Here is a 53,747-nt window from a genome sequence, read left to right on the forward strand (position 1 = left end):
ACTTGAATCCATAGAAGCGCTCGTTGAGGTGGCGCGTGACGGCAACGATGTCCTCTTCGCTCCAGTTCAGCGCGCCCGCGGCCTGCCAGCGTGCCACCTGCGCCTGCAGGCTGTTCCAGTCGGTCGCCAACCTGCGGTCACGCCAATGCACCTGCGTCGTGTGGCAGGCGATGCAGTGCGTCGTGTACAGAAGTTCGCCGCGTGTCTGGGCACCGGCCACGGGGCCGAACACGCTTGCCGCGACCAGCAAGCAGGCGGCCGGGAACCGGGCCGGGTGGGCCCCCTGCCGGCGCACGGGATCGGGATGCAGGTCGTTCATTGGGTCCCTTTCGACGATGGAATTCCATCATCCTGAAACTTGGCACGGAGCGCTTGATGCAGCGCAATCGGCGATCCGGACGCTAGGTGAATCGCGAACCGCCGACGGCCGGGTTGCGCGCGATCAAGATCCGGGCGGCGCGGTCGATCTAGCGTGACGGCAGGCCAACCAGGAAACGACCATGAGAATCACCATTCACACCGACGCGGCAGCACCGTGCGAACTTCAGGTGGGCACCGCCCACCACGCCTACCCCGGGGCGCTTCCCGAGGTCGGCCAGACCCTCGTGATTCCCGATGACGCCAAGGTCGACGAATCCGCCAAGGGGCGGGCCAAGGTCACCAAGATCATCTGGCACTACAACGCGGCGATGAGTTCGCTCTGGCCCGAGATCGTCTGCAGGCGCTAGCCGCATCGGCCTTGCCTTGATCCAGCGCAAGCCGGTCGAGAGATCGGCGCCTAGAGTGATTGTGAAGCCCGCGAAAGCAGCGCTTGTCCACGATGAAAGGAATTCGCATGAAATCCGATACACAACTCCGGGACGACGTCCTGGCCGAACTGAAGTGGGATCCGATCGTCAACCCCACCGATGTCGGCGTGATCGTCAAGGATGGCGTGGTCACGTTGACCGGGCACCTCGCCAGCCACGCCGAGAAATACGCGGCGGAGCGAGCCGCCCAGCGTGTCGGCGGGGTCAAGGCCCTGGCCGTCGAACTGAGTGTCAAGCTGCCTGCGCTGGATGAACGATCGGACGCCGACATCGCCACGGCGGCCGAGCGCGCGATCGAGTGGAACTCGCTGATCCCCAAGGACAAGATACACATCCTGGTGGAGCAGGGATGGGTCACCCTGAACGGCGAGACGGAGTGGGACTACCAGCGACGCTCCGCCGAAGCTTCGGTGCGCTACCTGCTCGGCGTCACCGGTGTCACGAATCTCGTGACCATCAAGCCGAAGGTCAGCGCTGCGGGCATCGAGAAGAAGATCAATGAAGCACTGGCGCGCCGCGCCGAGCGTGAAGCCAGGCACATCGACATCTCGGTCGCCGGCTCCCAGGTCACGCTGGAGGGCTCGGTCCACTCGTGGGCCGAACGCAAGGCCGCACAGTGGGCCGCCTGGTCGGCACCCGGCGTCTCCACGGTGGTCAACCGCCTGCGCGTCAGCCCCTGAGAGGGGTGCTGCGGGCCGAGATGAGCGGCGGCACGCCGTCGACGGCCCTTTCCCTTGCGCATGCCTGCCATGGGAACCGCGGGCTGGAGTTCCGTGCTCACGCCCTATTGATCCGCATGCGCCGAGTGACGACTCCGCACGGCGCTGACGCTAGGACCGACCTGAAACGACAACGGATGAACAGACCCAATATCCGCGGACTGCTCCTCGCAGCAATCGCGTCACTCGCTTTCTCGGGCTGCATCGCAGCGACGCGTCCAGCGCCACAACCCACGTTGGCGCCGGGTTCGTACCTCAGCGGCGGCATCGGCGAACAAGACCGGCAGGACATCCGCGTGACGAGTGATCTCTACAACCTGCGCCTGACGTTCGCGGAGAACGGTACGGGCGCCTATGTCGCGGGCGTGACCGTCGTCATCGAACCCATTGGCCAAGGCGCGCATTACGACCCTTTCGTGGACTGCGGGCCTCTCTTCAATGTCGTCGTGCAACCTGGCGCCTATCGTGTCGCTGCCACCTATGCAGGAGTCACACTGACCAAGATCTTCCGAGTTAGCAAGGGGGCGACGCTTGGCACCTTCTACTGGCCAGGCCAGGCCAACCCCAATCAAGGCTACCGGGGCGGACCATGAATTGATCGGGGGATAACCATTCTTGAACTCCCACTTTCAACGCTCGACAACTAGCGAGTTTGGCAGGGAAACTTGGCATCTGCGAACGCTGTAGCAGTTCCCTTGGCGTCGTGGTTCGGGCAATTGGGTGGGCGGCCGCCGGCATCGGGGAAGCCGCTCGTAAAGAGCGGTGCCTTGGCGTCCCCTACCAGCGCCGGAGACCGCCCTGACTTCATCCTAGGCATCGATATGCCAGAGTGCTTGACCTGCATCAAGGCAGCGATGGAACGGCAGAAGGCCACTACCCGGCAAGGCAAGGGCCCATCGCGTTGATTCACATCAAGCCTCGCCGCGCAAGCGCACCTACAGTGAATCCTCCGCAGGGCCAGTCCAACCCGATCGAGGACACAGATGAAAATCACGATTTTGGCCACCTCAGGGATCTCACGCCGAGCGTGCGAGCGTCCATGCGCTTCGTGGCACTCGAGACGGTCGACGACGCCATAGCGGCAGCACTCGACCAAGAACCGTCGCACAGCCCAGTCGCGCGTCATGCACACGTCCATGGACCCTCCCCAGGCCAGCATGTCACCGCTGAGGTCCGGAGGATGGTCGCTGGCTGGCAACTGGACTGTGCGCGGACTGGGCGACATGCCAAGAGCGCTCGACGCGCATGCCTGCGGCCCGGGGCCGGTCGTTCTGGACGGTGCCTCGCTCGCCGCCATCGACAGCGCTGGCGTGTGGGTGCTGCAACGCTGGCTGCGCCGCCACGGCGCAGCGGCCGCCTTGCGCGACTGGCCGCCGCGCATGCAGATGCTGATGACGCTGGTCGGCGAGCAGCCCGACCAGCCCTTGCCGCAGCCGCCCGGCTCCTCGCCCCTGGAGCGGGTGGGGCGCCAGGCCGATGCTTCGGCACAGCAGGCGCTCGGCCTGCTGCGCTTCATAGGACAGGCCGCCGTGGCCGCGCTGGGATTGCTCGCCAGCCCGCGTCGCATCCGCTGGCGCACCGTGTTGCGCAACATCCAGGTCGACGGATTCGACGCGCTGCCCATCATCGGGCTCACGTCGTTCCTGCTCGGAGTCGTCGTCGCCTACCAGGGCGCGGACCAGTTGAGGCACTATGGCGCCAACGTGTTCGTGGTCGATCTGGTCGGCTACGCGATGCTGCGCGAGTTCGCGCCGCTGATCAGTGCGATCATCATCGCTGGACGTTCGGGCTCCGCCTATGCGGCGCAGATCGGCACCATGGTCGTGACCGAGGAGGTCGACGCGATGCGGACCATCGCGATCGATCCGATCGAACTGCTCGTGTTGCCTAAGGTGCTCGCACTGGCCATCGCCCTGCCGCTTCTGACCGTCTTCGCGGATGTGACCGGCGTGCTGGGTGGCATGGTGATGGCACGCGTTCAGCTGGACATCGGCTTTCCGGAGTTCATCGACCGCTTTGGGCGAGAGATGCACGGCCCCACGCTGCTGGTGGGAGTCGGCAAGTCGGTGGTGTTCGCGCTGGTGATCGCACTGATCGGCTGCTTCCAGGGCTTTCGCACGCGCGGCAGCGCCGACAGCGTGGGGCGACAGACAACGAAGAGCGTGGTGCAGTCGATCTTCCTCGTGATCGTCGCGGACGCCTTGTTCTCCGTGGCGTTCAACATGCTGGACCTCTAGCATGGCGCCGGCAGACACCGTGATCGCGATGCAAAAGGTCTGCACCCGCTTCGGCAGCCACGCAGTGCACACCGATCTCGACCTGGAGATCCGGCGCGGCGAGATCCTCGCGATCGCGGGCGGCAGTGGCTCGGGCAAGTCGGTGCTCATGCGCGAAATGATCCTGCTGCAACGGCCGACTTCCGGGTCGATCCACCTGTTCGGCCACGACATCGAGACGCTCACCGTGCCGCAGGCGCATGCGCTTCGACTGCGATGGGGCGTCATGTTCCAGCACGGCGGGCTGTTCAGCGCGCTCAACGTGCGCGAAAACATCGGGCTTCCGCTGCGCGAGCACAGCAGGCTCGACCGCGCGCTGATCGACCGCATCGCCGAATGGAAGCTGTCCCTTACCGGCCTGCCGCCGGACGCCGGACTCAAGCAGCCGGACGAGTTCAGCGGCGGCATGCTTAAGCGGGCCTCGCTGGCGCGCGCCATCGCCCTCGATCCCGAGCTCCTGTTCCTCGACGAACCCACCTCCGGGCTGGACCCCGACAGCGCAGCGGGCGTGAGCGAACTGATCCTTCGCACCCACGCGCTGTATGGATTGACGATCGTGATCATCACGCACGACCTTGACCTGCTGTGGCAGGCCTGCGACCGCGTGGCGGTGCTGGGCGAAGGTCGGGTGCTGGCCAGCGGCTCCATGGAGGAGCTCTCGCACCACGCTCACCCCGTCGTGCGCGGGTACTTCGAAGGCCCGCGCCAGCAACGGGCCGCCTCATCGGCGACGCAAGTGCGTCGTGACAAGGGAGCACCATGGACGACAAGGTGAACTACGCGGTGGTCGGCGCGTTCGTGCTCCTGCTCGGCGCGGCGCTGGTGGCCGGCGTGCTGTGGCTCGCGGCCGGCGCCCACGGCGGCAAGCGCTACAGCCCCTACCAGTCGATCATGCGCGAGTCGGTGGCCGGGCTGAACGTAGACGCGCCGGTGAAGTACCTCGGCGTCGATGTCGGCAAGGTCAGGGAGATCGCGATCGATCCCGCGAATTCGAGCCAGGTGCGCCTGCGCTTCCTCATCGAACAGGGTACGCCGATCAAGATGGACACCGAAGCGGTTCTCAAGACGCAAGGGCTCACGGGCATCGCCTACGTCGAACTCAGTGGAGGAACCGCCGCTTCGCCGCCGCTGCGCGCCGCGGAGGCCGGGGAGATTCCGACCATCCGTTCCATGCCGTCGCTGAGCACGCGGCTCGAAAGCGTGCTCACCACGGTGCTCGCCAGCTTGGACCGCATGTCGACCAACCTGAACGCCACCTTCGACGCCGACACTCGCGCCGCCGTGAAGCAGATGCTGGCGGACACCGCGACCCTGACCCACACGCTCGCCGCCCAGCAGGCCGCGCTCGCCGGCGGCATCGCCGACGCGGCGCGCACGGCCCGCAACACGGCGCGCGCCAGCGAGCATTTCGCCTCGGCGATCGACCGGGTTGCGACCGCCGCCGATTCGGTCGACAGGATGGCAAAGTCCGTCGCCGCGGCCGGCGATCGTGCGGGTCGCAGCGTGGAAGCGGCCGCCGGCGGCTTCCAGGAGATCCGCAGCGACGCCGAGCCCGCGCTGGCCCAGTTGCTCAGTGAGCTGAACCAGCTTGCCGTCTCGTTGCAGCGTCTGAGCGAACAGACCGAACGCAACCCGAACAGCCTGCTGATGGGCGCCCCGCAGAGGAAGCCGGGACCCGGCGAAAGGGCCCCCCCATGAGTCACCGTTCCCGTCGTTCCGCTTGCGGCACGCTGATTGCCGCGATGCTCACGGGCCTTCTGGTCGGTTGTGCGTCGTCCCTCCTGCCGAAGCCTGCCGCCCCGCCCGCGCTGTTCACGCTCTCCGCCGAAAGCGAGGCATTCGCCGCGCCTGCCCCGGGCGCGCCCACGCCCACGCCCACGCTGATCGTCAACCTCCCGCGCGCTGCCCCGGGCTTCGACACCTCGCAGATCGTCTATGTGCGGCGACCGTACGAGATCGCGTATTTCGCGCACAACCGGTGGGTCGACACGCCTTCGACCATGCTCGCGCCGATGATGGTGGGCGCGATCGAACGCTCGGGCGCATTCCACGCGGTTCTGGGCGCGCCCACTTCGGCCACCGGACAACTTCGTCTGGAGACCGAACTCGTCCGCCTGCAGCAGGATTTCTCCACGACGCCGAGCCATGTCCGCCTCACCCTGCGCGCCACGCTGGTGGACGCCACGACCCGCCGCGTCATCGCGGGCCGCGAATTCGATGTGCGCGTGAATGCACCAAGCGACGATCCCTATGGCGGCGTGATGGCGGCCCAGCGTGCGGCGAGCCAAGTTCTGCCCGGGCTGGCGGCTTTCTGCGCCGAATCCGTCGCCCGCTGAGTACCATAGCTGCGGTTCATGCCCTATTCGCCAGGCATCGGCAGATCGCGAAAAAAGGCACCTTGACGAGACTGTCTACAACGACTCGCCCCCCTTCATCCCCATCATTGTGGGGAGGCCACCTTCGGCCGGCAGCCACCACAATCCCTCTATGCCCGTTGACGAACTCGCCTCGAGCGCGAACCAATGGAAGAAGTTGGCTTCCGATGCCAAGCCCGTGGGCCGCAGCGCTCGCACTCTCAGATCCTGACCTTCGAAGGGAATAAGAACGTGAGTCCAGCCATGCAAACCCCGGATCTTGAGACAGTCGCAATGGTCAGAGTCGCGCTACAGGAGGTGATCTCGGCGCGCGAGCATGGCGTCCGAGCTGTTCCGTACTTCGCTCCCACCAACTTTGGCGTGCTTTCTCCCGATGAGAAGGAGAAAGAGTCGAACGTGAAAGAAGAGACTGACTACGGGAATCGCGTGCGCGCCGGCATCCACCTGACACTGTCTGCGGCAGTTGCAGCGCTTGAAGTTGCAGAAGCGCTCATGAAGGATTTTGCGACCTTGGACCCAAAGGATCGGAAGCGCCAATTGATTCGATGCTCGCTGGATGCTCGCGTTGCCAGGGACGCTGCAGCTGAAGCCGCTGCAGTCTTGTCGGGGCAACAGGCCCCCAATTCGGACGCGATGGTGGAGATCAAGCGCCTGAAGACGGCACTCTTTGAACGATTCGGGATGAGCGAGTAGCGAGCGTCACCCCTGCTGGAACAACACGGCAGCCAGCAGGCACTGGTGATCGAGCCACCAGAAGAGCACCGCGCGAACCTCTTCACCTAGCATGTTTCGCCTTTCCTTGCCGATGGTCGGCATTCGCTATCTGTCACTGTTCTCCGCGAAAATCGCAGCTCGACCATTGAAGGAAGGCCTATGTCGCAGGGGAAGAAATCACCTACCGAGCGCATCGAGGTCACGGACCAAGTTGGCAAGCGCCACGTTGTCATTCGATACGTCGAGGACGTTGACGCGAGCCCGGAGGACGTCGACATGCTCGACGAAACCGAAAATGCCATCGAGTACCGCCTCGAGACGGGCATGAGCGTAGAGAAGACCGGGCCCGACACGTTCAAGACAGCTGATGGGCGTTTGAATCTGACGGCGTTGTAGAGGCGCGCTTGCTGCCCCTCCAGGCAATGCTCGGGCAACCATAAGCTTCAAAGCATTCTCCCGACAGGGATGCATTCGCTGCGCGCTTCGCGTCGTGGCGCGCTGCGACCTCGCCGCGGATCTTGTCGGCGAAATGGCCCACCACCGGAGGGCGATGCCCATGGCGCCGCCGCACTCGCGGCTTTCCGCGGGCCGAACGCGTTCAGCGGGCGGTCGGCGCGCCAAGGCACGGCCGCGGCGCTTTACGCCAGCATCTCGGCATCACATCGGCAAGCCGCCAGAAGCAGATCCTGTCGCGTCCCGGCGCAATGCTGAGGGCGGAACGCCGAACCAGCGGCGGCAAGATCGCGTCATCGCCGATTGTTCGGAGAAGCCGAGGAGGTCCGCGAGTTGGCCCAGCGGAACCTTGGTCTCGCGCAGATAGTGCAACGCGGCGTCCTTGCGAATTTCTTCGCGGATTGCCTCGAACGTGGTGCGTTCGGCTGCAAGGTGGCGCTGCAGCGTGCGCGGATGGATGGCAAGCAGGGCTGCGACATCGGTCTTGCTGCCCTTCGGGGTGCCGAGGGTGTGGCGCAATGCCAGGCGAACACGGGCCGAAACGCTTTCGCCCGGGACTCGAAAGTGCCTTGCCAAATAGTCTTCCGTGATCTTCCGCAATGCAGGGTTAGCTCCCCGCAGGTCGGCGCGCAGCGTTTCGCGGCTGACGTGCAGGGCGGCATGCGGCTGCTCGATGAAGATGGGCGCCCCAAAGAACCGCTCGTAGACGGAAAGCGGCGCAACGGGCGTATGCGGCAGCGCGACCGCGCGTAGCAGGTACTGCTGGCCAGCGAGCAGACGTGTGATGTGATGCATGTCGCCGAGGCACAGATCGATCGCCTGCCGCTGCGCCGGAAGCCGTGCGAGATGGATCTCGGCCGACATCTCCGCAGCACCTTCGATCATCGAGCTGTCGTCATGAACGCCCAGCACAAGGCCAGGGCTGTGCACGAACAAGTGGCGAGACGCGTAGTCCCAGGCCTCCCTGACGGTGGGCGCGTTCTGTAGAACGATGCCAAGGGGGCCGAGCACGCCGATGTCCTGAACGTGCGACAGGCGCAGTCCGAAATCCGCGCAGCCCGTCTCGATGGCGCTGACCTCCAGCAGATGGACACAAGATCGCAGCGACAGCAGCGCATCTTCGTCAGTCAGCGAACCCGAGGGAATCCGGTGGCGCCGAAGCAAGGGGGCCGGGTCGGCGCCCAAGCTCCGCATGAGGGTCGCGTAGCCCCGCAATGCACTCGATCGAACCATGGCGGTCATGTCTCGAAATGTCAAACAACTGTCTTGAGATGTCAAGCGACATGGCGTGCGGCCCGGGATACTCCAAGCACTGCATCAACCCCCTAGAGGTTTCGACATGGAGACAAACTACGATGTGCTGGTCATTGGGGCCGGCCTGTCCGGCATCAGCATGGCCTGCCATCTTCAGATGGAGTGCCCCAGCAAGCGAGTGGGCATTCTGGAGCGCCGCAAGGCGATCGGCGGCACCTGGGACTTGTTCCGCTACCCGGGCATCCGCTCCGACTCGGACATGTTCACCTTCGGCTACCGGTTTCGTCCGTGGCATGACCTGAAGGTGCTCGCGGACGGCCCATCGATCCGGCGCTACGTCACCGACACGGCGCGCGAATACGGCATCGACAAGAAGATCCGATTCGGCATCAGGACGACAGAGGCATCCTGGTCGAGCGAGCACAAGCGCTGGACGATCAGCGCGGTCGATGAAGAGAGCGGCGAGCCACGCACCTTCACCTGCAACTACCTCGTCAGCTGCACCGGCTACTACAACCACGACGAGGGCTACCTGCCCACCTTTCCCGGCGTGGAGCGATTCAAGGGGCAGTGCATCCATCCCCAGAAGTGGCCCGAGGGATTGGACTACCGCGGCAAGCGCGTGATCGTGATCGGCAGCGGCGCCACCGCCGTGACGCTGGTGCCGACCATGGCCGGGGAGACCGCGCACATCACGATGCTGCAGCGCTCGCCGAGCTACGTGTTCTCCGTGCCGGCCTACGACGCGATCTCGGCTGCATTGAAGCGCGTGCTCCCGGACCGCTGGGTCTATGCGATGGCACGTCGGCGCAACCTGTTCCTGCAGCGGGCGATCTACAAGCTGTCGCGCCGCTGGCCCGACCAGATGCGAGCGTGGCTCTTGTCCAGCGTGAAGAAGCATGTGGGCAATGACTTCGACATGTCCCACTTCTCGCCCCGCTACAAGCCGTGGGACGAGCGGCTGTGCGCAGTTCCCGATGCCGACCTCTTCAAGGTGATCCGGGAGGGCAAGGCCTCTATCGTCACCGATCACATCGAGACCTTCACCGAAACCGGCATCCGGCTCCAGTCCGGCAAGGAGCTGCAAGCCGACATCATCATCACCGCAACCGGTCTGCAGTTGCAGTCCTTCGGCGGCATGGATTTGCGCGTGGACGGCCGCAAGCGCGCCGTGAACGAATTGATGACCTACAAGGGCGTGATGCTGCAGGATGTACCGAACATGGCATGGCTCTTCGGCTACATCAACGCACCCTGGACGCTCAAGGTGGACATGGCGTCGAGCTACTTCTGCCGCCTGCTCAACCACATGGACCGCAACGGGGCCGACGTCGTGACAGCGCGCGCGCCCGAGGGGGAGATGCTGGGCGAGACCATCGTGGCATCGCTCCAGTCGGGCTACGCGCGGCGCGGCGAGGCGATGGTGCCGCGCCAGGGGCGCGCGCTGCCGTGGCGGGTGCTGCACAACCCGGAGAAAGACCACGTGATGCTGATGAAGGACCCTGTGGAGGATTCGGCACTCGAGTTTCGCGGCGGATCGCCGAGCGGCACGCTGCGCCCTGCAGCAGCCTGAAGCAGACGCACATGAAATCCATCGAGTCCTCGTTCGCGAGCCAGGGCCTGCGCTGCGCAGGCACGCTGCTGATGCCCAGCCATGGCGAGCGTCCGCCCGTCATCGTGATGGCGCATGGATTTGCCGGCGTCCGCGCGATGCTGCTTCCGCACGCCGAACGTTTCGTGGAGGCTGGCTACGCCGTCTTCCTCTTCGACTACCGCAATTTCGGCGACAGCGAGGGGCAGCCGCGCCACTGGGTGGATCCCGGCCGGCACCTGAAGGACTGGGACGCCGCCATCCGGCATGTCAGGGCGCTCGAGGCCGTCGACGCCCAGCGCATGGTGCTGTGGGGCACTTCGCTGTCCGGCGGCCACGTGGTCTGCATGGCCGCGCGCGGGCATCGCGTTGCAGCAGTCATCGCAGGCCATCCGCTGATGAGCGGTTGGGCTGCGATCACTTCGCTCAGCCCGTCGGCCGTCCTGCGGCTGACCTTCGCGGGCCTGCGCGACGTCATCGGCAGCTTGTTCGGCAGGCCGCACTACGTACCGGTCGTTGGCCGGCACGGCGACCTGGCTGCGCTGACCGGCCCCGAAGCCTGGGAGGGAATGGAGAAGCTGAAGGCCATCGCCGACGTGCCGTGGGAGAACAAGGTGCTGGCTCGCGTGCTGCTGAAGATTCCCCACTACAACCCGATCCGGATCGCCCGCAAGGTCCGAGTTCCGACGCTCGTGATAGCAGGGTCGAACGACACCATCGTCTCGGCAGCCATCGCTCGTCAGGCGGCGAGCCGCATGCAGTACGCGGAGTTCACGCTGCACGCGTCCGATCACTTCCAGCCGTACTACGGCGACTACCTCCAAAAGAACGTGCGGGAGCAGCTCGCGTTCCTGCAGAAGCACGTGGCCGTCTGACGCGCAGCCGTCTTCACGAAACAAGGAAACCTCCCATGCATCCCTCCTTCAAAGGCAAAGTCGCGGTCGTCACCGGCGCCGGGTCCGGCATCGGCCGCGCGCTCGCGCTCCAGTTGGCCGCCGCCGGTGCGCGCCTCGCACTCTCCGACATTGATGCGGCCGGCTTGAGCCAGACCATGCGCCTGCTGCCGGGCGGCACCGAGGCGCGCGGCTACGGTCTCGACGTCTCCTCGCGCGAGGCGGTCTTCGCCCACGCCGAGGACGTGCGGCGCGACTTCGGTGCCGCGCACTTCGTCTTCAACAACGCGGGCACCACCCTGGTCGGCACCTTCGAGCACCTCGATATGGACGAGATGGACTGGCAGCTCGGCATCAACCTGTGGGGCGTGATCTACGGCAGCAAGGCCTTCCTGCCGATGATGTTGGCGCAGCGCGAAGGCTGCATCGTGAACATCTCGAGCATCTTCGGCCTGATCGGTTATCCCGCCCAGAGCGCCTACAACATCTCCAAGTTCGGCGTGCGCGGCCTGACGGAATGCCTTTGGCGCGAACTCGAAGGCACCGGCGTGCGCGCGGTGAGCGTGCACCCGGGCGGCATCAAGACCAACATCGAACGGGCTGCCCGGCGTTGCAGGCTCGCCGGCGAAAAGGAGGCTGGCTTCTCCGCGCTGGCCGAGAAGATCATGATCACGCCGCCCGAAGTCTGCGCCGCCGACATCCTGAACGGCGTACGGCGGGGCAAGAAGCGCGTGCTGACCGGAAACCAGTCCATGCCACTCTTCTGGCTGTCGCGGCTGATGCCCGATAGCTACCACAGCGTCGTCAAGCTGATTGCCTGAATCCAGCTCGCCTCGTCTTCCGACTAGACCATCGATGGAGACGAACACGGCCGGTGGCAAGATCGTGGTGCTCACGCTCACACCACCATCGGCACCGCCGCGCCGTCCATGGAAATGATGGCGCCAGAGATGTAGGCCGCGCCCGGCGAGCTCAGGAAGACCACCGCCCGGGCGATGTCCTCGGGCGTGGCCAGGCGGCCGAGCGGCGCCCGCGCCTGCGCATCGCGCAGCACTTCTTCCTCGCTGATCTTGCGCAGGCGGGCATCCGCGGCAATGCCCTGCGCCATGCGGTCGGTCAGGGTCAGCGCCGGGTTGACCGCGTTCACGCGCACCCCCAGGGGCCCGTAGGCCGCCGCCAGGCCGGCGGTCGCGAGCATCAACGCCGCATTGGCGGCACCGCCCGCCAGATGGGTCGGCGATGCGACCTTGCCACCCATGCCGATGACGTTCACGATCGCGCCCGATCCGCGCTCGCCCATGCGCTTGATCACAGGATCCATGACGTTGATGTAGGTGAAGAACTTGGCCTGCATCGCGTCCTGCCAGGCCTGCGGCTGCAGCTCGCCGAAGGGCGTGCGGCGCGCGGCGCCCGCCGAGTTGACCAGCACGTCGACCGCGCCACCCTCGCCTTGAACGGCGTCGACCATCGCCAGCGCTGCGCCGGCATCGCCCAGATCGGCGCAGTGGCCGCGCACCGCATGGCCCTCGCCCTGCAGGCTGGCGACGGCGGCTTCGACGTGCGCGGCCGTGCGCCCCACCAGGCTGACCCGCGCGCCTTCGCGCAGGAACTCGCGCGCGCAGGCCAGCCCGATGCCGCGGCTGCCGCCGGTGACAAGCACGTGCTTGCCGGTCAGTTGAAGATCCATGGCGCCTCCGAAGAATGGTCTGGTTGCTCAGGCCTCCACTGTGGCACAGCCGGCCGGCAGGGGCAGCGCCACCCCCGAATCGGCGAATACCTCGCGCACCACCGACAGCGCGTTGAGCGCGGCCGGGAATCCCGCGTACACGGCCATCTGCATCACCACCTCGACCACCTCGACCGGCGTGCAGCCCACATGCAGGGCCGCATGCACGTGCACCCGCAGCTGCGGCAGCGCATGGCCCATGGCACTCAGCGCGGCGACCGTCGCCAGCTCGCGTTCGCGCAGGCCCAGGCCTTGGCGCGCATAGATGTCGCCGAAGGGAAACTCCAACACGTAGCGGGCGAAGTCCGGGAACGACGCCGCCAGCCCTTCGGCCACCGCGAGGCCGGCCGGGCCGTCCACCTGGGCCAGCAGGCGCATGCCGCGTTCGTAGCGTTCGTTGTCGATCGGCTTCGAGTTCATTTGCGTCTCTCCAGTCAAAACGTTGATGGTCGCGACTATAAGGATGCGGCCGATCCCGTGGAATGACCGATTTCGTGATACCTTTTTGGTATGCCAGGACGCCTCGATTCCCGCTCGCTCGCCCTCTTCCTCGCGGTCGCCGACACGCTGAGCTTTCGCCAGGCGGCCGAGGTGCTGCATCTGTCGCAGCCGCCGCTGAGCCGCGCCATCCGCGAGCTCGAAGAACGGCTCGGCGCGCGGCTGTTCGAACGCAGCACGCAGGGCGTCGAGCTCACCGACGCCGGCCGCAGGCTGTTGCCCTACGCGCGGGGCGTTGCCAGGCTGCTGCGGCAGGCCGAAGCGGAATTGGCCCCGCGCAGCCTGCCGCCGACCTTGCGCCTCGGCCTGACCAGCGCGGTGGAGCCGGCCTGGTTTCGCGGATTGGCGCAACGGATCCAGCAAAGGCATCCGGGCACTGCCGTTGCCACGCAGTCCGACAGCTCGCCGCGGCTGGTCCGGATGCTGCGCGCCGGCAAGCTGGACGCTGCCTTCGTGGCGCTGCCAACCGACGCCCCGGGCCTCGACGTGCTGGCGCTCGACCGCCTGCCGATGGTGGCCGCGCTGCCTTCCTCCCATCCGCTGGCGAAGCGCAGGTCGCTGTGCCTGGCCGACCTGGCGTCGGAGACGATTCTTTGGTTCGAGCGGGCGCGCCAGCCCGCCTTCTACGACCATTGCCAGCAGGTCTTCGCTCGCCACGGCTTCGCACCGCGCAAGCTCAGGGAGCCGGCCGATCATCACGTGCTGCTGGCCGCCGTCGCCGAGGGGCGGGGCATCGCGCTGCTGCCGAAGTCCTTTGCCGCCCTGAAACGCGCCGGCGTCGCGTATCGCAAGCTGGCCGAAGGCGAGGAGCTCGCCGTCGGGGTCGGCCTGGCGACGCCACGGGACCGTCCGGCGCTGCGCGACATGCTGGCGAAGGCCGGCACGCCATGAGGCCTTATCCTTGCGTCCTCCCTCGCCCCTGCCATCTTCAACGGACCCCATGACATCGAATTCAGTGCTCGCGCGGCTCGTCGAGTTCGGCAATGCCGGGGACCTGGACACCCGAGGCACCGGCTGGTTCGTCGGTTTCAGCGACTGGACCCGCGGCCCTTCGACGGCACTGCGGCATGTCGCCGCCGGAACGACGTCGACCGGGCCGTGCATCAAGTACTTCTCGCATCCCGCGGGCCACCCGAACGGCGACGCCAAGCCGCTGAGCGAAGGCCGCACGTTGTCGATGCTGGTCGATGCGGCGAGCGAGTTCCGGATCGAGTTCTCGACGCGCGCCGACTTCGCGCCCGAGGACAGCGTGTCGCATACCCTGCGCCGCCATGGCGACTTCGTCATCTGGGGCCCGGGCATCCATCACCGCGCCTTCGGCATCCGGCCCGCGTGCATCCTGACGGTGCGCTGGACTTCGCCGTAGACTGCCCCCCGAGGGATTCATCTCACCAGACCCACACCATGGACTCATCGCTGCGAATCCGTCCCGTCGCCGACGCCGACTTCCCGGCCTGGAAGCCGCTCTGGGACGGCTACAACGCCTTCTACGGCCGCAGCGGACCGACCGCGCTGCCGGCCGAAGTCAGCACGACCACCTGGTCGCGCTTCCTCGACGCCGGAGAGCCGATGCATGCGCTCGTCGCCGAGGGCCCCGCCGGCCTGCTGGGACTGGTGCACTTCCTGTATCACCGCAGCACCAGCCAGATCGGCATGAACTGCTACCTGCAGGATCTCTTCACGGTCGAGGCCGCCCGGGGCCGGGGTGTCGCCCGGGCCCTGATCGAGGAGGTCTACCGAAGGGCGGCCGCCGCGGGGTCCCCGCGGGTCTACTGGCAGACCCACGAGACCAACGCCACGGCGATGAAGCTCTATGACAAGGTCGCCGAGAAGTCCGGCTTCGTGGTCTATCGGAAACTGCTCTGACGCCGCTCGCAGGCGCAGAACGGCTCACGGCTTCGCATATCCCACGGTCTGCGCCAGGGCGATGCGCTGGTTGATCGGCAGGCCGAGCGCATGCGCGAGTTCGCGTCGATCGATCAGCGCCCGCACGACAGTGCCCAACCCGGCCGCCGCGCAGTAGAGATACACGTTCTGCGCGATGCAGCCCGCATCGGCCCCGGCCAGGAAGGGGCGATCCTCCACCCGCACCTCCTCCATGCGCTCGAGGTCCGCGACGTACACCAGGTTGATCGGCGCGGTGGCCACGAAGTCCTGCGTCCCCGTGGACCTGCGGAGGTCCTGGGCCGTGACCAGCTGCAGGCGATGCGTGCGCGGCTCGTACCGGTACGCTCCCTCGGCCAGCACCACATGGACATCGATCTCCTTCCAGTTGTGCGCCGAAGGCGCCGTGCGTCCGCCCTGCTGTTCCCGGTTGACGCCGAACGCCGCCCAGAGCAGCGCGGAGAGCGCCTCCAGCGTGATCGGGTCGGGCAGGAACGCACGCGTGCTGTGCCGCTTCTTGAGCGCCTGATCAAGGGACAGGTGCGGCCGCACGACCGGGGAAGGCAGCACGACGGTATCGGTTTCGAGATTCAACGGAATGGTCGGCATCGAACGACTCCTGGAGGCATGAACAGATCGCCGCGCCGGAGGCGGGATCGGATCTCAGGATCACGCAAGGCCGATGCCGGTGCCTTGACGCAGCGCAAGTGCACCGCAAAGTCGCGCGAATGCGCCGAGGGCAGCAGGTCGACCGCAGGTGCCCGCGTCCCGCGCAGCACGTCGATGTCAGGGTCAAGGCAGTCGGACTGCTTCAGAACGAGAGGCGGCTCACGGACAACCCCTGTTGCGCGCCGGGTCATCGACCTGGCCCTCCGCGCCGATGGGGCGCAAACTGCTCGAGCGGTCGGCACACGTTCGCAGCCGACCTGTCGCGCCCTTTTTGCGCTGGCGCAACCCCCCTTCCAGGAGGGCGCGCACCATGGATCGCCATCCAAAGGAGAATTGACATGAAGCATCAGTGGATCCTTGTCGCCAATGCATCGCTGGCGCGGATCTTCCGCCGCGATTTCCCATTGGCCGCTCTGGAGCCGGTGGAGACCCTGACGCATGAGGAGAGCCGGATGCGGCGCAGCGAACTGGCAACGGACCACCCCGGCCGCGACGCCACGGACAACAACAACATCAACAACACCCACGGCGTCGTTCGCTTCGAGCCGCGCACCGACGCCCGGCGCAAGGAGCTTGATCATTTCGCACGCGAAGTGGCCGATCGACTGGACCAGGGGCTCGCGGCCCGCAAGTTCGAATCCCTCGCGGTCTGTGCGTCGAACCCTTTCCTCGGTGAACTCCGGACCCGGCTCAGCGAGCCGGTCCAGAAGAAGATCAGCCTGGAGTTCAACGCCGACCTCACTTCGCTGAGCCTGGCCGAGATCGAAGGGCGCCTGAAGGAGGCGCGGCCCTAGCCATCGAGCGGCACGCCACAGAGCTCGCTTGACCTGAATCAACGCAGCATGGCGTCGCGATTTGATCCCGCGCAAACCATGCGCCATCGGAGTTCCTAGACTGAACATGTCGATCGCGAAGTCCTGCTCACAGCGATCGCAGATCGATCACATCGCTACCCAACCTGGAGTGATCCACATGAATGCCCTGACCCGCCTCGATCGAATCGACAACCTGTTTCCAGAGATGTTCCGCCGCTGGGCCCGTCCGATGCAACTGCTCGATGACAACACCTTGCCAATGGACATTCGCGTCGACATCAGCGAGAACGAAAAGGAATATCTCATCAGCGCCGAGATGCCGGGCGCAAAGAAGGACGACATCCGCGTCTCGATCGATGGCAACTATGTGTCCATCGCCGCCGAGATCAAGAAGGAGCAGGAAGAGAAGCACGGGCGCTCGCTGGTGCGCGAGACCTACCACGGCACCGTCTCGCGCGGCTTCACGCTGGCCAGCGACGTCGACGACAAGGCCGCGGTCGCCAAGCTCGAGGATGGCGTGCTGCGCCTCACGCTTCCCAAGCGCGAAGGCAGCGGTACCCGCACGCTGAAGATCGAGTAGCGGGATCGCCCCGAGGGCGCATCGCACTGATGAACCGGCCCGAGGCCTCGCCTCGGCGCCGCCACGCCGGCGCTCGACGCCGTTCATTTCGCCCCGAAGATCTCCTCGCGGATGCGGCGCACCAGATAGCTCGCGCTGCTCAGGTGGCCGACAGCGACGAAAATTGCAATCGCGGCGAAGACCGGGTCCTGGTTGAGGCCGGATTTCGGATCCAGCAGGGCCAGGGCCAGCGCGAAGAGAATGAACATCCACGCCATCGACGCCATGGCGGCGTGCACATAGACCCAGAGGCGCTTCACGGCCGACCTCGCCGCCCGGTGCAGGCACCCGCCAGCAGCACGATCCCCGGATTCGATGGTGCCTGCTTCTTCATTCGACCATCGTGCACCCGCCCTGCACCGGCCGCTTGATACAGCGCAACCGGCGGCGCGGTCGGCGTGGATCGCCAGCGATCGACCTTCGATTTGCGCGCGATCAAGCCCCCGCCGCGGGACCCGAACTAGCGTCGGGAACCTTCTCCCCGGATGCAGGGCACGTCAATGAGAATCACCATCCACACCGAGTCGGCAGCGCCCTGCGAATTGCAGGTTGGCACCGCCCACCATCCGTACCCTGGGGCCCTTCCCGAAGTCGGCCAGACCCTCGTGATCCCGGATGACGCCCCGGTGGACGTGTCCGCCAGGGGGGAGGCCGAGGTCACGAAGATCATCTGGCACTACAACGCGGCGGCGAGCACGCTCTGGCCCGAGATCGTCTGCAAACGATAAGTTGCAGCGGGCCAGGATGGCCGCATCGGCCCGGGTCGATCCAGCGCGACGCCTGCTGCGGGATTCCACCAAGGCATGCTCCCGCCCGGTGCGGCGCATACTGACGACAGACCCGCGCCGCCCCCCCGGCCGCGGGCGGCAGCCAGGAGACACGCATTGCAGCGAACCAACATTGCCAACCCGGCCTATTTCCACAAGGTCGTCGATTGCCAGTACGCCTGTCCGGCGCACACCCCCGTTCCCGAGTACATCCGGCTGATCGCGCAGCGCCGCTACAGCGACGCCTACATGGTCAACTGGGTCTCCAACGTCTTCCCCGGCATCCTCGGGCGCACCTGCGACCGGCCCTGCGAGCCGGCCTGCCGGCGCGGGCGGGTGGAGGAAAGCAACGCCAAGGACCCTGAACCCGTGGCGATCTGCCGGCTCAAGCGGGTGGCTGCCGACATGAAGGACGACGTGCGTTCGCGGATGCCGAAACCGGAACCGAAGAACGGCAGGCGCATCGCCTGCGTCGGCGCGGGGCCGGCCTCGCTGACCGTCGCCCGCGACCTCGCGCCACTGGGCTATGCGGTCACGGTGTTCGATGGCGAAGCCAAGGCCGGCGGCTTCATCCGCACCCAGATCCCGCGCTTCCGGCTGCCCGAATCGGTGATCGACGAGGAGACCGGCTACATCCTCGATCTCGGCGTCGAATTCCGCAGCGGCGAGCGCATCGATTCGATGAAGGCCCTGATGGCGCAGGGCTGGGACGCGATCTTCGTCGGCTGCGGCGCGCCGCGCGGGCGCGACCTGGAGGTGCCCGGCCGCCGGGAAGCCGCGGACAGCATTCACATCGGCATCGACTGGCTGAACTCGGTCTCGTTCGGCCACGTCACGCACATCGGCCGGCGCGTGATCGTGCTCGGCGGCGGCAACACGGCCATGGACTGCTGCCGCTCGGCCCGCCGCCTGGGCGGCAGCGACGTCAAGGTGATCGTGCGCAGCGGTTTCGAGGAAATGAAGGCCTCGCCCTGGGAAAAGGAAGACGCCCAGCACGAGGGGATTCCGATCATCAACTTTCACGTGCCCAAGGCCTTCGTGCACGAGAACGGCAAGCTGCTGGGCATGCGCTTCGAGATCGTCCGCGCCGAATACGACGCCCAGGGCCGCCGCACGCTGGTGCCGACCGGCGAGCCCGAGGTCTTCTTCGAATGCGACGAGGTGCTGGTGGCGGTGGGCCAGGAGAACGCCTTCCCCTGGATCGAGCGCGACTGCGGGATCGCCTTCGACAAGGGGGGAATGCCCCGCGTCGACGAAATGACCTTCCAGTCCTCCCTGCCCCAGGTCTTCTTCGGCGGCGATGCCGCCTTCGGTCCCAAGAACATCATCACGGCCGTGGCGCACGGGCACGAGGCCGCGGTGTCGATCGACCGCCTGCTGCACGGCGAGGCGGTCGAGCTGCGCCCGCCTCCGATGACCAACCTGGTGTCGCAGAAGATGGGCATCCACGAGTGGAGCTACGACAACGACACCTCCAACGACCTGCGCTACAAGGTGCCCTGGGCCAAGGCCGAAGCGGCGCTGGCCAGCATCCGCGTGGAGGTCGAGCTGGGCTTCGACGCCGCCACCGCCTTCAAGGAGGCCGAGCGCTGCCTCAACTGCGATGTGCAGACCGTGTTCACCGATTCCGCCTGCATCGAATGCGATGCCTGCGTCGACATCTGCCCGATGGACTGCATCAGCTTCACCGCCAACGGCGGGGAGAGCGACCTGCGCTCCCGGCTCAAGGCGCCGGCGCTCAACCTGGCGCAAGACCTGTACGTGTCGGGCGGACTCAAGACCGGCCGCGTGATGGTCAAGGACGAGGACGTCTGCCTGCACTGCGGCCTGTGCGCCGAACGCTGTCCGACCGGTGCCTGGGACATGCAGAAGTTCCTGCTCGAGATCACGCCGGCCGGGCCGGGCTGCCGCGATGCGCGCATCGCGCCGAAGCAGGGGGTGCCGGCATGAGCGCCGCGCCGGGCCGCCCCAAGCAAGCTCGCACCGCAGTGCGCAGCACGGAGCTTGCCTTATGAGCGCGGGAAGAATTCGACAGATCGAAGCGGTCAACGACTTCGTCATCAAGTTCGCCAACGTGAACGGCTCGGGCTCGGCCTCGGCCAACGAGCTGTTCGCCAAGGCGATCCTGCGCATGGGCGTGCCGGTGAGCCCGCGCAACATCTTCCCGAGCAACATCCAGGGCCTGCCGACCTGGTACGAGGTGCGCGTGACCGAGCGCGGCCACCTCGGCCGGCGCGGCGGCACCGACATGATGGTGGCCATGAACCCGCAGACCTGGGACGCCGACGTGGCCGAGCTCGAACCCGGCGGCTACCTGTTCTACGACAGCACGCGGCCGCTGCCGCCATCGAAGTTCCGCGACGACATCCGCGTCATCGGCATGCCGCTGACCGAGATCTGCAACGCGGTCTATCACGACCCGCGCCAGCGCCAGCTGTTCAAGAACATCGTCTACGTGGGCGCCCTGGCGGTGCTGCTGGGCATCGAGCCCGAGGTGGTCGAGAAGCTGTTCGGCGAGCAGTACAAGGGCAAGGAGAAGCTGCTGGCCTCCAACGTGCAGGCGCTGAACCTGGGCTGCGACTTCGCGCGCGAGAACCTGCGCGAGCCCGTCGGGCTGCAGGTGCGGCGCGCCGACCGCGTGGGCGACCGGATCTTCGTCGACGGCAACAGCGCCGCCGCGCTGGGCTGCGTGTACGGCGGCGCCACGGTCGCGGCCTGGTATCCGATCACGCCCTCGTCCTCGGTGGCCGAGGCCTTCCAGAAGTACTGCGCCAAGTTCCGCGTCGACCCGGCGACCGGCCAGAACCGCTTCGCGATCGTGCAGGCCGAAGACGAGCTGGCCTCGATCGGCATGGTGGTCGGCGCCGGCTGGAACGGTGCGCGGGCCTTCACGCCGACCTCGGGGCCAGGCATCTCCCTGATGAGCGAGTTCATCGGCCTGGCCTACTTCGCCGAGATCCCGGTCACCCTGATCAACGTGCAGCGCGGCGGCCCCTCCACCGGCATGCCCACGCGCACGCAGCAGGCCGACATTCTGTCCTGCGCCTATGCCTCGCACGGCGACACCAAGCACGTGCTGCTGTTTCCCGAGGACCCGCACGAGTGCTTCGAGCACGCGGCGGCGGCGCTCGACCTGGCCGACCGGCTGCAGACGCCGGTGTTCCTGATGACCGACCTCGACATCGGCATGAACCAGCGCCTGTGCGAGCCCTTCGACTGGGACGACAGCCGGGTCTACGACCGCGGCAAGGTCATGACCGCCGAGGAGCTGGAGGCCGGCCGCGACTTCGGCCGCTACAAGGACGTCGACGGCGACGGCATCCCCTGGCGCACGCTGCCGGGCACGCACCCGACCAAGGGCAGCTTCTTCACCCGTGGCACGACGCGCGACGCCTACGCCCGGTACTCGGAGCGCGGGCCCGACTACATCTACAACATGGAGCGGCTGCTGAAGAAGTTCCGGACCGCCGCCACGCTGGTGCCGCAGCCGGTGCCGCGCCCCGCCGCCGAGAGGACCGACCTGGGCGTGATCTACTTCGGCTCGACCAGCCCCGCGATGCACGAGGCGCTCGAGGAACTGGAAGCGCGCAGCATCCACCTCGACGCGCTGCGGCTGCGGGCCTTCCCGTTCCCGGACAGCGTGACGCAGTTCCTGGCGCAGCACCGACAGGTGTTCGTGGTCGAACAGAACCGCGACGCGCAGATGCGCAGCCTGCTGGTCAACGAGCTGGACATCGACCCCGCGCGTTTGATCCGCGTGCTGCACTTCGACGGCACGCCGATCACGGCGCGCTTCATCGTCGAAGCGATCAGCGCGCGCGTCCGGGCGCATGCGCCCCGCGCCACCGAACCCAAGGAAGCCGCATGACCTACCTCGCCAAGCCCCGGCTGCACCACCCGACGCTGGCCACCAACAAGGTCGGCTACACGCGGCGCGACTACGAAGGCAAGATCTCGACGCTGTGCGCCGGCTGCGGCCACGATTCGATCTCGGCCGCCATCATCGAGGCCTGCTGGGAGCTCGACATCGAGCCGCATCGCGTGGCCAAGCTCTCGGGCATCGGCTGCAGTTCCAAGACACCGGACTACTTCCTCGGTGCCTCGCACGGCTTCAACACCGTGCACGGGCGCATGCCCAGCGTGCTGACCGGCGCCAACCTGGCCAACCGCGACCTGCTGTACCTGGGCGTCTCGGGCGACGGCGACTCGGCCTCCATCGGCCTGGGCCAGTTCGCCCACGCGATGCGGCGCGGCGTGCGCATGGCCTACATCGTCGAGAACAACGGCGTCTACGGCCTGACCAAGGGCCAGTTCTCGGCCACGGCCGACCAGGGCTCGAAGAGCAAGAAGGGGGTGGTCAACACCGACAGCCCGGTCGACCTGGTCGCCATGGCGCTGCAACTGGGCGCCAGCTATGTCGGACGCGGCTTTTCGGGTAACAAAGCGCAACTTGTGCCACTGATCAAAGGCGCGATCAGCCACGGCGGCTCGGCCTTCATCGACGTCATCAGCCCCTGCGTCGCCTTCAACAACCATCCGGGCAGCACCAAGAGCTACGACTACGTGCGGGAACACAACGAGGCCGTGAGCCGCATCGACTTCATCAGCGCGCGCGACGAGATCACGGTCGACATGGCGCCGGGCGAGGTGCTGGACGTGCGCCAGCACGACGGCACCCTGCTGCGGCTGCGCAGCCTGCACGCCGGCTACGACCCCGGCGACCGCTACGCCGCCATGGCCCACATGCAGCGGCACCAGGAGATGGGCGAGGTCGTGACGGGCCTGCTCTACGTCGACCCGCTGGCCACCGACCTGCACACGGCGCTGAACACCAGCGACCGGCCGCTCAACACGCTGGGCCCGGCCCAGCTCTGCCCCGGCGCGAAGGCGCTCGAGCGGCTCAACGACGCCTTGCGCTGAACCGCTCCCACCGGCACCATAGCGCTTCCTTCGGAGGGCGGACCATGGACGAACGCACTGTTTTCCAGTCGATCTCGCGCAAGCACGTGACCAGCCTGGGGCCCCAGGCCAGCGCGCGCGACGCCGCCTGCGTGATGACGCGCGCCAACTGCGGCAGCGTGCTCGTCATGGAGCCGCCGGACACCCTGATCGGCATCCTGACCGAGCGCGACCTGATGACGCGCGTGCTGGCCCGCGGGCTCGATCCCGATCGCACCACGGCGCGCGAGGTCATGACACCCAACCCGATCTGCGTGGCGCCGGAAACGCTGGTGTCCGATGCCGTCGTTCTGATGCTCGAGCGCGGCTTCCGGCACCTGCCGCTGGTGTCGGGCCCGAGGATTCTCGGCGTGTTCTCGGTGCGCGACGCGCTGCCGCGGGAGATCGGCGCGGCGCTCAGCCAGGCGGAGTTCAACGAGCAGGTGAACGACGTGCTGGGTTAGGGCGCAGGCGCCCCCAGCAGCTTCGCGCTGCGTTCGACGCCCACCTGATTCCTGGCCGCCAGCGCCACGTCGCGGGCCCTTGTCCAATAGTCCTTGGCGACCTCCGGCTTGTCGGCCGAAGCCTGGCCCAGCAACAGCAGGTCCTGGTAGATCTTCTCGCTCGCTCCGGCCGCCTTGTCCATCTTCAAGGCTTCGGCAAGCGGCGCCGCCGCCGCCGCAGGCGTGCGCATCGCGATGTAGGCACTGCCTTGCAGGCGCAGCGCGTTGGCCTTCTCGAGAGCGTCGTCCTTGGCCAGCGCGCCGTGGGCCTGTTGCGCGAGTCGCAGTCCTTCCTCGGGACGCCCGGCATTCAGCGCCAGGTAGGCCTTCAGGTTGAGGATCTTGCCGCGGACGCTGCAGCTGCTGCCGCAGAGCGCGGCGGCCCGATCGAGCGACTGGCCGGCGCTGGCGGCATCGGTCGGCTGCAGGGCCATCGCGCGACGCAATGCGGCTTCGGCGCGCCGGTCCTTGCTGAACGCCAGGCGGGGCTCGTCCTGCACGAGGTCCAGCTGCTTCAGCGCCTCGTCCCGGCGGCCCATGCCCAGATAGACCATCGACAGGTTGAGCCGCGTGGCTGCGATGGCGTCGTCGTCCTCGATCGACTGTTCGACCGCCAGCGCCTGCTCGAAGAACGCCAGCGCCCGCGGCAGGTCGCCGGCCTTGTAGCGGTCCATGCCCTGCGTGTTGTAGCCCTGGGCCCGGATGTCTGCCGGCGAGCGCACGGGCGGTGTCGAGCAGGCCCCCAGCAGGCACGCTGCCAGGGCGCACAGCCCGCAGGCCATCCATCGCCGAACGCCGCTCATTGCGCCTCCCCTGGCAGCGGCAGCCCGCCGATGCTGTCGATCGGCAGCGACTGCGGCGTGGTCGACGTGCCGGTCAGCCAGCTGATCGGCCAGGTCTGGCGGGCATTGCTCACCATCTGGTTGGTCTGCGTCGCCGCGGCCTGGACCTGGTCGAGCACGCCGGGCAGCTTTTCGCCAGCCTGCGCCGCCATGGCCTGCAGCTCGGCGCTGGCCTGCTGCGAAGTGGCCGCGGCCTGCTGCACCTTGTCGATCACCGCAGGCGCGGCTTGCGCCACGACCTCGAGGGTCTGACCGGCCTTGTGAATCGTTGCCGCCGCACCGCTCTCGATGGTCTTCACGGCCTGCTGCGTCTGCTGGAGCACCTCGACGGTCTTCTCGGCGAGCGCGGGCATCTTGCCCACCACCTCCTGGCCGGCCTTCAGCGTCTGCTGGAAGCTGCCGTCCGGGTCGGTCAGGCTCTCGGCCAGCTTGCGCGCATCGGCAATCGCCGGCAGCAGCGCCGCCTGCAGCGCCTGCACGATCTGGCCGCCTTCCCTGTCGCCTTCCTTGCCGCCTTCGAATGCCAGCACCTCACCGGATTCCACCGCCTGGGCGCCGCCGCGAGGGGGCACCAGGTCGATCGCCGGCTTGCCGGTCGCGCCGTCCTGAACCCGCCGGGCCCGCGTTCCCTTCGGGATCTGCGCCATGTGCTCGCGCCCGATGCCCAGCTCGAGCCGGGCGCCGCGGTCGCCGGACTGCGCCACGGCCAGCCCGATGCCACGGATGCGGCCGATCACCACGCCATGGGCCGTCACCGGCATGCCCTCGGCCATGCCGGCCGCGTCGGGCACCTCGACGTAGAGCCGGTCCTGGCGGCTGAACACGTCCTGCTGCTGGGCGATGAAGGCCAGCAGCGCCGCGATGGCCAGGACCAGGAGAGCGATGGCGGGAACGGTCCAGCGCCTGGGGTCGGGTTGTGGCATCGAGATCCTCCGTCAATCGACAGTGAGAGGACAGGACGGTAGCAGACCTGACCGTCCTGCGTGCCCTGCGACTCTAGGCTTGCGCGGCGGAACCGCGGTAGGGGACCGCAGGCTGGCGCTGCCGGAGCAACTTGGGTCCAGGTCCAGTCCGTCGCAGGGATTGCGCTTGCGCCTCGCATCCAGCGCTTGCGGGTTGCCCGTGGGCGTCACCGCCACCACCGCGCCTCAGCCGCGCGTTTCGGTGTCCGACAGGCGCATGCGGTTCTTGAGACTCTCGAAGACCTGCCGCGTGACGGGATTGACCACATGGCTGCGCACGTACAGCCGGTAGATCAGATCGGGCAGGCTGGGCATGCCGTCGCCCGTCCCCAGCACCCGCAGACCGGCATCGAGCTGCTCCACGCCGCGCGCCGTGACGCCGAGGCCGGCGCGCAAGGCCGCCCGGATGCCGATCAGGCTGGTGGAGGCGTAGCGCGGGGTCCAGGCAATGCCGGCCGCGTCGAGCGCCTCGTGCCCCACGCGGCGAAAAATGCTGGGACCATCGGCCATGATCAGCGGAATAGGCTTGAACGGGTCGTGCACATAGCTTGCCCCACAGAGCCAGACTGTGGGCGAGGCACGCAGCACCACGCCTTCGAGCGCATCGTCGACGCGGTTGGAGATCGCCATGTCCAGTTCACCGCGTTTCAGGGACTCCATCAGGAATGGACTTCGGCCGACGTGGATCTCCAGCTGCAGCAAGGGCGAGTTGCGAGCGATCTCCGCGAGCAGCGGCGGCAGCATGGTGTCCGCCGTGTCGTGCGGGGCGCCGATGCGCAACACCCCCTCCAGCTGACCCTGCTGCAGGCTGCGCAGCGCTTCGTCGTTGATCGCCAGCAAATGACGGGCGTAGGTCAGCAGGCGCTGGCCATGGTCCGTAAGGCGCTTGTTGCGGCCCTGTTTCTCGAACAGCGGGTGCCCGATCTGCTCCTCCAGGCGCTGCATCTGCTGCGTGATGGCCGACTGCGTCCTGCCGAGATGGACCGCCGCGGCGGCAAAGCTGTCGTGGGTCACGATGGCAGCGAGCGAGCGCAGAAGTTCAAGGTCGAGGATGCCCATCGATTAATTTTATTGAAGTATTTCCATTTGCAGGCTGGATTGTTCGGGCGTGCGGGCCTCACTAAAGTGAATGCCAGCACGAATTCCGAAGGAGCAATTTCCATGACCACCACGGTCCCCTCCCTTGCCGTCCAGCGTCAGCAGGCGGTGCAGTCATCCATTGCGCAAATGAAGCAGGCACTCCAGGGCCGTGAGGTCGCCCGCGACAGCCTGGCCACGGTGCTGAACGCCTTGCTGGCGTTGGCCAGCGTGAAGCCGCTCTGGCAGGAGGATGACTTCGAGGCGCCGGAAGCGGGCGAGCACCAGGCGCGCTACCTGATCGCCGAGGACCCGGACCAGAGCTTCGCGCTGTATCTCAACGTGATGCGCCCAGGCAAGCGCATCGTGCCGCACAACCACACCACATGGGCCTGCATCGCAGCCGTCGAGGGCACGGAACACAACCGCGTGTACCAGCGACTGGACGACGGCTCGACGCCTGGCGTGGGCCGGCTGCGCGAGACCGGCTGCGTGGTGGTGGCGCCGGGCTCTGGCATCGCCTTGATGCCGGAGGACATCCACTCGGTGGAGATCCAGGGCGACCAGGTGATCCGCCATCTGCACATGTACGGCCGCGCGCTGGAAACACTGAACGCGCGCACCAGCTACGACCTCGACAACGGCACCTGCCAGACCATGGGCATCGGCGTGCAAACGCGCCGCTAGCCCGGCTGGCCGCGGCGACAGCCGCAGCCTCCTTCCGGATCCATCCGCACAGCCTGCGGCGGCGCTTCACGGCACCGCCGCAGGAGCGCCCGTGCGCACCCCCTTTCCCGCTGATTCCCATGACCCCGTATCTCTCTCCCCAAAACCTGAAGTCTTGGCTGCACGACGGCGGCGAGATCGCGCTGCTCGACGTGCGCGAGCACGGCCAGTACGGCGAAGCGCACCTGTTCTACGCGGTGCCGCTGCCCTACAGCCGGCTGGAGATCGACGCGCCCCGGCTGGTGCCGCGCCGCGGCGTGCGCGTGGTGGTCTACGACGCGGGCGACGCCAGCTCGCCCCCGGTGGCCGAACGCGCCGCCGCACGGCTGGAGGCCCTCGGCTACGCCCAGGTGATGGTGCTCGAAGGCGGCACGCGCGCCTGGAAGGCGGCAGGCTTCGTGCTGTTTGCGGGCGTCAACCTGCCCTCCAAGACCTTCGGCGAACTCGCCGAGCAGGTCTATCACACGCCCCGCATCGGCGCCGATCGCCTGGCGCAGATGCTGGCGCGGGGCGAGCGCGTCACGGTGCTGGACGGACGGCCGGTGACCGAATTCCGCAAGATGAACATCCCCAAGGCGACCTGCTGCCCCAACGGCGAACTGGCCTATCGGGTGTCGTCCCTGGTGCCCGACGCCGGCACGCCGATCGTCGTCAACTGCGCGGGGCGCACGCGCAGCATCATCGGCGCGCAGACGCTCATCAACCTCGGCGTGCCCAACCCGGTCTACGCGCTGGAGAACGGAACGCAGGGCTGGCATCTGGCGGACCAGGTGCTGGAGCATGGCGGCACCCGCCGCTATCCGGACGACTCGGGCAGCGCTGCGTTGCGGCCGGCGGCCGAGGCGCTGGCGCAACGCTTCGAGGTACCCCATGTGGATGCCGCCATGGTCCGGACCTGGGCCGCCGATACGCAGCGCACGTTGTTCCTGTGCGACGTGCGCACGCCGGAGGAATTCGCAGCGGGCAGCCTGCCGATGGCGCAGCACACGCCCGGCGGCCAGCTGATGCAGGCTGGCGATCAGTACATCGGCGTGCGCGGCGCCCGTCTCGTTCTGTTCGACAGCGATGGCGTGCGTGCGCCGACCGTCGCGAGCTGGCTGCGCCAGATGGGCCACGACGCCAGCGTTTTGGTGGACGGCCTCGCCAGCGGCCTGGCGCTGACGCCGGTCGATGCGCCGGTACCGCCGGCGCTTGAATCGATCGGCGCGCAGGCCTTGGCGGCGCGTCTGGAACGCGGCGAAGTGGCGCTGGTCGACCTTCGGCCCGGCATGCAGTTTCGCGCCGGCCACGTTCCGCAGGCACATTGGTCGATCCGGCCGGTGCTGCACTCGCGGCTGCGGGAGGAGACACGCCAGGTCGTCTTCATCGCAGACGACCCCGCGCTCGCGGCATGGGCGGCAACCGAATGGCCTGCCGCGCTTGCTGCGCCGCTGCTGCTGGCCGGCGGGATGGACGCCTGGCGCGATGCCCGCCTGCAGGTCGTCGCCAGCCCGGACTCGCCTTCCGACGCCGAGTGCATCGACTACCTGTTCTTCGTCCACGACCGGCACGACGGCAACAAGGAGGCCGCCCGCCGCTACTTGGCGTGGGAAACGGGCCTGGTCGCGCAGCTCGATGCCGAGGAACTGGCGGCCTTCCGGCTTCCCCCCTCGCCGGCGCCTTCGGCCTAGAGGCCGAATCCGCCGCAGAGAACCTGCCACCGTTTCAGCTTTCCGTTCTCGTCTCTTCCCCTTACCCAGGAGTCTCGCCATGCGTTCCCTGCTTCGTGTGCTTCGTCTTCCGCCGATCATGCAGCTTGCCGTTGCAATCGGCCTTGCGGCCTCTTCGACGCTGCAGCCAGCGTCCGCCGATCCACTGCCAGCGCGCCATGACTTCCCCTCGCAGGCGATCCGCTTCATCTCCCCCTTCCCGCCGGGCGGAGGAAACGATGGCACCACGCGCTTCATCACCACGCGACTGCCCGACATCACCGGCCAGCCGGCGGTGGTGGACAACCGGGGCGGCGCGGGCGGCAACATCGGCGCAAAGGCCGCGGCCGATGCCAAAGCCGATGGCTACACGGTGCTCACCGCCCAGGTGTCGCTGATGGCGGTCAACCCGACCTTGTACGCATCGGCCGGTTTCGATCCCCTGAAGAACTTCGTTCCGATCACCCAGATCAACGCCGCACCGCTGGCGCTGGTGGTCGCGGCCGACTCCCCCTACAAGACCTTCGCCGATCTGGCCAGCCGCACCAAGACCCATCCGGGCACCGTGACCTACGCGACACCCGGCAACGGCACCCTGTCGCACCTGATCGGCGTGGTGCTCGCGAAGGACAGCGGCGTGGCAATGACCCACGTGCCGTACAAGGGCGCTGGTCCCGCCATCACGGACCTGCTGGGCCACCAGGTGGACGTGCTGGTGACGTCCACCGCCTCGGTCTCAGGCATGCTGCAGAACGGGAAGATGCGCGCGCTGGCCGTCACCAGCCCGCGCCGCATCGGCGCCTTCGCGAAGGTGCCGACGCTCGAGGAACTGGGCTATCCGAACACCCGCTTCGAGGACTGGTACGGCTTCTTCGCGCCCGCCGGCACGCCGCCGGAACGCGTGGCCTACCTCAACGAGGCCATCGTGCGGACCCTGCGCATGCCCGAAGTCGCCCGCCTGATCACCGACGGCGGCAGCGAGGTGGTCGCCAGCACACCGGAGGCCTTTGCGGCCCAACTGCGCCAGGACATCGCCCGCTGGTCTCGCGTGGTGGCACTCTCGGGCGCCAAGATCGACTGACCCGGTTTCGGGGCGGGCCGCCGCCGGCCCCTCGCCACTCCATTTCGCCTCCACGCACGCCCATCGACCATGTCCGCCCCTCCTTCCACACCGCCCGAACTGGGCCTGCAGACCCGCCTGCTGCATGCGGGCAAGGCGCCCGCCTATGCCGGCGGCAGCGCTGTGAACCCCCCGCTGGTACGCGCCAGCACGGTGCTGTTCGACAGCGTCGAAGCGCAGCGCGAGATGCGCGCGCGCCGTGGCGGCGAGCGCCTCTTCACCTATGGTGCGCGCGGCACACCCACCACCTTCGCGCTCGAAGACGCGGTCAGCGAGCTCGAAGGCGGCTTCCGCACACGGCTGTTCCCGACCGGCCTGGCCGCCATCGGCATGACGCTGCTGGCTTACCTGAAACCCGGCGACCATGTGCTGATGTCCGACGGCGTCTACCAGCCGGCGCGCAAGCTCGTGCAGGGGTTCCTCGAACCCTACGGCATCGGCTGCACCTTCTTCCGCGCCGACGGCAGCGACGTGGCGCAGCGCATCACGCCCGCAACGCGCATGGTCTACGCCGAATGCCCGGGCTCGCTGGTCTACGAGATGTGCGACCTGCCGCAGCTGGCCGCCATCGCCCATGCGCAGGGCGCGTGGGTGGCGGCGGACAATACCTGGGGCTCGGGCTGCCAGTACCGGCCGCTGGCGTTGGGGGCCGACATCTCCATCATGGCCGCCACGAAGTACCTGTCGGGCCATTCGGACGTGATGATGGGCACCGTGTGCACCACGCGCGCGGCCTGGCAGCCTTTGGCCGAACGCAGCGACGCCTTCGGCATGACCGTCAGTCCGGACGACGCCTGGCTGGTGCTGCGGGGCATGCGCACCCTGTCGGCGCGGCTGCAGATGCACGAGCGCCACGCACTCCAGATCGCCCGCTGGCTGCAGTCGCGGCGCGAAGTGGCCACCGTGTTCTGCCCCGCCCTTCCCGAGCATCCGGGCCATGCGCTGTGGCGACGCGATTGCCTCGGCACCAATGGCCTGGTGTCCTTCGAACTGCAGCCGGACATTCCCCTGACCGCGGCCGAGCGGCTGGTAGACGGCCTGTCGCTGTTCGGCATCGGCGCTTCATGGGGTGGCTATGAGAGCCTGGTCACCATGGCGGACATGGGCAAGGCCCGCAGCATCGCGGACTGGCGCGGCCGCGGACCGGTCGTGCGCTTGCATGCGGGACTGGAAGACCCGGTCGACCTGCTGGCCGACCTGGACCGCGGCTTTGCCGCGCTTGGCGCCAGGCCGCGCTGAGGCGCACCGCATGGCTTTCCTGACGGCTGCACCTCCACTGGAACGCAGGCTCGACCATGCGCGAGCGCTCTGGCCGGGGACGGCCCTGGCGTCGATGGCCATGCTGTCGGCGACCTTCCTGGCCGAGCACTACGGCGGCCCCCTGCTGCTGTATGCACTGCTGCTCGGCCTGGCCCTGCATTTCCTGTACGACGATGACCGTTGCCGTCCGGGCATCGATTTCTGCACTCGCACAGTGCTGCGTGCCGGCGTCGCGCTCCTGGGCGCCCGGATCACCCTGGGTCAGGTGGCGCAACTCGGACTCTGGCCCTTCTGCATGGCCGTCGCCGGCATAGTGAGCACCATCGCGCTCGGCGGATGGCTGGCGCGTCGCATGGGCCTGAAGACCGATTTCGGCTTGCTGTCGGGCGCGGCCGTCTCGATCTGTGGCGCCTCGGCCGCACTGGCGGTCTCGGCCGTGATGCCGAAGTCCGAGGAGAACGAACGGACGGTTCTGTTGACGGTCGTGGGCGTGACGGCCCTTTCCACGCTGGCGATGGTCTTCTATCCGCCGCTGGCGAGACTGCTGCAGCTGTCGGACGCTGCCGCGGGCATCTTCCTCGGCGGCACCATCCACGACGTCGCGCAGGTCGTCGGCGCCGGATCGATGATCTCGCAGGAAGCAGCGGAGGTCGCGGTCATCGTGAAGCTGCTGCGCGTGTTGCTGCTCGTGCCGGTGGTGGCGTTGCTGGCTGTTCATTGGCGCCGGCAGAGCGACCGCTCGATCGGCACGCAGGCGGGGCAGGCGCGCCAGGCGTCCGGCGGTCGTCCGCCATTGGTACCGCTGTTTCTCGCCTGCTTCATCGCACTGGTCGCGGTCAACAGCCTGGGCGGCGTACCTCTGGCTGCCGGCAAGGTGATGGGCGACTTGTCGCGCATCTGCCTTGTTGTCGCGATCGCCGCCCTGGGGATGAAGACGTCCCTGGCGAAGTTGCTCGGCCTCGGCTGGCGGCCACTCGCCTTGATGCTCGCCGAAACCCTGTGGTTGCTCGCCCTCTTCATCGGCTATCTCTCCTTGAACTGACGGCAGCGGCTGCGGCCGGGGCTCGAGACAGCGTAGGGCTGAGGCAGCGGAGCCCGAACCGGATCGCGCATTTCGTCGATCACCCAGACCCTGGCCACCGCGGCGCACCAAAGCCGAACGCCGCCGGACCATCCGAATGCTCCGTTTTGGACCATTTGGTCAAAACCATGCACGGGAATTGACGCAAGTCGTTGATTTCCAATGGATTTGCCTTGGCACGGTCTGTGCAATCCCCAGCGCAGACATTCCATCCAAGTCCCAGGAGTCCCCCCATGAACGTCGGCATCTTCATCCCCATCGGCAACAACGGCTGGCTGCTGTCGGAGAACGCTCCGCAGTACAAGCCGAGCTTCGAACTCAACAAGCGGATCACGCAGCGCGCGGAGCACTACGGCATGGACTTCGTGCTGTCGATGATCAAGCTGCGCGGCTTCGGCGGCAAGACCGAGTTCTGGGACCACAACCTCGAATCCTTCACCCTGATGGCCGGCCTGGCCGCCGTGACCACGAAGATCAAGCTGTTCGCCACCGCCGCATCGCTGGTGATGCCGCCGGCGATCGTCGCGCGCATGGCCTCGACCATCGACTCGATCTCGAACGGCCGCTTCGGCCTCAACCTGGTGACCGGCTGGCAGCGCCCCGAGTACTCGCAGATGGGCATGTGGCCGGGCGACCAGTTCTTCGGCACCCGCTACGCCTACCTGTCCGAATACATCCAGGTGCTGCGCGACCTGTGGGGCAAGGGCCAGTCCGACTTCAAGGGCGAGCACTTCAAGATGGACGACTGCCGCCTGAGCCCGCGGCCGCAGGTCGACATGAAGGTGATCTGCGCCGGCCAGAGCGATTCCGGAATGGCGTTCTCCGCCCAATACGCCGACTACAACTTCTGCTTCGGCAAGGGCGTGAACACGCCCAAGGCGTTTGCGCCCGCCGCCGAAAAGCTGATCGACGCCACCAAGAAGACCGGCCGCCACGTCACCACCTACGTGCTGATGATGGTCATCGCCGACGAGACCGACGAGGCCGCGCGTGCCAAGTGGGAGCACTACAAGGCCGGCGCCGACCACGAGGCGATCACGTGGCTCGGCGCACAGGGCGCCGCCGACACCCGATCCGGCGCCGACACCAACGTACGACAGATGGCCGACCCGACCTCCGCCGTCAACATCAACATGGGCACGCTGGTCGGCTCGTATGCCAGCGTCGCGCGCATGCTCGACGAGATGGCCGAGGTGCCGGGCACCGAGGGCGTGCTGCTGACCTTCGACGATTTCGTCCAAGGCATCGAAGCCTTCGGCGAGCGCATCCAGCCGCTGATGAAGAGCCGCGTGGGCGCCGACACCCCGGTGCCGACACAGGCGGTGCCGCAAGCGCTTGCCGCCTGAACCGAAACGGAGTCGCCATGACCCCACCCACCAGCACCCCCCGCAACACCACCCTCCGCTCCACCACGCCGGTCGGCGTGCCCGACGCGCCGGGCGCGCCCGCGCCGCTGGTGCTGCCCGCGCGCCCCGAACCCCTGGCGCTGCACACCGCCAACTCGGCCCTGATCGTGGTCGACATGCAGAACGCCTATGCGTCGGTCGGCGGCTACGTCGACACGGCCGGCTTCGACATCTCGGGCGCGCAGGGCGTGATCGACAACATCGCGCGCAGCATCGCCGCTGCGCGCGCGGCCGGCATGCGGGTCGTGTTCCTGCAGAACGGCTGGGACGCGGCGTACGTCGAAGCCGGCGGCCCGGGCTCGCCCAACTGGTACAAGTCGAACGCGCTCAAGACCATGCGCAAGAAGCCCGAGCTGCAAGGCAAGTTCCTCGCCAAGGGCGGATGGGACTACGAACTGATCGCCGCGATGAAGCCGCAGCCGGGCGACATCGTGGTCCCCAAGACGCGCTACAGCGGCTTCTTCAACAGCACGCTCGACAGCACGCTGCGCGCGCACGGCATCCGCAACCTGGTGTTCACCGGCATCGCGACCAACGTCTGCGTGGAGTCGACGCTGCGCGACGCCTTCCACCTCGAGTACTTCGCCGTGATGCTCGAGGACGCCACGCACGAGCTCGGCGGCGAAGCGATCCAGAAGGCGGCGGTCTACAACGTCGAGACCTTCTTCGGCTGGGTCTCGACGGTCGACGACTTCTGCCGCACCTTCGCGCCGCGCGCCGGCGTCCAAGCCGCCGCGGCCGAAGCCGCCACTGCCTGATTCCAATCCAAGAAAGAGAAACCATGCCCAAGCAAGCCATCATCCCGCCCGGAACCACCACCCCGATCGCGCCCTTCGTGCCCGGCACCATGGCCGACGGCGTCGTCTACGTCTCGGGCACCCTGCCCTTCGACAAGGACAACAACGTGGTGCACGTCGGCGACGCCACGGCGCAGACCCGGCACGTGCTCGAGACCATCAAGAGCGTCATCGCCACCGCCGGCGGCACCATGGACGACGTCACCTTCAACATGATCATGATCAAGGACTGGGCCGACTACGCCAAGGTCAACGCGGTCTACGCCGAGTACTTCCCGGGCGTGAAGCCGGCGCGCTACTGCATCCAGTGCGGCCTCGTGAAGCCCGATGCGCTGGTCGAGATCGCCTCGATCGCGCACGTCGGCAAGAAGGCCTGAGCATGCCGCTGCATTTCGAGGTGCACGGACCGGCCGGGGGCGACGCGGTGCTGCTGTCGTCGGGCCTCGGCGGCTCGGCCGGCTTCTGGCAGCCGCAGCTCGGCGCGCTGCTCGCCGCCGGCCACCGCGTGGTCGCCTACGACCAGCGCGGCACGGGACGCAGCCCCGCCGCGCTCGCCGAGGGCTATGCGATCGCCGACATGGCGCGCGACCTGATCGAGATCATGGACGCGACGTCGACGCCGCGCTGCCACCTGGTCGGCCATGCGCTGGGCGGCCTGGCGGGCCTGCAGCTGGCGCTCGACGCGCCCTCGCGGGTCGCCAGCCTGGTGCTGGTCAACGCGTGGTCCCGGCCCAATCCGCATTCGGCGCGCTGCTTCGACGCCCGCCTGGCCTTGCTCGGCGCCTGCGGCGCGCGCGCCTATGTCGAGGCGCAGCCGATCTTCCTGTACCCGGCCGCCTGGTGCGCCGAGCATGCGCAGCGCGTCGCCGACGAGGTCGAGCATGCGCATGCGCACTTCCCGGGCGTTGCCAACATGCGCGCGCGCATCGCGGCGCTGCGCGCCTTCGACGTCGATGCGCGGCTGGCGGACATCGCCGTGCCGACGCTGGTCGCGGCCGCCGCCGACGACGTGCTGGTGCCCTGGACCTGCTCGCAACGCCTCGCCGACGGCCTGCCGAGCGCCACGCTGGACCGCGTGCCGCACGGCGGCCATGCGCACAGCGTGACCGACCCCGAAACCTTCAACCGCAGCTTGCTCGCGTTCCTCTCCCGCGTGACGGCACCCGAAACCACACCATGACCCGCAACCTGGATGACGCCGCGCTGGCGACCCTCTTCACCGAAGCCCGCTCGCACAACGGCTGGCGCGCGGAGCCCGTTTCCGACGCCGTGCTGCGGCAGCTGTACGAGCTCGCCCGCATGGGCCCGACCTCGGCCAACTGCTCGCCCGGCCGCTTCGTCTTCGTGCGCACGCCGGAGGGCAAGCAGCGCCTGGCCCCGGCCTTGTCGAAAGGCAATCTCGAGAAGACCCTGACCGCACCCGTGACCGTGATCGCCGCCTGGGACAAGGCCTTCTACGAGGCACTGCCGAAGCTGTTCCCGCACGGCGACGCGAAGAGCTGGTTCACGGGCAGCCCCGAGCTCGCCCACGAGACGGCGTTCCGCAACGGCACGCTGCAAGCGGCCTACCTGCTGCTTGCCGCCCGCTCGCTCGGGCTCGACGCGGGCCCGATGTCGGGCTTCGACAAGGCCAAGGTGGACGCCGCGTTCTTCGCCGGCAGCACATGGACCGCCAACTTCCTCATCAACCTCGGCCACGGCGATGCCTCGAAGGTGTTTGGCCGCCTGCCGCGCCTCGATTTCAAAGACGCCTGCACGCTGGCCTGAGCACGGCCGAACCTGTCCACGGAGTACCAACCATGTTGACCGCCCGCGTGCCTGCCGCTGTATCCGACGCCGCCGCCCCCGACAGCCCGGACCGGGTGCTGGAAAAGACCGACTACCGCAATGCGATGTCGCGCCTGGGCGCGGCGGTCAACATCATCACCACCGACGGCCCGGCCGGGCGCGCCGGCTTCACCGCCTCCGCGGTGTGCAGCGTGACGGACGAGCCGCCCACGCTGCTGATCTGCCTCAACCGCACGGCGTCGGCGTATCCCGCGTTCCAGGCCAACGCCGTGCTGTGCGTCAACGTGCTCGCGGCCGGCCAGCAGACGCTGTCCGGCGTCTTCGGCGGCAAGACGCCGATGGACGATCGCTTTGCCGCGGGCCGCTGGCGCAACGGCGCCACGGGTTCTCCCGTGCTCGAAGGCGCGGCCGCGTCCTTCGACTGCCGGGTCGTGCGCAGCACCAGCGTCGGCACCCACGACGTGCTGTTCTGCGAGGCCGTGGCGATCGCGCTGGGCGACACCGCGCACGGCCTGATCTACTTCGACCGGCGCTACCACGACATCGTGCCCTCCCCGCACTGACACCCTCGGGCCGGGGCGCTACGACGGCGCCGAGACGCCCTCGAGGACGATGCGCTGGACGTTCGCCACCGCCTGCTCGAAGAAGGCCGGATCGTCGAGCGTGCGGCCGGTGATGGCCTGCACCTGGACACCGAAATCGGCGTAGTGCTGGGTGGTGGCCCAGAGCGCGAAGATCAGGTGATGCGGGTCGACGGGCGCCAGCTTGCCGGCGGCCACCCAGTCACGGATGACCTCCGACTTGCGGTCGACCAGGTCGCGCAGTTCGCGCCCGAGTTCGTCGCGCAGGAGCGGTGCGCCCTGGATCATCTCCAGGCAGAACAGGCGCGACGCATCGGGCTGGTCGCGCGAGATCACGAGCTTGCGCCGGATGTAGTCTGCGATGGCTTCGCGCGGGTCCTGGTCGGCATGGAAACCGCGCAGCGGCTCGAGCCATACGGCGAGCAGATCGCGCAGCACCGACACATACAGCTCTTCCTTGTTGGCGAAGTAATAGAGCAGGTTGCTCTTCGACACGTCGGCGCGCGCCGCGACCTGGTCGACGCTGGTGCCATGCAGGCCGAAGCGCGAGAACAGCCCCAGGGCGGCGGCGAGGATCACGCTGCGCTTGTCCTCGATCTGGCGCAGGCGCCGGCTCACGGCGGCCGGACTGCGCGGCACCGGCGTCCGTTTCGCGATGACGCGTTGCGACGCCTTGGCCTTGCCCGGCTTCGCCACCGCCGTTGCCTTGCGCGTCGTGGCCGTTCGCCCGCCCGGTGTCTTTGGCATGTGCTGCTTCTTTCCTCGTGTGTTGTCGGATGTCGTGCGCAGCCTGCTTGCATGAGCCGTACCCGCGCATCGCCCCTGGCTGGACCATGCGGCGCACCAACGCGAGGCACATGCACGCGCAATCGGGCGCCGCGCCGTCGCAGCCTACCGTATTTGTCCATTTGGTCCAACTGGCATGGACGTTGCATGTCGTGCTGCGCAACGCTCCCACCCTGCGTTGTTCAAGGATTGACGCATGACACTCTTGTCCGTTCCGATCATCGACCTGGCGCCCTACTTCGCGGCTACGCCCGAAGGCAAGGCCGAAGTCGCGCGCAAGGTCGAGGAGGCCTGCCGCGGCATCGGCTTCCTCGTCATCACGAATCACGGGATCTCGCAGGAATTGATCGCGCGCGTGTCGGCCGTGTCGCGCGAGTTCTTCGCGCTGCCGCTGGCCGAGAAGCGCAAGGTCGACCGGCCGCGCGACGATGCGGTGCGCGGCTACAGTGCGGTCGGCGAGGAAGGCCTCTCGTACAGCCTCGAAGAGGCAGCACCCGGCGACCTGAAGGAATCGTTCTCGATCGGCCCGGCCAAGGTGCCGAACGACGCGTACCACCGCGGCGAGGCGGCCGGCCCGCACTTCGAGCCCAACGCCTATCCGCCGCTGCCGGGCTTCCAGGCCGCGTACGACGCGTACTTCGAGGCGATGAGCGAGCTGTCGCGTTCGCTGATGCGCATCTTCGCGCTGGCCCTGAAGCTGCCCGAGAGCTTCTTCGACGACAAGATCGACAAGCACATCAGCATGTTCCGCGTGCTGAGCTATCCGCCCCAGACCGAGGCGGCGCTGCCCGGCCAGCTGCGCGCCGGCGCCCACAGCGACTACGGCAGCCTCACCGTGGTGCTGACCGACGACAAGGGCCTGCAGGTGTTCAACAAGGCGGGCCAGTGGGTCGACGTGCCGCTCGTCGAAGGCGCCCTGGTGGTCAACATCGCCGACCTGATGATGCAGTGGACCAACGACCAGTGGGTGTCGACGCTGCACCGCGTCGTGAACCCGCCGCCGGACATCGCCGACACCAACCGCCGCCAATCGCTGGTGTTCTTCCACCAGCCCAACTACGACGCCATGGTCGAGTGCCTGCCGAGCTGCCTGGCGCCCGGCGAACAGCCGAAGTACGCACCGGTCAGCTCGGGCGACCACCTGAAGTCGAAGTTCGTCAAGCAGACCACCTTCGGCGGCACCAGGGCCACCATCGCCTGAGATGAAACTCACCCCCGAAGCGCCTTGCGGCGCCTCCCCCTCAAGGGGGCAACACCAGCGGCCCGGCAAAGCCGGTTCCGCGGTGTTCCTGGCCTTTGATTGCGCCGGATTCATGCGTCGCGGGTCGCGCCAGGCGCGGTGGAGCAACTGACATGGCCCATCTTTCCTACGTCAATGTCTTCGCGAAGGACGTGGTCGCGCTCAGCGGCTTCTACCAGCGCGTGTTCGGCTTCGCCGAAATCGAGGCGATCCGCTCGCCGATCTTCCGCGGCCTCGACACCGGCCGCTCGAGCCTGGGCTTCAACGCGCACGACGCCTACGACTTGCTGCAGCTGTCCGAGTTCTCGGACACGCGCGGCGTCAAGTTCCTGCTGAACATCGACGTCGACGCGCAGGCCGACGTCGACCGCATGGTCCCGATCGCCGTCGAGGCCGGCGCCACGCTGATCAAGGCGCCCTACCTCACCTATTACGACTGGTACCAGTCGGTGTTGCTCGACCCCGAGGGCAACGTGTTCCGGATCAATTTCATGATGAAAGGTCAGAGCGATGTTGCGTAAATCGATTCCCTGCGCCGTGGCGCTGCTGCTGGCGGGCATGGCCCTGGCCGGCCCGGCCGTGGCCGCCGACGGCTTCACCCTCAAGGGCAAACCCAAGATCGCGATGCTGTACTTCGGCCCGAAGAACGACGGCGGCTGGACGCAGGCCTTCGACGAGGCGCGCATCAAGGTCGAGAAGGAAACCGGCGAGAAGATCCAGTTCGTCGAGAACGTGCCCGAAGACGCGTCGGCCATCAAGCCGGCCGCCGAGAAGTTCATCCAGCGCGGCGCCAACGTCATCATCGGCACCGCCTTCGGCTATTCGGACAGCTTCAAGGAGCTCGCGGCCAAGTACCCCGACGTCGCCTTCCTCAACGGTTCCGGCACCACCAACGGCAGCAATCTCGAATCGTTCTACGGCCGCACCTACGAGAGCCAGTACCTGTGCGGCATGGCGGCCGGCGCGGCCTCGAAGACCGGCAAGCTCGGCTTCGTCGCGGCCAACCCCTTCGGCGTCGTCAACTGGACCATCAACGCGTTCGCTCTCGGTGCGCAGAAGATGAACCCCAACGCCACCGTCAACGTGATCTACACCGGCGCGTGGAACGATCCGGTCAAGGAGCGCGCGGCCGCGGCGGCGCTGATCGACCAGGGCGCCGACGTGATCGGCCAGCACGTCGACAGCCCGACGCCGCAGATCGTGGCGCAGGAGCGCGGCGTGTACGGCACCGGCCACCATCGCGACCTGCGCCAGTTCGCGCCCAAGGCGACCCAGTGCTCGTCGGTCTGGGTGTGGGACAAGTTCCTCACGCCGGAGCTGAAGAAGGTCATGGCCGGCAACTGGAAGCCGTCGCCCTACGGCGCCTTCATCGAGATGAAGGACGGCGGCACCGACATCGCCGGCTTCGGCGCCGCGGTACCCAAGGACAAGGCCGCCGCCATCGCCGCCGAGCGCGATGCCATCCTGAAGGGCAAGCAGATCTACGCCGGCCCGCTGGCCGACCGCGACGGCAAGGAGCGGGTCGCCAAGGGCGCCGTGCTGTCGGATGCGGAGCTCTGGAAGATGGACTGGTTCGTCAAGGGCGTCGTCACGCAGAAGTGACGCAGAAGTGACCCGGACTGACAGGGATCTCGTGAAGACCGCGCTCCAGCTCATCGGCATCGGCAAGTCCTTCGACGGCTTCAGGGCCCTGATCGACGCCGACTTCAGCGCCCGCTGGGGCGAGGTGCACGCCCTGCTCGGCGAGAACGGCGCGGGCAAGTCCTCGCTGATGAACATCGCGGCCGGCCTCTATGCGCCCGAGTCGGGCCAGATGCGGGTCGACGACAACCCGGTGCAGCTCGGCGGCCCGCGCGATGCGGCGCTGCACCGCATCGGCATGGTGCACCAGCACTTCAAGCTGGTGAAGCCTTTCACCGTGGCCGAGAACATCCTGCTCGGCCATCCATTGGCGTCGGGCGAGGGCAGCCACCGCAAGCGGCTGGCGGCGCTCGAGGCGCAGATCGAGGCCAAGGCCGACGCGCTGGGCTTCTCGATCGATCCGCGGCAGCGCACCGAGCGGCTGTCGATCGCCGAGCAGCAGCGCGTCGAGATCCTCAAGGTGCTGCTGGCCGGCGCGCGCATCTTGATCCTCGACGAGCCCACGGCCGTGCTGACCGACCAGGAGGCCGAGCGCCTGCTGTCGACCGTGCACGCGCTGTCGCGCAGCGGCGCGGCCGTGATCCTCGTCACCCACAAGATGGCCGACGTCAAGACCTACGCCGACCGCGTGACCGTGATGCGCGGCGGCCGCACCGTGAAGACGGTCGACCCGAAGACCATCGCCGTGCGCGAGCTGGTGCAGCTCACGGTCGGCGAGTCGCTCGCGCCGCCGCAGCACGCGCGCGCCACCTCCGGCGCGGCCCGGCTCAGCGTGCGCGGACTGCGCTCGACGGCGCATGGCGGACGGCCCGCGCTCGCCGGCGTCGACCTGACGCTCAACGCCGGCGAGATCTACGGGCTGGCCGGTGTCGGCGGCAACGGCCAGAGCGAGCTCGCGGCCGCGCTGATGGGGCTCGACGACGCCATCGAGGGCGACATCACGCTGCAGGACTTCGGCGATCTCCGGCACGCCAACACCTCGCAGCGCCGCGCCTTGCAGTTCGCCGCCATCCCGGCCGACCGCTATGGCGCCGCGCTCGCGGGCGGGCTGTCGGTTGCCGAGAACTTCGGCATCGGGCAGGTGCACGATGGCCGCTACGGCTCGGTGTTCCGGCTCGACACGAAGCGGCTCGCGGACGACGCGAAAGCCGCGGTCGCGCAGTTCGACGTGCAAGGCGTGCGCAACCTCGGCCAGAAGGCCGCCCTGCTGTCGGGCGGCAACGCGCAGAAGCTGGTGCTGGCGCGCGAGTTCGGCCGTGCGCCGCGCGTCGTGCTGGCGCACAGCCCGAGCCGCGGGCTCGACGTTCGCGCCGGCGCCGAGGTGCATGCGCGGCTGCTCGCCGCACGCGACGCCGGTGCGGCCGTGCTGCTGATCAGCGAGGACCTCGACGAAGTGCTCGCGCTCGCGGACCGCGTCGGCGTCATGACGCGCGGACGCATCGTCGCGGAATTCACGCAACCCGCCGATCGCCAGCAGGTCGGCCAGGCGATGGTCGACCATGGCTGAACCGATGACCCTCCACGCCCCCGCCGCACCGGGACATGGCGCCGTGCACCGCCCCGGGTCCAGCCGGCGCTTCGCGCTCGAAATTCGCCAGCAGATGGGCTGGCCGCAGCAGGCGCTGATCCTCGCCGCCTCGCTGCTGGTCGGCATGGCCCTCTCGGCCGCGATCCTGGTCGGTGCCGGCGTGCCCGCGAACGAGCTGCTCGACGAGTTCGTGACGCAGACGCTGTTCGACCTGCAGAGCCTGCAGGCGGTGCTGTTCCAGGCCGCGCCGATGATCCTGGTCGGCATCGCGGCTTCGATGGCTTTCCGGGCCCGCTTCTGGAACCTCGGGCTCGAGGGCCAGATGATCTGGGGCGCGATCGGCGCCACCGCGATCTCCTTCTACGCCATCGGCCCGCCCGTGGCGCGACTGCCGCTGATGCTGGGGGTCGCGATCGCGCTCGGCATGCTGTGGGCGCTGGCGCCCGCGCTGCTCAAGCTGCGGCTCGGCGTCAACGAGATCATCTCGTCGCTGATGCTCAACTACATCGCGGGCAACTTCCTGCTGCACCTGGTGTACGGCGCATGGAAGGACCCGAAGGATTCGTTCCCCTACTCGCCGCAGTTCCGCGCCTTCGAGCGACTGCCCGAATGGTTCGGCAACGTCAGCACCGCGGCCATCGGGCTGGCGCTGGCCGTGGCGCTGCTCGCGTGGTGGTTCGTCGGCATCAGCCGCGCCGGGCTGTACCTGCGCTTCGTCGACGCCAATCCGCGCATGGCCCATGCGGTTGGCGTGCCGGTGCGCAAGATGATCCTCGCGGCGGTGTTGCTGTCGGGCGCGTTGTCGGGCATCGCGGGCTTCGTGGTGGTGGCGGGGCAGGAGGGCCGGCTGACCCAGGCCTTCTACAACGGCTACGGTTTCTCCGGCATCCTGATCGCGTTCCTGGCGCGCAACAACCCGCTGGCGGCGACGGTGGTGGCGCTGCTGGTCGCGGCGCTGTTCGTCGCCGGGCGCAACCTGCAGGTGTTCTATCAGATCCCGTTCTCGATGGTGCAGCTGATCCAGGCGATCGTCGTGATCTGCGTCGCCTCGTCCGACTTCTTCATTCGCCACCGCCTGCGCGCGGTGGTCGGCAAGGCCGCGTGATGGATGCGCTCTCGATCGCCCTCAACTGGCTGGCCAACACACCCGACTTCGCGGTGCCCTATGCGCTCGCCGCACTCGGCCTGATCGTCTGCGAACGTGCCGGCGTGCTGTCGCTCGGCGCCGAAGGCCTGATGCTGGTCGGCGCGCTGGCCGGCATCGGCGCGCAACTGGTCTTCGGCGAGGCCGCCGTGTCGCTGCTGATCGCGATGCTGGCGGCCGCCGTGGTGTCGCTGCTGTTCGCGGCCATGGTGATCTGGCTGCGCGTCAACCAGGTGATCGCGGGGCTCGCGCTGGTGTTCTTCTGCCAGGGCCTCACCGCGCTGGTCGGCACCCTTGCCGACTGGACCAACAAGGCGACGGCGGGCATCGGCTCCGTCGCACTGTGGCCGCTGTCGGCGCTGCCGATGGCGGGCCGCCTGTTCCAGCAGAACGCGCTGGTGTGGCTCACGCTGCCGATCTTCGTCGCGGTCACCTGGTTCCTGATGCGCACCAGCACCGGCCTCAGGTTGCGCGCGGTCGGCGAGAACCCGCAGGCCGCCGACGCCGCCGGCATCCCGGTGTCGGCCTATCGCTTCGCGGCCGTCCTGGCGGGTTCGGCGCTGGTCGGCCTGGCCGGCGCCTACATCTCGGTGGTCAGCACCAAGCTGTGGATCGCGGGCATGACCGGCGGTCGCGGCTGGATCGCGGTCGGCCTCGTGATCTTCGCGCGCTGGTCGCCATGGAAGGCGCTGGCCGGCGCGGTGCTCTTCGGCTGCATCGAGGCCCTGATCCCGCAGATGGCCGCGGCCGGCGTGCAACTGCCGCAGTACTTCGTGCAGATGACACCCTACGCCGTGACGCTCGGCGTGATGGTGTGGGTCGCGCTGGCACGGCGCGGCGGCGAAGGCGAGCCCGGCGCGCTCGGCGTGCCCTACGTGCGCGAGGAGCGGCGATGAGAGCCTATGTCTACGAGAAGCCGCGCGAGCTGGGCGACGCCTTCGACGATTACCTCGACCCGGCCAGCACCGCCGTGGTCTCGATCGACATGCACCGCGGCCACCTCGACGAAGGGCCGGACTGCCCGTGCCCGGCGCCGCGTGCGCGCGACGTGGTGGCGCCGATCGACGCCTTCCACGACCGCGCCCGTGCGCTGGGCGTGCGCATCGTGCACGTCAAGTCGGTGCTGCGGGCCGACGGCAGCGACGACCTCGGCGGCATTCCGGCCGCATGGCGGCGCACCTTTGCGCTTCACGTCGGCGAGATCCCGAATGCCGACGCCCACGCACTCGAAGGCAGCCGCTGGACCGAATGGGTGACCCGCGTCGAGCCCGGCGACATGCGGGTCGAGAACAAGCGCCGGCTGTCGGCCTTCTACCCGACCGACCTCGACTTCCTGCTGCGCAACCAGGGCATCAAGACCGTCGTGCTGAACGGCGGCTTCACCGACTGCTGCGTGTTGAACACCGCCTTCGACGCCAACAACCACAACTACCGCGTGATCGTGCTGCGCGACCTGGTGCGCGGCACCGACGACCACCTCGAGGCCGCGGCGCTCAGCATGGTGTCGCTGCACCTCGGGCTGGTGGTCGATTCGCGCGACCTGCTGGCGCAGTGGCAGCAGAGCTTTTCCTTCTAGCCCCTCGCCCTTGCGGACCTTGCCATGACTTCCATCCCCCTCATCGACCTCGGCGGCAACATCGATCCGCGGGCGCCCGCCGCGCGCGATGCCGCCGCGAAGCTGTACGAAGCCCTGCGCAGCATCGGCTTCGCCTACATCGCGGGCCACAACGTGAGGCCGGCCTCGCGCGACGCGGCCTTCGACGCCTCGCGCGAATTCCACGCCTCGCCGCTGGCGCGCAAGCAGTCGATCGCGATCAACGGCTTCCATCGCGGCTACATGGGCATGGCGACCTCGACCATCGTGACCTCGTCGGTGGCCAAGGTCACGCGGCCCAACATGAGCGAATCGCTGATGCTGATGCACGAACTGCCGCCCGACGATCCGGGCCTCGTCGCCGGCCTGCCGCTGCAGGGCCCCAACCAGTGGCCGGACTGGATCCCGGACTTCAGGCCGCGGGTCGAGAACTACATCGCCGAGGTCGACGCGCTGGGCCGCTACATCGTGCAGCTCATCGCGATGAGCCTCGGCATGCCCGCGCACGCGCTCGACCACTACTTCGACCAGCCGACCACCTTCCTGCGGCTGCTGCACTACCCGCCGCAGCCGCCGGTGCAGGACGAGCAGATGGGCTCGGCGCCGCACACCGACTACGGCGTCATCACGCTGCTGGCGCAGGACAACGCGGGCGGCCTGCAGGTGCGTCCGCGCGGCGGCGACTGGATCGAGGCCCCGCCGATCCCGGACACCTACGTGCTCAATGTCGGCGACATGCTCGCGCGCTGGACCAACCAGCGCTTCGTGTCGACGCCGCACCGCGTGATCAACCGCTCGGGCGGCGACCGCTACTCGCTGCCCTACTTCCTCGACCCCGGCATGGACGCCCTGATCGAGTGCCTGCCGACCTGCACCGACGACGCCCATCCGCCGCTGTACGAGCCGGTGCACTACGGCGACTACCTGCTCGACCGCCTCAACCGCAACTACGACTACCGCCGCGCCCCCGCCAGCGGCACCGTCCCGGCCTGACCCCTCCCACTCTTCCCGAAAGCATCCATGAACGCTCCGCTCAACCGTCGCGAAACCCTTCTTCGCAGCCTGGCCGCCGCCACCGCGCTCGGCCTGCCGGGCCTGTCCGCCTTTGCCGCCTCGCCGCTGGTCGTCAACACCTACGGCGGCCGCTGGGAGAAGTTCTGGCGCAGCGACCTGCTGCCGATGTTCGACAAGGCCGGCGGCGTGCAGCCCACGCTCGACGTCGGCCTGGGCAAGAACTTCATCGCCAACCTGCGCGCGGCCGGCATCGAGAAGCCGCCGTACAGCGTGCTGATGGTCAACGAGAACATCGCCAGCGTGGTGCGCGACGAAGGCTACTTCGAGCCGATCCCGCTGTCCAAGGTGCCGAACCTCGCCAACGTCTTTCCGAACCTGCGCAACCCGGGCGACAACGGCGTGCGCGGTATCGTGTCGACCATCGGCATCGGCTACCGCAAGGACCTGGTGAAAACGCCGCCCAAGTCGTGGACCGACCTCTGGACCAACCCGGAGTTCAAGGGAAAGATCGGCCTCTACCAGATCGGCAACACGGCCGCGATGCTGTTCCTGCTGATGACCGCCAAGATCTACGGCGGCTCGCAGGACGCCATCGACCGGGCCTTCGTCGAGATCAAGAAGCTGCTGCCCTTCACGCAGGCCGACTGGAGCGGCACGCTGTCGACCATGCTCACCCGCGGCGACGTCACGGTCGCGGTGATCGACTTTCCGGAGATCGTGGCGCTCAAGAAGAAGGGTGTGCCGGTCGAGATGGTGGTGCCGACCGAAGGCGTCGTGGCCTTCGAGCAGTCCTTCAACATCCTCAAGAACGCGCCCAACAAGGAGGACGCGTACAAGTACCTCAACTTCATCCTGCAGCCCGAGGTGCAGCTGATGATGGCCAAGGAGTTCTTCACCTCGCCCACCAGCACCAAGGTCCAGTTGCCGGCCGAGCTGATGGCCGAGGTGCCGGTCAGCGGCAAGGCGATGGCGTCGATCGTCGGCTTCGACTGGAGCAAGGTGAATCCGCAACTGCCCGCCATCACCGACCGATGGAACCGGGAGATCAAATGAGCGCGGTGATGCCCGCCGGCGCGCTGCCGGCTGCCGCCGACGCCGCGGCCGCGATACGGCCGCGCCGCATGACGCGGCTCAGCTTGCGCGGTCTGCGCAAGGGCTTCCAGTCGATGACCGCGATCCACGCGCTGGAGCTCGACACCGAGCCCGGCGAGTTCATCTCGCTGCTGGGGCCCAGCGGCTGCGGCAAGACCACCACGCTGCGCTGCGTGGCCGGCTTCGAGTACCCCGACCAAGGCCAGGTGCTGCTCGACGGCGAGGACATCACCGACCTGCCGCCGGAGCGCCGCGACATCGGCATGGTGTTCCAGAACTACGCGCTCTTCCCGCACCTCACGGTGCGCCGCAACCTGGCCTTCGGCCTCGAGATGCGCAACGTGCCGAAGGCGGAAATGGCGCGCCGCATTGACGCCGTGCTGGCGATGGTGCAGCTCGCGAGCATGGCCGAGCGCTATCCGCGCCAGCTCTCGGGCGGCCAGCAGCAGCGCGTGGCGCTGGCGCGCGCGCTGGTGATCGAGCCGCGCCTGCTGCTGCTCGACGAGCCGCTGGCCAACCTCGACGCCGTGCTGCGCGAGGACATGCGGGTGTTCATCCGCGAACTGCAGAAACGCATCGGCATCACCACGCTCTACGTGACGCACGACCAGGCCGAGGCGATGGTGATGTCCGACCGCGTGGCCGTGATGCTCGGCGGCAGGCTGCAGCAGTTCGACGTGCCCGAGGCCATCTACCTGCGCCCGCGCAGCGTCGACGTGGCGCGCTTCATCGGCCGCTCCAACCTGATCGAGGGCCGGGTCCATTCGATGCTGCCCGGCGAGAACGGCTTCCTGCGCTACCGCGTCGAGACCTCGATCGGTGCGGTCGAGGCGGACTTCGACCAGCCGCTGCTCCCGGGCCGTGCGGTACACGTCACGATCCGGCCCGAGGCGATCCACTTCGACGGCCGAGGTCCGTTCCAGGGCCTGGTCAGCAGCAGCTACTTCCTCGGCAGCAGCGTCGAGCACACGGTGCAATGCGGCGAGGGACTGTCGCTGCTGGTGCAGACCGCGCCGGGGCAACGGGTGGCGGCCGGCGCGGCCAGCGGCATGCGCTTCGAGCCCGGCCACGCGTGGATCATCGCGGGGAACGAATGAGCACTGCCATCGCATCCTCGGTGCCCATGCCGCGGCCGGCACGCACCGTGCCGCTGGCGCGCCGCGCCTTCTGGCTGATCGCACCGGCGCTGGCGCTGATCGGCGTGTTCCTGGTGCTGCCCTACCTCAACATCGTGCTGATGAGCCTGCGCCCGCCGGCCGTCGGCGCACCCTATGGCGCCGGCTTCACGCTCGCCAACTACGGCCGTGCGCTCGGCGACGGCTACCTGCTGGGCGTGCTCGGCGACACGCTGCTGCTCGGACTGACGGTCACGCCGGTCTGCCTGCTGCTCGGCTACCCGGTGGCCTACCACCTGGCGCGCACGAGCTCCCGCTGGGGCAGCGTCCTCTACGTGCTGGTGCTGTCGCCGCTGCTGGTCGGCGTGGTGGTGCGCAGCTTCGGCTGGCTGATCCTGCTGTCGGGCAACGGCGTCGTCAACCGCGTGCTGCTCGACCTCGGGCTGGTCCAGGGCGGCCTGCAGCTCATGAACAACCGCCTGGGCGTGACCATCGCGCTGGTGCACGTGTTCCTGCCCTTCATGATCCTGCCGCTGGTCGGCGTGATCCAGAGCATCGACCCGTCGCTCGAGTCGGCCGCGCGCTCGCTCGGCGCCTCCCGGCTCAAGGTGTTCTGGCGGCTGGTGCTGCCCTTGTCCTGGCCCGGCATCCAGGCCGGCACCATCCTGGTCTTCGTGCTCTCGCTGAGCGCCTACGTGACGCCGGTGATGCTCGGGGGCGCGCAGGTCAAGACGATGTCGGTGCTGGTGGTGCAGAACCTGATCGACAACTTCCAGTGGCCCGCGGGCGCGGCGCAGGCGCTGGTGCTCACGGCTTGCGGCATGGCGGCGGTGGCGCTCTATGCCAGGTTGACCGGGCGATTCATGAAGGGGCTGGCATGAACCGGCGCGCACCGCTTTCGCAGCGCGTGGCGGACGGCGTCGGCCTGCTCTACGTCGGCGCGGTCTACGTTTTCCTGCTGCTGCCGATCGCGATCATCGTGCTGATGTCGCTCAATGCCGGCGAGTTCATGACCTTCCCGCCGCAAGGCATCTCGCTGCGCTGGTTCGGCGCGCTGTTCGCCAACGAGGCCTTCATGCGCGCGATCCGCACCTCGCTGATGCTGGCGGCCATCGCGACGCTCATCTCGTCGATCATCGGCATCGCCGGCGCGCTCTATGTGGTGCGCCATGCGCAGCGCCTGCGCGAGCCCTTGCGCATGCTGCTCATGATGCCGCTGATGCTGCCCGAGATCCTCACGGCGATCGCGCTGCTGTTCTTCCTGTACGCGAGCGGCATCGGCACGCGCACGATGTTCGGACTGGTCGTCGGCCACGTGCTGGTGACCCTGCCCTACGTGTTCACCAACGTGGCGTCGGCGCTCTACAACCAGGACGCCTCGCTGGAGCAGGCCGCGCGCAGCCTCGGCGCCTCGCCGTGGCGCGCCTTCGTGCGCGTGACGATGCCGCTGATCAAGCCGGGGATCATCACCGGCGCGCTGTTCGCCTTCGTGATCTCGTTCGACCTCTTCAACATGTCGCTGCTGCTCAAGGGCATCGGCATGACGACGCTGCCGCTGCAGCTCTTCGACTACCTGCGCTGGGACTTCGACCCGACGGCCGCCGCGGTGTCGACGGTCAGCATCCTGCTGACGCTGGTGGTGGTGGTGTGGGTCGACCGCACCGTGGGCCTGCGCACGCTGCGCTTCGGCTGAGGTCGCCAGGGCGCGCGGACGCACCGGCGCGGCGGCGCGGCGGYGGGCAGCGTCGATCGGCGCGCCTCAGGCGCCGCCCGGCGAGCCCGCCGCAGGCGCGGAATCGCCGCGGAGGCGCTTGCCGGTCGGCGCCGGCAGGGGCAGATCGTCGAAGCGCTTGAACTCTTGCAGGGAGAGACTGCTCTGGACCTGCTTGACGCCGGGCAGGCGGTGCAGCTTGCGCTGCAGCAGCTGCGAGAAGTCTTCGAGGTCCTCGGCCACCACCATGAGCAGGAAGTCCGCGAGCCCCGTGACGCCGTGGAACATCACCACCTCCGGTATGGCGCGCACCGCCTCCACGAACTCCAGCGAGCGGGCTTCGTTCTGGAAGTCGATGCTGACGCTCACGAAGGCCACCACGCCATAGCCCAGGGCGCTGCGGCTGAGGCGCGCGTGGTAGCCCTGGATCAACCCGGCTTCCTCCATGCGTTTGATGCGGCGCCAGCAGGGCGACTGCGACAGGCCGGCCATCTGCGCCAGCTCGCCGGTGGTCTGCCGCGCGTTGCGCTGCAGCGCGCTGAGCAATTGCCGATCGACAGCATCGAGATCAATCTTCATGGATAAGCATTCCTAAAAATGACCATGCAACAGATGGATTATCGATGAATGAAGGGAGCCCTGGCACAACAAGTCCTGCGTTCACCACAGTACCCGAACAGCCGCCCCCTTCGACCGAAGACCGGCCCGATGTGGGTCTGGAAGAAGGGCGCAGGGCGGCACCTGCGCAAGATGATCGATAGGGTGCCGGATAGGGTGCCGCGCGCGGAACTCCGGCAAGTGCGCGCAGGGATGAAATGGCTGCGGGCGGCGTCCTGCCTACGTCGCGTTGACCCTGGCGGCCGTGTCCCCGGTACCGATCCAGCGGCTGATCTTGCTGTCGTCCTTCCACGTGAAGACCTGGACCCATTCGGTCTCGTGCACCTTGCCGTCCGGAAGCGCCCTGCCCTTCGTGCGGCCGAGGACCGTCACGTGCTGGGGCCCTTCAAGGAATTCGCGAGGCTCGAACTCGATGATCTCGTCGGACTTCGCCAGCGTTTCGAAGAACTTCGCCACCTGCTGCTTGCCCTTGCAGGTTCCGCCGTAGGGCGTTCCGGTTGCCGGATTGCCGAGGAAGCGCCACACCACGTCATCGGCGAGGAGTTCGAGGAGCGCCGGAATATTGCGGCTGGCGAACGCGGCGTAGCCCTGCTTGGCGATGTCGGTGGGGGTGCCCATGGCGCGTCTCCTGGAGGACAAAGGGGACTTTCAGTCTAGTACGCCAGCCGCAGGATTCAACGCTGCGGGAGCCCGGGGGCCGAACGGACGCGGCTTGCTCGCTTTTCAGATATCCACAGCCGCCTGCCCGCGGCATCCTCCCGGCGCCGTCCGACGTGCTGCGCGCGCCTGGATTCTTGCCGAGCAGGGTGAACTTCAGCGCGATGTGCTGGTCAGCCTGCGCCGCGTCGCCATCGGCTTCCCGACCGGCGCCACGACCGGCCTGGTGCCGGGCTTCCTGGTCGGCTTGTCGAGCCTGGCGCATGGCTTGCTCGACCGCTCGCCCCTGACGTAAACCCTGATTCCATCCTCATTCACGGGTAAACCCTTATCGTCCGGATCCCACGCCGCGCTCACAATCAGTGTACTGATCGACAACAGGCCGATGTCGGGCAGGGTCGAAGGAGATGAAGCGTGACACGGGTGCCGGTCTCGCCGCAGCCGCGTCATCGCGCCTTCCGCAGTGGCCGCCACGGCTCACTGATCCCTGCCTGGCCCTGCCTCGAAACCTGAAGGAGTTCTCCCACGATGTTTCCGAAAAATGCCTGGTACGTCGCCTGCTCGAGCGACGAAGTGACCGATGCGCCGCTCGGCCGAACCATCTGCAACGAGCGGCTGGTCATCTACCGCGACGCCTCCGCAGGCGCGGTCGCGCTGGAAGACTTCTGCCCTCACAGGGGGGCGCCCCTGTCCCTGGGCCGCGTCGTCGACGGCAAGCTGGTCTGCGGCTACCACGGACTCGAAATGGGCTGCGACGGCAAGACGGTCGCGATGCCGGGCCAGCGCGTGCGGGGCTTTCCACCGATCCGGAAATTCCCGCTGATCGAGCGCTACGGATTCGTCTGGATATGGCCGGGCCAGGCCAGCGAGGCGGATGCGTCCAAGCTGCAGCACCTCGAATGGGCCGAGAGTCCCGACTGGGCCTATGGCGGCGGCCTCTATCACATCCAGTGCGACTACCGCCTGATGATCGACAACCTGATGGACCTCACGCACGAGACCTATGTCCACGCGTCGAGCATCGGACAGAAGGAGATCGACGAGACGCCCACCCAGACCCGCTTGGAAGGGGACGAGGTGATCACGAGCCGGTTCATGCAGAACGTGTCGGCGCCCCCCTTCTGGCGCATGGCCCTGCGGGGCAACGGCCTGGCCGACGACGTGCCGGTCGACCGCTGGCAGATCTGCCGCTTCACGCCGCCCAGCCACGTGATGATCGAAGTGGGCGTGGCGCATGCCGGCAAGGGCGGCTACGACGCCGATCCGGCCCACAAGGCATCGAGCATCGTCGTCGACTTCATCACGCCCGAGACCGACACGTCGATCTGGTACTTCTGGGGCATGGCGCGCAACTTCAAGCCGAATGACGCCGAACTGACCGCCAGCATCCGCGAAGGCCAGGGAAAGATCTTCGGCGAGGACCTCGAGATGCTGGAGCGACAGCAGCGCAACCTGCTGGCTCACCCGACGCGCTCGCTGCTCAAGTTGAACATCGACGCCGGCGGCGTCCAGTCGCGGCGCGTGATCGAGCGGCTGATTGCGCAGGAAGAACCGGTGGGCACCGCCCCCGCGGGCGCCTGAGGCCATGGACGCATCGGAATTGAGCGTGCGCGTGGCGCGCAAGACGACCGAGGCGCTCGACATCTGCGCCTTCGAGCTGGTGCCGACGGACGGCGACGCCCTGCCCTCCTTTTCCGCCGGCTCGCACATCGACGTTCGCCTGCCGACCGGGATCACGCGCCAGTACTCCCTGTGCAATGACGCCAGCGAGACCCATCGCTACATGATCGGCGTGCTGCGCGATCCCGCCTCGCGCGGGGGATCCCGCGCCATGCACGAACAGGTCCACGAGGGTGACGTGCTCCGGATCGCGGCGCCGAAGAATCATTTCGCGCTGCACGACGAAGCGCGGCACAGCCTGCTGCTGGCCGGTGGCATCGGCGTCACGCCCCTGCTCTGCATGGCCGAGCAGCTGGCTGCGGCCGGACGTTCGTTCGACATGCACTACTGCAGCAGATCCCCCGAGCGCGCGGCGTTTCGCAGCCGCATCGACGCTGCCGCCTTCGCTGCGCAGGTTCGGTTCCATTTCGACGACGGCATCGATGAACAGAAGCTCGACATCGATCAGGCGCTCGGGGCTGCACCGGCCGACACCCATCTCTACGTCTGCGGACCGAAGGGATTCATCGACTGGGTCCTCGCTCGCGCGCGCAGCGCCGGGTGGCCCGAGTCCCGTCTTCACTTCGAGTTCTTCGGCGCCGTGCTCGCATCGTCAGCGACGGACGGCGCATTCGACGTGAAGCTCGCCAGCTCTGGCCGCGTCATCCACGTGCCGGCAGACCGCACCGTCGTCCAGGCGCTTGCACACGCCGGCGTGGCGATCCAGGTCTCCTGCGAACAGGGCGTGTGCGGCACCTGCCTCACGCGGGTGCTCGATGGCGAACCCGAGCACAAGGATCTTTACCTCACACCCGAGGAACAGGCGGCCAACGACCAGTTCACGCCCTGCTGTTCGCGCTCGCGCTCCGCGCTGCTGGTGCTCGACATCTAGCCCGGAAGTTGATGGGACAATCGGGCGCCGCACCCGCCAGCAGGCGGCGGCGCTCTCTTCCCCTGCTTCTTCCCGCCCATGTCGACTTCCACCGACGCTCACGCTCTCATCGACCTCGACGACCAGCCGGGTCACCTCATACGGCGGGCGCACCAGATTTCCGTTTCGGTTTTTCTGGATGTCGTCGGCCGCGAGGTGACTCCCATCCAGTACGCCGTGCTGATG

The 53,747-nt window shown here is 67.9% G+C and carries 62 protein-coding genes (1 of these 62 running past the window's edge); 49 read left to right on the plus strand and 13 right to left on the minus strand.

The genetic code is table 11. From position 1 onward, the window contains the following. Positions 1 to 319, minus strand: a 319-nt coding sequence (locus tag AC1DYD_RS21445) for a hypothetical protein (protein WP_478174767.1), incomplete at its 3' end; no start/stop codon positions are given. Positions 320 to 500: 181 nt separating this feature from the next. Between AC1DYD_RS21445 and AC1DYD_RS21450 the strand changes: the two genes are divergently transcribed. From AC1DYD_RS21450 to AC1DYD_RS21490, 9 genes are all read left to right on the plus strand, one after another. Next, entirely contained in the window at positions 501 to 728 is a 228-nt protein-coding gene (locus AC1DYD_RS21450; RefSeq protein WP_478174768.1) for a hypothetical protein, read from the plus strand. 107 nt (positions 729 to 835) lie between these two features. Further along, the gene (locus AC1DYD_RS21455; RefSeq protein ID WP_478174769.1) at positions 836 to 1,489 is read left to right on the plus strand and encodes a BON domain-containing protein; all 654 of its coding nucleotides are present in this window, start codon (positions 836 to 838) and stop codon (positions 1,487 to 1,489) included. A gap of 176 nt (positions 1,490 to 1,665) precedes the next feature. Beyond that, positions 1,666 to 2,121, plus strand: coding sequence for a hypothetical protein (locus tag AC1DYD_RS21460; RefSeq protein ID WP_478174770.1), 456 nt, complete (start codon positions 1,666 to 1,668; stop codon positions 2,119 to 2,121). 564 nt (positions 2,122 to 2,685) lie between these two features. Then, the gene (locus AC1DYD_RS21465) at positions 2,686 to 3,765 is read left to right on the plus strand and encodes an ABC transporter permease (protein WP_478174871.1); all 1,080 of its coding nucleotides are present in this window, start codon (positions 2,686 to 2,688) and stop codon (positions 3,763 to 3,765) included. 1 nt (position 3,766) lies between these two features. After that, complete coding sequence (locus AC1DYD_RS21470; protein ID WP_478174771.1) at positions 3,767 to 4,579, plus strand: ABC transporter ATP-binding protein; 813 nt, start codon at positions 3,767 to 3,769, stop codon at positions 4,577 to 4,579. Then, complete coding sequence (locus AC1DYD_RS21475; RefSeq protein WP_478174772.1) at positions 4,564 to 5,502, plus strand: MlaD family protein; 939 nt, start codon at positions 4,564 to 4,566, stop codon at positions 5,500 to 5,502. The genes AC1DYD_RS21470 and AC1DYD_RS21475 overlap by 16 nt, the downstream gene beginning before the upstream one ends. A 44-nt stretch (positions 5,503 to 5,546) precedes the next feature. Further along, positions 5,547 to 6,140: an ABC-type transport auxiliary lipoprotein family protein gene (locus tag AC1DYD_RS21480; RefSeq protein WP_478174773.1), complete on the plus strand. Its 594-nt coding sequence runs from the start codon at positions 5,547 to 5,549 to the stop codon at positions 6,138 to 6,140. A 186-nt stretch (positions 6,141 to 6,326) separates the two neighbouring features. Beyond that, a complete protein-coding gene (locus AC1DYD_RS21485) occupies positions 6,327 to 6,872 on the plus strand; it encodes a hypothetical protein (RefSeq protein WP_478174774.1) in 546 nt (181 codons plus the stop codon). A gap of 180 nt (positions 6,873 to 7,052) precedes the next feature. Continuing rightward, the gene (locus tag AC1DYD_RS21490; RefSeq protein ID WP_478174775.1) at positions 7,053 to 7,289 is read left to right on the plus strand and encodes a hypothetical protein; all 237 of its coding nucleotides are present in this window, start codon (positions 7,053 to 7,055) and stop codon (positions 7,287 to 7,289) included. A 261-nt stretch (positions 7,290 to 7,550) separates the two neighbouring features. Here AC1DYD_RS21490 and AC1DYD_RS21495 read toward each other — a convergent pair whose 3' ends face one another. Beyond that, positions 7,551 to 8,588 carry an AraC family transcriptional regulator gene (locus tag AC1DYD_RS21495; protein ID WP_478174776.1) on the minus strand — a complete coding sequence of 346 codons (1,038 nt, stop codon included), beginning with the start codon at positions 8,586 to 8,588 and terminating at the stop codon, positions 7,551 to 7,553. 97 nt (positions 8,589 to 8,685) lie between these two features. Between AC1DYD_RS21495 and AC1DYD_RS21500 the strand changes: the two genes are divergently transcribed. The 3 genes from AC1DYD_RS21500 to AC1DYD_RS21510 are packed head-to-tail and all read left to right on the plus strand — an operon-like array spanning position 8,686 to position 11,905. Continuing rightward, complete coding sequence (locus AC1DYD_RS21500) at positions 8,686 to 10,173, plus strand: flavin-containing monooxygenase (protein ID WP_478174777.1); 1,488 nt, start codon at positions 8,686 to 8,688, stop codon at positions 10,171 to 10,173. An 11-nt stretch (positions 10,174 to 10,184) separates the two neighbouring features. Next, a complete protein-coding gene (locus tag AC1DYD_RS21505; protein WP_478174778.1) occupies positions 10,185 to 11,066 on the plus strand; it encodes an alpha/beta hydrolase in 882 nt (293 codons plus the stop codon). A gap of 35 nt (positions 11,067 to 11,101) precedes the next feature. Continuing rightward, positions 11,102 to 11,905, plus strand: coding sequence for an SDR family NAD(P)-dependent oxidoreductase (locus AC1DYD_RS21510; protein ID WP_478174779.1), 804 nt, complete (start codon positions 11,102 to 11,104; stop codon positions 11,903 to 11,905). Between the two features lie 77 nt (positions 11,906 to 11,982). On the opposite strand, the gene AC1DYD_RS21515 is transcribed toward AC1DYD_RS21510, so the two are convergent. Then, entirely contained in the window at positions 11,983 to 12,771 is a 789-nt protein-coding gene (locus tag AC1DYD_RS21515; protein ID WP_478174780.1) for an SDR family NAD(P)-dependent oxidoreductase, read from the minus strand. Positions 12,772 to 12,798: 27 nt separating this feature from the next. Then, on the minus strand, positions 12,799 to 13,230 hold the full coding sequence (locus AC1DYD_RS21520) for a carboxymuconolactone decarboxylase family protein (protein ID WP_478174781.1): 432 nt from the start codon (positions 13,228 to 13,230) through the stop codon (positions 12,799 to 12,801). A gap of 90 nt (positions 13,231 to 13,320) precedes the next feature. On the opposite strand from AC1DYD_RS21520, the gene AC1DYD_RS21525 reads away from it, so the two are divergent. The 3 genes from AC1DYD_RS21525 to AC1DYD_RS21535 are packed head-to-tail and all read left to right on the plus strand — an operon-like array spanning position 13,321 to position 15,174. Next, a complete protein-coding gene (locus AC1DYD_RS21525) occupies positions 13,321 to 14,199 on the plus strand; it encodes a LysR family transcriptional regulator (protein WP_478174782.1) in 879 nt (292 codons plus the stop codon). A 49-nt stretch (positions 14,200 to 14,248) separates the two neighbouring features. Then, positions 14,249 to 14,674, plus strand: a complete 426-nt coding sequence (locus tag AC1DYD_RS21530; protein WP_478174783.1) for a hypothetical protein — start codon at positions 14,249 to 14,251, stop codon at positions 14,672 to 14,674. A gap of 38 nt (positions 14,675 to 14,712) precedes the next feature. After that, complete coding sequence (locus tag AC1DYD_RS21535) at positions 14,713 to 15,174, plus strand: N-acetyltransferase family protein (RefSeq protein ID WP_478174784.1); 462 nt, start codon at positions 14,713 to 14,715, stop codon at positions 15,172 to 15,174. 24 nt (positions 15,175 to 15,198) lie between these two features. On the opposite strand, the gene AC1DYD_RS21540 is transcribed toward AC1DYD_RS21535, so the two are convergent. Then, positions 15,199 to 15,801: a nitroreductase family protein gene (locus tag AC1DYD_RS21540; protein WP_478174785.1), complete on the minus strand. Its 603-nt coding sequence runs from the start codon at positions 15,799 to 15,801 to the stop codon at positions 15,199 to 15,201. A gap of 398 nt (positions 15,802 to 16,199) precedes the next feature. Here AC1DYD_RS21540 and AC1DYD_RS21545 point away from each other — a divergent pair, with 398 nt between their 5' ends. Together AC1DYD_RS21545 and AC1DYD_RS21550 are read left to right on the plus strand one after the other, a co-directional pair. After that, positions 16,200 to 16,655, plus strand: coding sequence for a host attachment protein (locus tag AC1DYD_RS21545; protein WP_478174786.1), 456 nt, complete (start codon positions 16,200 to 16,202; stop codon positions 16,653 to 16,655). Between the two features lie 178 nt (positions 16,656 to 16,833). Continuing rightward, positions 16,834 to 17,256 (plus strand): Hsp20/alpha crystallin family protein, encoded by a 423-nt coding sequence (locus AC1DYD_RS21550; protein WP_478174787.1) that lies wholly within the window; start codon positions 16,834 to 16,836, stop codon positions 17,254 to 17,256. An 83-nt stretch (positions 17,257 to 17,339) separates the two neighbouring features. Here AC1DYD_RS21550 and AC1DYD_RS21555 read toward each other — a convergent pair whose 3' ends face one another. Both AC1DYD_RS21555 and AC1DYD_RS21560 read right to left on the minus strand, forming a co-directional pair. Continuing rightward, complete coding sequence (locus AC1DYD_RS21555) at positions 17,340 to 17,555, minus strand: hypothetical protein (protein ID WP_478174788.1); 216 nt, start codon at positions 17,553 to 17,555, stop codon at positions 17,340 to 17,342. After that, positions 17,552 to 17,734: a hypothetical protein gene (locus tag AC1DYD_RS21560; protein ID WP_478174789.1), complete on the minus strand. Its 183-nt coding sequence runs from the start codon at positions 17,732 to 17,734 to the stop codon at positions 17,552 to 17,554. Before AC1DYD_RS21560 ends, AC1DYD_RS21555 begins: the two co-directional genes overlap by 4 nt. A 61-nt stretch (positions 17,735 to 17,795) precedes the next feature. On the opposite strand from AC1DYD_RS21560, the gene AC1DYD_RS21565 reads away from it, so the two are divergent. The 5 genes from AC1DYD_RS21565 (at position 17,796) to AC1DYD_RS21585 (ending at position 23,464) form a co-directional block, all read left to right on the plus strand. Next, on the plus strand, positions 17,796 to 18,023 hold the full coding sequence (locus tag AC1DYD_RS21565) for a hypothetical protein (protein WP_478174790.1): 228 nt from the start codon (positions 17,796 to 17,798) through the stop codon (positions 18,021 to 18,023). A 156-nt stretch (positions 18,024 to 18,179) separates the two neighbouring features. Continuing rightward, positions 18,180 to 20,012: an FAD-dependent oxidoreductase gene (locus tag AC1DYD_RS21570; RefSeq protein WP_478174791.1), complete on the plus strand. Its 1,833-nt coding sequence runs from the start codon at positions 18,180 to 18,182 to the stop codon at positions 20,010 to 20,012. Between the two features lie 61 nt (positions 20,013 to 20,073). Next, positions 20,074 to 21,930 carry a 2-oxoacid:acceptor oxidoreductase subunit alpha gene (locus tag AC1DYD_RS21575; protein ID WP_478174792.1) on the plus strand — a complete coding sequence of 619 codons (1,857 nt, stop codon included), beginning with the start codon at positions 20,074 to 20,076 and terminating at the stop codon, positions 21,928 to 21,930. Beyond that, on the plus strand, positions 21,927 to 22,982 hold the full coding sequence (locus AC1DYD_RS21580) for a 2-oxoacid:ferredoxin oxidoreductase subunit beta (protein ID WP_478174793.1): 1,056 nt from the start codon (positions 21,927 to 21,929) through the stop codon (positions 22,980 to 22,982). The genes AC1DYD_RS21575 and AC1DYD_RS21580 overlap by 4 nt, the downstream gene beginning before the upstream one ends. 44 nt (positions 22,983 to 23,026) lie before the next feature. Next, positions 23,027 to 23,464 carry a CBS domain-containing protein gene (locus AC1DYD_RS21585; RefSeq protein WP_478174794.1) on the plus strand — a complete coding sequence of 146 codons (438 nt, stop codon included), beginning with the start codon at positions 23,027 to 23,029 and terminating at the stop codon, positions 23,462 to 23,464. On the opposite strand, the gene AC1DYD_RS21590 is transcribed toward AC1DYD_RS21585, so the two are convergent. The 3 genes from AC1DYD_RS21590 to AC1DYD_RS21600 form a co-directional block, all read right to left on the minus strand. Continuing rightward, positions 23,461 to 24,306: a tetratricopeptide repeat protein gene (locus AC1DYD_RS21590; RefSeq protein ID WP_478174795.1), complete on the minus strand. Its 846-nt coding sequence runs from the start codon at positions 24,304 to 24,306 to the stop codon at positions 23,461 to 23,463. The two genes, AC1DYD_RS21585 and AC1DYD_RS21590, sit on opposite strands and share 4 nt — an antisense overlap. Beyond that, positions 24,303 to 25,268: an MlaD family protein gene (locus tag AC1DYD_RS21595; RefSeq protein WP_478174796.1), complete on the minus strand. Its 966-nt coding sequence runs from the start codon at positions 25,266 to 25,268 to the stop codon at positions 24,303 to 24,305. The genes AC1DYD_RS21590 and AC1DYD_RS21595 overlap by 4 nt, the downstream gene beginning before the upstream one ends. A gap of 225 nt (positions 25,269 to 25,493) precedes the next feature. Continuing rightward, positions 25,494 to 26,366, minus strand: a complete 873-nt coding sequence (locus AC1DYD_RS21600) for a LysR substrate-binding domain-containing protein (protein WP_478174797.1) — start codon at positions 26,364 to 26,366, stop codon at positions 25,494 to 25,496. Positions 26,367 to 26,468: 102 nt separating this feature from the next. Here AC1DYD_RS21600 and AC1DYD_RS21605 point away from each other — a divergent pair, with 102 nt between their 5' ends. From AC1DYD_RS21605 to rutF, 11 genes are all read left to right on the plus strand, one after another. Continuing rightward, positions 26,469 to 27,071, plus strand: coding sequence for a cysteine dioxygenase family protein (locus AC1DYD_RS21605; RefSeq protein WP_478174798.1), 603 nt, complete (start codon positions 26,469 to 26,471; stop codon positions 27,069 to 27,071). A gap of 119 nt (positions 27,072 to 27,190) precedes the next feature. Beyond that, on the plus strand, positions 27,191 to 28,780 hold the full coding sequence (locus tag AC1DYD_RS21610) for a rhodanese-like domain-containing protein (RefSeq protein ID WP_478174799.1): 1,590 nt from the start codon (positions 27,191 to 27,193) through the stop codon (positions 28,778 to 28,780). Between the two features lie 118 nt (positions 28,781 to 28,898). Then, positions 28,899 to 29,879: a Bug family tripartite tricarboxylate transporter substrate binding protein gene (locus AC1DYD_RS21615; RefSeq protein WP_478174872.1), complete on the plus strand. Its 981-nt coding sequence runs from the start codon at positions 28,899 to 28,901 to the stop codon at positions 29,877 to 29,879. 69 nt (positions 29,880 to 29,948) lie between these two features. Further along, the gene (metC, locus tag AC1DYD_RS21620) at positions 29,949 to 31,157 is read left to right on the plus strand and encodes a cystathionine beta-lyase (protein ID WP_478174800.1); all 1,209 of its coding nucleotides are present in this window, start codon (positions 29,949 to 29,951) and stop codon (positions 31,155 to 31,157) included. Positions 31,158 to 31,167: 10 nt separating this feature from the next. Further along, positions 31,168 to 32,220 carry a YeiH family protein gene (locus AC1DYD_RS21625; protein ID WP_478174801.1) on the plus strand — a complete coding sequence of 351 codons (1,053 nt, stop codon included), beginning with the start codon at positions 31,168 to 31,170 and terminating at the stop codon, positions 32,218 to 32,220. A gap of 272 nt (positions 32,221 to 32,492) precedes the next feature. Continuing rightward, complete coding sequence (gene rutA, locus AC1DYD_RS21630; protein ID WP_478174802.1) at positions 32,493 to 33,605, plus strand: pyrimidine utilization protein A; 1,113 nt, start codon at positions 32,493 to 32,495, stop codon at positions 33,603 to 33,605. 17 nt (positions 33,606 to 33,622) lie between these two features. After that, complete coding sequence (rutB, locus tag AC1DYD_RS21635; RefSeq protein WP_478174803.1) at positions 33,623 to 34,423, plus strand: pyrimidine utilization protein B; 801 nt, start codon at positions 33,623 to 33,625, stop codon at positions 34,421 to 34,423. 23 nt (positions 34,424 to 34,446) lie between these two features. After that, positions 34,447 to 34,839: a pyrimidine utilization protein C gene (rutC, locus tag AC1DYD_RS21640; RefSeq protein WP_478174804.1), complete on the plus strand. Its 393-nt coding sequence runs from the start codon at positions 34,447 to 34,449 to the stop codon at positions 34,837 to 34,839. A 2-nt stretch (positions 34,840 to 34,841) separates the two neighbouring features. After that, positions 34,842 to 35,642 carry a pyrimidine utilization protein D gene (gene rutD, locus AC1DYD_RS21645; protein WP_478174805.1) on the plus strand — a complete coding sequence of 267 codons (801 nt, stop codon included), beginning with the start codon at positions 34,842 to 34,844 and terminating at the stop codon, positions 35,640 to 35,642. Next, a complete protein-coding gene (locus AC1DYD_RS21650) occupies positions 35,639 to 36,229 on the plus strand; it encodes a malonic semialdehyde reductase (RefSeq protein ID WP_478174806.1) in 591 nt (196 codons plus the stop codon). Before rutD ends, AC1DYD_RS21650 begins: the two co-directional genes overlap by 4 nt. Positions 36,230 to 36,261: 32 nt before the next feature. Then, positions 36,262 to 36,813 carry an NADH-dependent FMN reductase RutF gene (gene rutF / locus AC1DYD_RS21655; protein ID WP_478174807.1) on the plus strand — a complete coding sequence of 184 codons (552 nt, stop codon included), beginning with the start codon at positions 36,262 to 36,264 and terminating at the stop codon, positions 36,811 to 36,813. An 18-nt stretch (positions 36,814 to 36,831) separates the two neighbouring features. On the opposite strand, the gene rutR is transcribed toward rutF, so the two are convergent. Then, positions 36,832 to 37,578, minus strand: a complete 747-nt coding sequence (gene rutR / locus AC1DYD_RS21660) for an HTH-type transcriptional regulator RutR (RefSeq protein WP_478174808.1) — start codon at positions 37,576 to 37,578, stop codon at positions 36,832 to 36,834. Positions 37,579 to 37,813: 235 nt separating this feature from the next. Between rutR and AC1DYD_RS21665 the strand changes: the two genes are divergently transcribed. The 12 genes from AC1DYD_RS21665 (at position 37,814) to AC1DYD_RS21720 (ending at position 49,678) form a co-directional block, all read left to right on the plus strand. Then, entirely contained in the window at positions 37,814 to 38,818 is a 1,005-nt protein-coding gene (locus tag AC1DYD_RS21665) for an isopenicillin N synthase family dioxygenase (protein WP_478174809.1), read from the plus strand. Between the two features lie 152 nt (positions 38,819 to 38,970). Further along, positions 38,971 to 39,378, plus strand: coding sequence for a VOC family protein (locus AC1DYD_RS21670; protein ID WP_478174810.1), 408 nt, complete (start codon positions 38,971 to 38,973; stop codon positions 39,376 to 39,378). Beyond that, complete coding sequence (locus AC1DYD_RS21675) at positions 39,368 to 40,459, plus strand: BMP family ABC transporter substrate-binding protein (RefSeq protein ID WP_478174811.1); 1,092 nt, start codon at positions 39,368 to 39,370, stop codon at positions 40,457 to 40,459. The genes AC1DYD_RS21670 and AC1DYD_RS21675 overlap by 11 nt, the downstream gene beginning before the upstream one ends. Positions 40,460 to 40,466: 7 nt before the next feature. Continuing rightward, a complete protein-coding gene (locus tag AC1DYD_RS21680) occupies positions 40,467 to 42,005 on the plus strand; it encodes an ABC transporter ATP-binding protein (RefSeq protein WP_478174812.1) in 1,539 nt (512 codons plus the stop codon). Beyond that, positions 41,998 to 43,131, plus strand: coding sequence for an ABC transporter permease (locus AC1DYD_RS21685; RefSeq protein ID WP_478174813.1), 1,134 nt, complete (start codon positions 41,998 to 42,000; stop codon positions 43,129 to 43,131). The genes AC1DYD_RS21680 and AC1DYD_RS21685 overlap by 8 nt, the downstream gene beginning before the upstream one ends. Then, positions 43,131 to 44,066: an ABC transporter permease gene (locus AC1DYD_RS21690; protein ID WP_478174873.1), complete on the plus strand. Its 936-nt coding sequence runs from the start codon at positions 43,131 to 43,133 to the stop codon at positions 44,064 to 44,066. The genes AC1DYD_RS21685 and AC1DYD_RS21690 overlap by 1 nt, the downstream gene beginning before the upstream one ends. Continuing rightward, the gene (locus AC1DYD_RS21695; RefSeq protein ID WP_478174814.1) at positions 44,063 to 44,746 is read left to right on the plus strand and encodes a cysteine hydrolase family protein; all 684 of its coding nucleotides are present in this window, start codon (positions 44,063 to 44,065) and stop codon (positions 44,744 to 44,746) included. The genes AC1DYD_RS21690 and AC1DYD_RS21695 overlap by 4 nt, the downstream gene beginning before the upstream one ends. A 24-nt stretch (positions 44,747 to 44,770) precedes the next feature. Continuing rightward, on the plus strand, positions 44,771 to 45,757 hold the full coding sequence (locus AC1DYD_RS21700; RefSeq protein WP_478174815.1) for an isopenicillin N synthase family dioxygenase: 987 nt from the start codon (positions 44,771 to 44,773) through the stop codon (positions 45,755 to 45,757). Positions 45,758 to 45,784: 27 nt separating this feature from the next. Then, positions 45,785 to 46,831 carry an ABC transporter substrate-binding protein gene (locus tag AC1DYD_RS21705; protein WP_478174816.1) on the plus strand — a complete coding sequence of 349 codons (1,047 nt, stop codon included), beginning with the start codon at positions 45,785 to 45,787 and terminating at the stop codon, positions 46,829 to 46,831. After that, positions 46,828 to 47,967 carry an ABC transporter ATP-binding protein gene (locus tag AC1DYD_RS21710; protein ID WP_478174817.1) on the plus strand — a complete coding sequence of 380 codons (1,140 nt, stop codon included), beginning with the start codon at positions 46,828 to 46,830 and terminating at the stop codon, positions 47,965 to 47,967. Before AC1DYD_RS21705 ends, AC1DYD_RS21710 begins: the two co-directional genes overlap by 4 nt. Further along, positions 47,964 to 48,866 carry an ABC transporter permease gene (locus AC1DYD_RS21715; RefSeq protein ID WP_478174818.1) on the plus strand — a complete coding sequence of 301 codons (903 nt, stop codon included), beginning with the start codon at positions 47,964 to 47,966 and terminating at the stop codon, positions 48,864 to 48,866. The genes AC1DYD_RS21710 and AC1DYD_RS21715 overlap by 4 nt, the downstream gene beginning before the upstream one ends. Further along, complete coding sequence (locus AC1DYD_RS21720) at positions 48,863 to 49,678, plus strand: ABC transporter permease (protein WP_478174819.1); 816 nt, start codon at positions 48,863 to 48,865, stop codon at positions 49,676 to 49,678. The genes AC1DYD_RS21715 and AC1DYD_RS21720 overlap by 4 nt, the downstream gene beginning before the upstream one ends. 66 nt (positions 49,679 to 49,744) lie before the next feature. Here the strand turns inward: AC1DYD_RS21720 and AC1DYD_RS21725 are convergent, their stop codons facing one another. Beyond that, the gene (locus tag AC1DYD_RS21725) at positions 49,745 to 50,275 is read right to left on the minus strand and encodes an Lrp/AsnC family transcriptional regulator (protein ID WP_478174820.1); all 531 of its coding nucleotides are present in this window, start codon (positions 50,273 to 50,275) and stop codon (positions 49,745 to 49,747) included. 258 nt (positions 50,276 to 50,533) lie between these two features. Continuing rightward, the gene (locus AC1DYD_RS21730; RefSeq protein WP_478174821.1) at positions 50,534 to 50,932 is read right to left on the minus strand and encodes a nuclear transport factor 2 family protein; all 399 of its coding nucleotides are present in this window, start codon (positions 50,930 to 50,932) and stop codon (positions 50,534 to 50,536) included. Positions 50,933 to 51,026: 94 nt separating this feature from the next. Between AC1DYD_RS21730 and AC1DYD_RS21735 the strand changes: the two genes are divergently transcribed. From AC1DYD_RS21735 to AC1DYD_RS21750, 4 genes are all read left to right on the plus strand, one after another. Next, positions 51,027 to 51,266, plus strand: coding sequence for a hypothetical protein (locus tag AC1DYD_RS21735; RefSeq protein WP_478174822.1), 240 nt, complete (start codon positions 51,027 to 51,029; stop codon positions 51,264 to 51,266). Positions 51,267 to 51,499: 233 nt separating this feature from the next. Next, the gene (locus AC1DYD_RS21740) at positions 51,500 to 52,552 is read left to right on the plus strand and encodes an aromatic ring-hydroxylating dioxygenase subunit alpha (RefSeq protein WP_478174823.1); all 1,053 of its coding nucleotides are present in this window, start codon (positions 51,500 to 51,502) and stop codon (positions 52,550 to 52,552) included. A 4-nt stretch (positions 52,553 to 52,556) separates the two neighbouring features. Then, a complete protein-coding gene (locus AC1DYD_RS21745; protein ID WP_478174824.1) occupies positions 52,557 to 53,522 on the plus strand; it encodes a PDR/VanB family oxidoreductase in 966 nt (321 codons plus the stop codon). Positions 53,523 to 53,600: 78 nt separating this feature from the next. Then, positions 53,601 to 53,747, plus strand: partial view of a MarR family winged helix-turn-helix transcriptional regulator gene (locus AC1DYD_RS21750; protein ID WP_478174825.1) — the 5' end (the start) only. Its footprint extends 330 nt past the window's final position; 147 of the gene's 477 nt are visible here — the first part of the coding sequence; it begins with the start codon at positions 53,601 to 53,603; its stop codon lies beyond the right edge, outside the window.

It is taken from the genome of Variovorax sp. P4_B11 (assembly GCF_056402355.1).

Coding starts and splice junctions, on each gene's coding strand:
- AC1DYD_RS21450 (WP_478174768.1), top strand. CDS start 501: ATGAGAATCACCATTCACACCGACGCGGCAGCACCGTGCGAACTTCAG.
- AC1DYD_RS21455 (WP_478174769.1), top strand. CDS start 836: ATGAAATCCGATACACAACTCCGGGACGACGTCCTGGCCGAACTGAAG.
- AC1DYD_RS21460 (WP_478174770.1), top strand. CDS start 1,666: ATGAACAGACCCAATATCCGCGGACTGCTCCTCGCAGCAATCGCGTCA.
- AC1DYD_RS21465 (WP_478174871.1), top strand. CDS start 2,686: ATGTCACCGCTGAGGTCCGGAGGATGGTCGCTGGCTGGCAACTGGACT.
- AC1DYD_RS21470 (WP_478174771.1), top strand. CDS start 3,767: ATGGCGCCGGCAGACACCGTGATCGCGATGCAAAAGGTCTGCACCCGC.
- AC1DYD_RS21475 (WP_478174772.1), top strand. CDS start 4,564: ATGGACGACAAGGTGAACTACGCGGTGGTCGGCGCGTTCGTGCTCCTG.
- AC1DYD_RS21480 (WP_478174773.1), top strand. CDS start 5,547: ATGCTCACGGGCCTTCTGGTCGGTTGTGCGTCGTCCCTCCTGCCGAAG.
- AC1DYD_RS21485 (WP_478174774.1), top strand. CDS start 6,327: ATGGAAGAAGTTGGCTTCCGATGCCAAGCCCGTGGGCCGCAGCGCTCG.
- AC1DYD_RS21490 (WP_478174775.1), top strand. CDS start 7,053: ATGTCGCAGGGGAAGAAATCACCTACCGAGCGCATCGAGGTCACGGAC.
- AC1DYD_RS21495 (WP_478174776.1), bottom strand. CDS start 8,588: ATGACCGCCATGGTTCGATCGAGTGCATTGCGGGGCTACGCGACCCTC.
- AC1DYD_RS21500 (WP_478174777.1), top strand. CDS start 8,686: ATGGAGACAAACTACGATGTGCTGGTCATTGGGGCCGGCCTGTCCGGC.
- AC1DYD_RS21505 (WP_478174778.1), top strand. CDS start 10,185: ATGAAATCCATCGAGTCCTCGTTCGCGAGCCAGGGCCTGCGCTGCGCA.
- AC1DYD_RS21510 (WP_478174779.1), top strand. CDS start 11,102: ATGCATCCCTCCTTCAAAGGCAAAGTCGCGGTCGTCACCGGCGCCGGG.
- AC1DYD_RS21515 (WP_478174780.1), bottom strand. CDS start 12,771: ATGGATCTTCAACTGACCGGCAAGCACGTGCTTGTCACCGGCGGCAGC.
- AC1DYD_RS21520 (WP_478174781.1), bottom strand. CDS start 13,230: ATGAACTCGAAGCCGATCGACAACGAACGCTACGAACGCGGCATGCGC.
- AC1DYD_RS21525 (WP_478174782.1), top strand. CDS start 13,321: ATGCCAGGACGCCTCGATTCCCGCTCGCTCGCCCTCTTCCTCGCGGTC.
- AC1DYD_RS21530 (WP_478174783.1), top strand. CDS start 14,249: ATGACATCGAATTCAGTGCTCGCGCGGCTCGTCGAGTTCGGCAATGCC.
- AC1DYD_RS21535 (WP_478174784.1), top strand. CDS start 14,713: ATGGACTCATCGCTGCGAATCCGTCCCGTCGCCGACGCCGACTTCCCG.
- AC1DYD_RS21540 (WP_478174785.1), bottom strand. CDS start 15,801: ATGCCGACCATTCCGTTGAATCTCGAAACCGATACCGTCGTGCTGCCT.
- AC1DYD_RS21545 (WP_478174786.1), top strand. CDS start 16,200: ATGAAGCATCAGTGGATCCTTGTCGCCAATGCATCGCTGGCGCGGATC.
- AC1DYD_RS21550 (WP_478174787.1), top strand. CDS start 16,834: ATGAATGCCCTGACCCGCCTCGATCGAATCGACAACCTGTTTCCAGAG.
- AC1DYD_RS21565 (WP_478174790.1), top strand. CDS start 17,796: ATGAGAATCACCATCCACACCGAGTCGGCAGCGCCCTGCGAATTGCAG.
- AC1DYD_RS21575 (WP_478174792.1), top strand. CDS start 20,074: ATGAGCGCGGGAAGAATTCGACAGATCGAAGCGGTCAACGACTTCGTC.
- AC1DYD_RS21580 (WP_478174793.1), top strand. CDS start 21,927: ATGACCTACCTCGCCAAGCCCCGGCTGCACCACCCGACGCTGGCCACC.
- AC1DYD_RS21585 (WP_478174794.1), top strand. CDS start 23,027: ATGGACGAACGCACTGTTTTCCAGTCGATCTCGCGCAAGCACGTGACC.
- AC1DYD_RS21590 (WP_478174795.1), bottom strand. CDS start 24,306: ATGAGCGGCGTTCGGCGATGGATGGCCTGCGGGCTGTGCGCCCTGGCA.
- AC1DYD_RS21595 (WP_478174796.1), bottom strand. CDS start 25,268: ATGCCACAACCCGACCCCAGGCGCTGGACCGTTCCCGCCATCGCTCTC.
- AC1DYD_RS21600 (WP_478174797.1), bottom strand. CDS start 26,366: ATGGGCATCCTCGACCTTGAACTTCTGCGCTCGCTCGCTGCCATCGTG.
- AC1DYD_RS21605 (WP_478174798.1), top strand. CDS start 26,469: ATGACCACCACGGTCCCCTCCCTTGCCGTCCAGCGTCAGCAGGCGGTG.
- AC1DYD_RS21610 (WP_478174799.1), top strand. CDS start 27,191: ATGACCCCGTATCTCTCTCCCCAAAACCTGAAGTCTTGGCTGCACGAC.
- AC1DYD_RS21615 (WP_478174872.1), top strand. CDS start 28,899: ATGCAGCTTGCCGTTGCAATCGGCCTTGCGGCCTCTTCGACGCTGCAG.
- metC (WP_478174800.1), top strand. CDS start 29,949: ATGTCCGCCCCTCCTTCCACACCGCCCGAACTGGGCCTGCAGACCCGC.
- AC1DYD_RS21625 (WP_478174801.1), top strand. CDS start 31,168: ATGGCTTTCCTGACGGCTGCACCTCCACTGGAACGCAGGCTCGACCAT.
- rutA (WP_478174802.1), top strand. CDS start 32,493: ATGAACGTCGGCATCTTCATCCCCATCGGCAACAACGGCTGGCTGCTG.
- rutB (WP_478174803.1), top strand. CDS start 33,623: ATGACCCCACCCACCAGCACCCCCCGCAACACCACCCTCCGCTCCACC.
- rutC (WP_478174804.1), top strand. CDS start 34,447: ATGCCCAAGCAAGCCATCATCCCGCCCGGAACCACCACCCCGATCGCG.
- rutD (WP_478174805.1), top strand. CDS start 34,842: ATGCCGCTGCATTTCGAGGTGCACGGACCGGCCGGGGGCGACGCGGTG.
- AC1DYD_RS21650 (WP_478174806.1), top strand. CDS start 35,639: ATGACCCGCAACCTGGATGACGCCGCGCTGGCGACCCTCTTCACCGAA.
- rutF (WP_478174807.1), top strand. CDS start 36,262: ATGTTGACCGCCCGCGTGCCTGCCGCTGTATCCGACGCCGCCGCCCCC.
- rutR (WP_478174808.1), bottom strand. CDS start 37,578: ATGCCAAAGACACCGGGCGGGCGAACGGCCACGACGCGCAAGGCAACG.
- AC1DYD_RS21665 (WP_478174809.1), top strand. CDS start 37,814: ATGACACTCTTGTCCGTTCCGATCATCGACCTGGCGCCCTACTTCGCG.
- AC1DYD_RS21670 (WP_478174810.1), top strand. CDS start 38,971: ATGGCCCATCTTTCCTACGTCAATGTCTTCGCGAAGGACGTGGTCGCG.
- AC1DYD_RS21675 (WP_478174811.1), top strand. CDS start 39,368: ATGTTGCGTAAATCGATTCCCTGCGCCGTGGCGCTGCTGCTGGCGGGC.
- AC1DYD_RS21685 (WP_478174813.1), top strand. CDS start 41,998: ATGGCTGAACCGATGACCCTCCACGCCCCCGCCGCACCGGGACATGGC.
- AC1DYD_RS21690 (WP_478174873.1), top strand. CDS start 43,131: ATGGATGCGCTCTCGATCGCCCTCAACTGGCTGGCCAACACACCCGAC.
- AC1DYD_RS21695 (WP_478174814.1), top strand. CDS start 44,063: ATGAGAGCCTATGTCTACGAGAAGCCGCGCGAGCTGGGCGACGCCTTC.
- AC1DYD_RS21700 (WP_478174815.1), top strand. CDS start 44,771: ATGACTTCCATCCCCCTCATCGACCTCGGCGGCAACATCGATCCGCGG.
- AC1DYD_RS21705 (WP_478174816.1), top strand. CDS start 45,785: ATGAACGCTCCGCTCAACCGTCGCGAAACCCTTCTTCGCAGCCTGGCC.
- AC1DYD_RS21710 (WP_478174817.1), top strand. CDS start 46,828: ATGAGCGCGGTGATGCCCGCCGGCGCGCTGCCGGCTGCCGCCGACGCC.
- AC1DYD_RS21715 (WP_478174818.1), top strand. CDS start 47,964: ATGAGCACTGCCATCGCATCCTCGGTGCCCATGCCGCGGCCGGCACGC.
- AC1DYD_RS21720 (WP_478174819.1), top strand. CDS start 48,863: ATGAACCGGCGCGCACCGCTTTCGCAGCGCGTGGCGGACGGCGTCGGC.
- AC1DYD_RS21725 (WP_478174820.1), bottom strand. CDS start 50,275: ATGAAGATTGATCTCGATGCTGTCGATCGGCAATTGCTCAGCGCGCTG.
- AC1DYD_RS21730 (WP_478174821.1), bottom strand. CDS start 50,932: ATGGGCACCCCCACCGACATCGCCAAGCAGGGCTACGCCGCGTTCGCC.
- AC1DYD_RS21740 (WP_478174823.1), top strand. CDS start 51,500: ATGTTTCCGAAAAATGCCTGGTACGTCGCCTGCTCGAGCGACGAAGTG.
- AC1DYD_RS21745 (WP_478174824.1), top strand. CDS start 52,557: ATGGACGCATCGGAATTGAGCGTGCGCGTGGCGCGCAAGACGACCGAG.